We start from the raw sequence: 57219 nt of genomic DNA, 5'->3' as shown, positions 1-57219 counted from the left end.
CGCCTGGTAGCGAGTCGTCGGCAGCACCCCGCACATCTGTCCCGGCACGGCGGCAACCATGCCGCACCGCTCCAGATGCGAGAGGTAGGTCTGGCGGAGCCCAAGGCGCGGCCCGCCGATCCAGTGGACAGCACGAACGGGAGCGCCACGCCTTCGCAGCAACTCCAGTGCGCAGTCCAATGTCGGATCTCCAGTCGGCCGTGGTACGACCACGGCGATACGATCCCCGTCTGGGGCTATACGTCCGGCCAGCGCCAGCTCCACTAGCTGTGCTCCGGCCAGACCGAGGTCGAGCGACTGCGGCTGTGCAGTGGTACCCGTGGCCGGGTCCAGCGCCAGCAGCAGAAGCTCCTCCGGAATAGTTCTGCGGCTCCTGCCCATCCATGCCTCCCCGCGTGGATGAATGACAGGGTGACCCCTCTCACATTGGTCTGTCGAGGGTGCGTGACCTGTTTGTAGTGGAACCAGTAGGTATGTCGTTCTCGTCTACCGGTTCGGTTTAGCCCTCACACAGGACACTGGTACATGGTTCGGACAGCGCTGCGGAGCGGTGTCCCGGGCGGCGGTTCACACGGTTCACGGTTTAGGAGGCATCGGTGGCGGGCGAGTCCCCCGACAGGTCGAAGCAGCGCGAGTCGTCGGCAGAACCGACGTCGGGGAGCGCGGGTCCGGTTCCCGAAGCCAGGACCGAAACCAACGATCCGCGCCTCGCGATGACGCGGGGCGGCGTCGATACGGCGACCAGGGTGCTGTCGGCGAAGGAACTTGCGGAGGCCCGGAAGCCGAAGACGGCGCCCGAGGAGCCGAACGCGGCGGCCGAGGAGCCGACGGAGCCCGAGGACGCCCCTGAGGAAGCCCCCAAGGACGCCCCCGAGCCCGGCAACGACCGCCTGCGCGCCGCCGTAGCGGCCTGGGTGGCCTCCGGCGACGAGAAGACCCCGAAGGGGCCCACGGCGGAGCAGGACGAGCCCGAGGCCACGGAGGAGCCCGAGGAGCAGCCGGAAGACGCCGACGAGGATGAGGAAGCGTCGGCTGAGGACGAGGGCGAGACGGCTGAGGACGGGGCTGAGACCGAGGCGGAGGCTGAGGCTGAGGCTGAGGCTGAGGCGAATACCGAGACCGAGGCGGAGGACGAGGAGCAGGCCGAGGACCAGGCCGAGCCCGAGGCCGACGCCCCCGAGGCGGACGCAGACTCGGAAGCCGAGCCCGAGGACGAAGCTCCCGAGGACGAAGCGCCCGAAGACGTCACGCCCGAGGCCGACGCGCCCGAAGACGACACCCCCGAGGCCGCCGACGGCGAGGACGCCCCACAGGGGCCACCCGCACCCGACGACGAGAGCCGCACGGGCGGTGCGGGTGGGAACGACGACAAGGCCGAAGGCGAAGCCGAGGCCGCAGTCGACCACCCCACCACCACCTTCCGCGCCGTACGCCGTCCCCCCGTCGTAGACCAGCCCACCAGCAAGTTCGTCGCCCTCAAGACAGACCTCAAGCCCGACCTCCCGGCCAAACCGCCGGAGGTAGAGCGCACCACCCAGCAGCCGCTCCCCCCCAAGCCCCCACTCGACCTGCTCGCCGAGCTGACGAACACCCCGCCGCCCCCGGACACCCCCGTCCGCACCGCGGTCCGCCGGGTCAAGATCTGGACCCCCCTGGTCCTGCTCCTCGCCATCGTGTTCGCGATCGTGCAGGCCGTACGCCCGCTCCCGACCCCCACCCTCGACCTGACCGCCAAGTCCTCGTACACCTTCGACGGCAGCGAGGTCGACATCCCGTGGCCGGCCGAGGGACAGGCCGCCCTCGACGTCCAGGGCATCGGCAGCTTCGGCTCCTCCGGCGACCAGAAGCCCGTGCCGATCGCGAGTGTCGCCAAGGTCATGACCGCGTACGTGATCCTCCGCGACCACCCGCTGAAGAGCGGCGCCGAGGGTCCGAGCATCAAGATCGACCAGGCGGCCCAGGAGCAGGCGACCGCGGAAGGCGAGTCGACCGTCCCCGTCACCGCGGGCGACTCGATCAGCCAGCGCGAGGCCCTGGAGAGCATCCTGATCGCGTCCGCGAACAATGTGGCGCGGCTGCTCGCCCGTTGGGACGCGGGTTCGGAGAAGGCGTTCGTGGAGAAGATGAACGCCGCCGCCGAGGACCTCGGCATGACCAACACGACGTACACGGACCCCTCGGGTCTGAACAACACGACGGTCAGCACGGCCGTGGACCAGATGAAGCTGGCCAAGGCGGCGATGGAGGACCCCGCCTTCCGCGAGGTGTCCGCGATGATGTCGTACGACGACTACAAGGGCCAGAACCACCCGAACTGGAACCAGCTCGTCGGCCACAACAACGTCGTCGGCATCAAGACCGGCACCACCACCTCCGCCCTCGGCAACCTCGTGTTCGCCGCGAAGCAGGAGGTCGGCGGCGAGACGCGGACCATCGTCGGTGCCGTGCTGCGCCAGCCGGACGTCGGCGGCGGCATCCTCGCCGCCGCTCTCGACTCCGGCGACAAGCTGATCCGCGCCGCTCAGGGCGCGCTGGAGTCGGCGACGCTGCTGAAGAAGGGCGAGGTCGTCGGGTACGTGGACGACGGTCTCGGCGGCCGTACCGCGGTCGTGGCCACGGAGGACGTCACGGCGGTCGGCTGGGCCGGGCTGAAGGTGGAGCTGGACTTCAAGGCCGAGGACGTACCGCACACCGCGAAGGCGGGCACCAAGGTCGGCACGCTCACCGTGGGCGACGGCGGCACGGCCGGCGCGGTGAAGGTGCCGGTGGCGCTGGAGACGGATCTCGTGGAACCGGGCTTCGCGGACAAGCTCACCCGCCTCGGCTGACCGGCCGGGTCACCGCAGCCCGCCGACGGGAACCCACCCGGGAGCCCGTCGGCGGGCTGCGTGCTAGCGTCACGAAACAGGGCAGGTCGCCGCTCACAAGGCGCGGCCGGACAACGCTCGGAGTCAGGGCCGACAACACGCGGGAAACGGGACGCGGCCAGAACAGAAGACAGCACAGCACGGGAGTGCCTCAACGGTGGCCACTGCGGAGCCGACACGCGCCGACGACGCCGATCCGGGCCCGGGAACCGGCCCGCGAATACGCGTGCCCGAGCGACCCACGGAAGAGACGGTTCGCCCTCCTGGCGAGGTCCGTCCCGCACCCCTGAAGGCCGCCGTACTCGCTCTGCGTGAGCGTCTTCTGCGGCACCCGGTCCTGTCGGTCACGGCCCTGGCCGGGGTGCTGCACATCGCATGGTTCTTCACGTTCGCCAACAGCGGCGGCGACCTCGCGGCCCAGGACGCCTGGGCCGAGTTCGTCGGCCGGCACCCGGACTCGGCGTACAACCTGGCCTGGTACGGCGGGATGCACCCGGTGTCGTACAGCGTGGTCTCGCCGTATCTGATGTCCGTGCTGGGCGTCCGTACGACGATGATGATCGCCGGGACCGTCTCCGCCGGGCTGCTCACGCTCGTCCTGATCCGCAGCCGGTCCGTCCGCAATCCTCTGTGGGCCGCGCTGGCCGGGGTGTTCGCGCTGCTGTGCAACGCCGCCTCGGGCCGGGTCACCTACGGTCTCGGCACGATGTTCGCGCTGGGCGCGGTGGCCGTCGTGTACTGCTGGCCGTACAAGTGGCGCTACAAGCGCTGGGCGAAGGCGCTGTGCGCCGCGCCGCTGGCCGCTCTCGCCACCATGGCCTCGCCGGTCGCCGGGCTGTTCGTGGGTCTGGTGGCCGTGGCGCTGTTCCTGCAGAAGCGGCGGCCGGGCGCCTGGGCGCTGGGGCTCGCGCCGACCGCGGTGGTGGCGGTGTCGGCCTGGCTGTTCCCGTTCTCGGGGACGCAGCCGATGACGGTCGCCTCGGTGCTTCTGCCGTTCGCCTCCGCGGTGCTGGTCCTCTTCCTCGTCCCCAAGGACTGGACGAGCGTCCGCCTGACCTCGGCGGTGTACGCGCTGTCGGTGCTGCTGGTGTGGCTGATCAACTCGCAGATCGGCTCGAACATCACGCGCTTGTCGATGCTGTTCGCGGGGGTGGCGCTGGTGGCGGCGCTGCCGTTCACGGTGCCGCGCTCGCGCAAGTGGTACGCGCTGGTGCTGTCGATCGTCGGGTTCAACGTGTGGATCGGTGTGAAGTCGGTCGTCGACATCGTGCACACCACCCCGGCCGCCTCCTGGGCGCGTGAGCTGGCGCCGCTGGTCAACGAGCTCCAGGAGGTCGGCGCCGAGAAGGGCCGCGTGGAGGTCGTACCGGCCCGCTCCCACCGGGAGGCCTCCGCCCTGGCGCCGTACGTCAATCTGGCCCGCGGCTGGAACCGCCAGGCCGACATGGAGCGCAACCCGCTCTTCTACGACGACACCCTCAACTCGGCGAACTATCTGGAGTGGCTCAAGCGGTGGGCCGTGCACTTCGTCGTGGTGCCGAAGGACCAGCCGGACGGGGACGGCGGCGAGCGCGAGCGGCAGCTGGTGCAGCGCGGGATGCCGTATCTGAAGCAGGTGTGGGGCGACGCGAACTGGCAGCTGTTCCAGGTGCTCGACCCGGCTCCGCTGGCCGAGCCGAACACGGTGGTGGAGCGGGCCGAGCAGGGCGAGTGGACGATGCGGGTGAGCAAGCCGGGGCGGGTGCTGATCCGGATCCCGTACTCGCCGTGGCTGAGCATCGTCGACGCCGAGGGCAAGAAGCTCGACCCGCCCAAGGAGACGGAGGCGTCCAAGGACCGTCCCGACGGGGAGCCGAAGATGTACGACAACGTCAACGGCTGTCTGACGGAGACGGAGGAGGACGCCCTCGGGGACAAGTGGACGATGCTGGTCGCCCCGAAGGCGGGGACGTACCGGCTGGCGGCGCCCTACGACCTGCCGCGGGGCACTCCGTGCCCGGACGAGCTGAAGTGAGCGCCCTGGGTGAAGGTCAGCGCAGCTGGTCGACGTACTTGTCCGTGCCCGGGACCGTGGGCACGAACGGCGCCACCAGCTCCACCCGGCCCAGACCGGACTCGGTGACCGCCTCCTCCAGGCCGGTGAAGTAGGGGTCCCAGCACTCCCTCGGGTCCGCCTCAAGGAACCACAGCAGGGTCAGCCGGGTGTCCACGCCCTCGACCTGCCGGACGTACGACATGCGGTCGAGCGGCAGGGGTGTGGGGCGGAAGACCGTCACCAGGGCGGCCGGTGAGCCCGCGAGGCGCTTGGGCAGGTGGCGGGAGCGCAGCCACTCCAGGAGTTCGGCGCGCTGCCCGGCCGACTCGGCGTCGATCACCTCCAGGACCAGGCCCGCGTACGGGTGGTCCAGGGCGTGGAAGTCCCTGGGGCCCGCCGCTCCGTCGCGGTACACGCTCGCCCCGTGGTCCTGGAACGCGGTGAAGACGTGGGTGCGGTCCTGGTAGACGCGGGCGTCGCGGTTGAGGCGCTTGTTGATGGCGACGGTCCACTTCATGTGGTCGTCGTAGCGGCCGGCCGTGATCCAGTACGTCGAGAGGTAGCAGCCCGCGGTGACCGGCCGGGCGATCGCCGACTTCTCCGGGGTGCGCAGGAGTTGCAGGTCGCGGGTGGCGACCCAGCGCCGGCCGGCGTACATCCAGGGCATGGCCATGGCGCCGGCGTAGTAGTGGTCGTCCTCGTACCAGCGGTTGTAGGCGTACTCGTGGCCGGGGTGCGGTTCGACCATGGTGATCAGGGCGTGGCCCGGTCGGACTCCGTACGGTCCTACGGCGGCCAGCTCGCCGTACGTCTCGCTGCGGGTGTCGTCGCTCATGCGGTTCCCCTTTCCTGCGGTCGCCCATACTCTGACGCTCCGTCAGATCGAGCGCCAGAGTGCGGGAGGGGTCGGGATGTCAGTGCTTGCGGGCAGGACCGTCGTCGTGTCGGGAGTCGGCGCCGGGCTCGGTCACCAGGTCGCGGCGGCGGTCGTGCGGGACGGGGGCAACGCGGTCCTCGGGGCGCGTACCGGGGCGAGCCTCGCCAAGAGTGCCGCCGGGATCGATCCGGACGGGGCGCACACCGCGTACCGGACGACGGACATCACCGACGAGGCGCAGTGCGAAGCCCTGGCGGGGCTGGCGCTGGAGCGGTTCGGGCGGATCGACGCGGTGGTGCAGGTCGCCGCGTGGGACAGCTACTTCGGCGGGCTTGAGGACGCCGACTTCGCGACCTGGCAGTCGGTGCTCGACGTGAATCTGCTGGGGACGCTGCGGATGACGCGGGCGTGCCTGCCCGGGCTGAAGGCGGGCGGCGGGGGCGCCGTCGTGTTCATCGGGACGCAGTCGGCGGTGGCGGCGCCCTCGCAGGTGCGGCAGGCGGCGTACGCGGCCTCGAAGGGGGCGCTGACCAGCGCGATGTACTCGCTGGCGCGGGAGCTCGGGCCGTACCGGATCCGGGTCAACTCCGTGCTGCCGGGCTGGATGTGGGGGCCGCCGGTGCAGGCGTACGTGCGGTTCACGGCGGCGACCGAGGGGGTGCCGGAGGAGGAGGTGCTGAGGCGGCTGGCCGGGCGGATGGCGCTGCCGGAGCTGGCGACGGACGGGGATGTGGCGGACGCGGCGGTGTTCCTGGCGTCGGACCGGGCGCGGGCGATCACGGGGCAGTCGCTGTTGGTGAACGCGGGGGAGCTGATGCGATGACCGAGCCCCCGTTCTGTTCATGTCCATGAACAGAGGTCATCGCTCCGAACGATTTTACCCTCTGTTGACCTGACGTGCGCTTGTCGTGCCCTTGCCACCGTACCCACCATGGGCGAGCCGTTCACAGGACGGAACCTGGGAAGGGAACCCATGAACAGTCTCGACTGGGCCGTGCTCATCGGCTACTTCGGCGTGATGGTGGCGATCGGCGTCTGGTCGCACAAACGCGTGGACAACGTCAGCGACTTCTTCACCGCCGGCGGAAAGATGCCGTGGTGGCTGTCCGGCATCTCCCACCACATGTCCGGCTACAGCGCGGTGATGTTCACCGGGTACGCGGGCATCGCCTACACCTACGGCGTCACGTCCTTCGTCACCTGGTCCTTCCCCATCGCGCTCGGCATCGCCATCGGATCGAAGCTGTTCGCCCCGCGCATCAACCGGCTCCGCTCACGGCTCCATGTGGCCTCCCCGCTGGAGTACCTGAAGAACCGCTACGACCTCAAGACGCAGCAGGCGCTGGCCTGGTCGGGCATGCTGCTGAAGATCGTGGACGTGGGCGCGAAGTGGGCCGCGATCGCGACGCTGCTGTCGGTGTTCACGGGGATCTCGCTGAACCAGGGGATCCTGATCACGGGATCGATCACCGCCGTGTACTGCACGATCGGCGGGCTGTGGGCGGACGCGCTGACCGAACTCGGGCAGTTCGTCATCCAGTTGCTGGCCGGGGTCGCGATGTTCGTCGCGGTGGTCGTGGAACTGGACGACAAGGGCATCGGGTTCCTCGGGGCGTGGGACGAGCCGGAGCTCCAGGGTCACGGTGAGCCGCTGGTCGGCCCGTACGGAACGGTCTTCCTCCTCGCCTTCCTCTTCATCAAGCTCTTCGAGTACAACGGCGGCATGCTCAACCAGGCCCAGCGGTACATGGCCACGGCCAGTGCACGCGAGGCGGAGCGGTCGGCGCGGCTGTCGGCGGCGCTGTGGCTGGTCTGGCCCCTGGTGCTGTTCTTCCCCATGTGGATGTCACCGCTGCTGGTCGAGTCGCAGAAGCCGGACGGCTCCGACTCCTACGGCCTCATGACCGAACAGCTCCTCCCCCACGGCCTGTTGGGCCTGGTCATCGTCGGCTTCTTCTCCCACACCATGGCGATGTGCTCCTCCGACGCCAACGCCATCGCAGCGGTGTTCACCCGCGACTGCGCGCCGGTGGTGTGGCGCAGGGCGCGGGCGTGGAGCGAGGGGCAGGGGCTGCGGGTCGCCCGGGTCACGACCGTCGTCTTCCTCGGGCTGTCCATGGCGGCAGCCACGCAGGTCAACTCCCCCGCCTTCAAGGACATCATCACGGTCGTCATCAAGTGGGTGGCCGGCCTGATGGGCCCGATGGCCATCCCGATGATGCTGGGCCTGCTGCGCCCCTTCCGCCGCTCCGGTCCGACGGCGGCGCTGACCAGCTGGTCGCTGGGGCTGCTTGCCTTCTGGCTGGTCAACTACCCGATCAACTGGAGTGTCGACGGCGGCGTCCCGCTGGAGTACCAGGTGTCGATCCCGCTGGCGGTGTCGCTGATCCTGTACATCCTGATCGGCTACCTGAAGCCGGAGGACACTCCGGAGCGGCTGGCGATCATCGAGAAGATCAATACGGACGGGGACGGGGCGGCTGCGCTGGCTGAGCCGGTGCCTACGAAGGCGTGACGGGTTCGCCGTTGGCGGTGCGGGTGCGTGGGGGGGGGGCTGGTCGCGCCCACGCGGCGGTAGCCGCAAATCAACACAGCCCCGCGCCCCAGGGGGTTGCAGCACCCCCGCCGGAACAGCTCAGCCCCGCGGATATCTCGCGAGCCAGCCCGGTGACGAGCCCGCCGGACCATGCAACGCCGGACCCTGCGTCATCTCCATGGCGAAGTCGTCGGCGAGTTCCAGGATCGTGGGACGGCCCTCCAACTCGGCCAGCCAGGCCGGCGGGAGGGCCGTTTCGCCGTGCAGGGCGCCGAGGAGGCCGCCGGTCAGGGCGCCCGTCGCACCGGAGGGGCCGTCGTGATTGACGGAAAGACACAGACCGTGCCGGACGTCCTCCCCCACCAGGGCGCAGTACACGGCGGCGGCCAGCGGCCCCTCCGCCGTCCCGTCGCCGACGAGTTCCTCGACCCGGGCCGGCGTCGGCATCCCCTGCCGTACAGCACCCAGCGCATGCTGAAGGGCGTCCGACACCGGCTCGTGCCCCGGCCGGGCGGCGAGCAGCGCAAGCGCCCGCTGGACGGCGCCGTCCAGACTCTCGCCGCAGGCCAGCGCGTGCACGATGACGGCGTAAGCGCCCGCCGAGAGGTAGCCGGTGGGATGGCCGTGGGTCTGCGCCGCGCACTCGATGGCGAGCTGGGCAACCAGCTGCGGCTCCCAGCCGACCAGCAGCCCGAAGGGCCCGGAACGAGCGGCAGCCTCGGGACCGGCCTCTCCGGGGTTCTTGGGCGCCTCCGGCGTACCCATGGTCTCGTCGCCGAGGCCGAGCAGAAGCGAGCGGGCGGGATCGCGGCGGGCGTACAGCCACTCCTCGCGGGCCAGCCAGCCGTCGTCCTTACGACGCTCGTCGGGCCCCCAGTCGCGCTGGGTGGCGGCCCACCGCAGGTACGCCCGGTGCAGATCGGTGGGCGGATGCCAGGCACCGGTGTCCCGGCGGACCTGGGCGCGTATGAGCCCGTCGACGGTGAAGAGGGCGAGCTGGGTGAGGTGAGTGACGGCGCCACGACGCCCGTACCCGAGCCCGAGATCAACGAGCCCTTCAGCGCCGTACGCCTCCCGGATCTCCTCAAGGCTCATCGCATCGACGGGCGCGCCGAGCGCATCCCCGACGGCCCCGCCGAGCATCGTGCCGCGCACCCGGCTACGGAAGTCCTGCTGTTCGGAACGGCCCCAGACGGCGCCGGCTGTCGCACCCACCAAGACCTCCCCGTGCCACCGCCCGTACGTACGACAGCTCAGCACTGTAATCGACCAGGAACGGGCGGTTCAGGGGCGGAAGGGTATGCGGGGTGTGCGGTATGTGGTCGGAAGTGATCCGGAGTGTTCGGGTTTCACCCGTACCAAGTGACGTTGCCGACGTAGACGCACTCATGGCGCGGTACCGCGAGGTCTGGCGGCCTGCGGGAAGCGGAGAAGGGTGCACCGGAGGATGAGCAGAGCCGGGCGGGTATACCAGGCAGATGCCCCCGAGGGCACCTCGTCTGTCACACCAGCCCCACCAGCACACCCGCCGAAGCTAATTGGCACATTTGGGCCAGGGCAGGCCCAGAAAAGCCCAGGTCAGCGAGTGGCACTGCCTCCAACCGTGGCCCAAATCGGCCAATTACCCCTGCCAGGGGGCTGGTGTGACTCATGGAGCGCGCGAGGCAAGCACGGCCCCGGCCCGCCGCCACTCGGCGCGGGCGCGCCCCACCCACCGGCCGCCCGCCGCTAAGCAGGCCCGGCGTGCCGCGACCCCGCCGGCAATCAGAAGGACAGCCGGCCCTTCATGAAGCCCCGTCCGTCGACAAGCGGGCGGCTGTTTCCTCGTCGGTGGTGGCCTTTTCGGGGGCGCCCAGGGCGCGGTGGACGGCGGCTCGTTGGAGTAGGGCCCAGGTGTAGGTCGGGCTGTCGGTCAGGACGGCGTCCAGGTCCGCCAGGGCCTCCCTGTGGCGGCCGAGGGCGGCCAGTGTGGCGCCTCGGCTGGCGCGGGCCGATGTGTAGGCGGGGGCCAGGGTCAGGGCGCGGTCGAGGTCTGTCAGAGACTCCTCGGCGCGGCCGGCCGCCCTCAGTGCGTCGCCGCGCTCGCACAGGCCCCATGCCCAGTCGGGATCCACCGTCAAGGCGCGGTCCAGGTCGGCCAGTTGGCGTTCGGGGTCGCCGAGGGCGCGCCAGACTCGGGCGCGGCGGGCCAGGGCCCAGGCGTAGTCCGGGTTCAGTTCCAGGGCCCGGTCGAGGTCGGGGAGGGCCGTGTCGGGGTCGCCCTGTCTCAGACGTGTCGCGCCCCGGGAGGCCCAGGCGAAGTCGAGTGACGGGTCGAGGGTGAGGGATCGGTCCAGGTCACGGAGGGCCTCGGTGTCCCAGCCCCGGATGCGGTGGTACTCGCCTCGCACGGCCCACCACAGGGCGTTGTCCGGGGCGATTTCCAGCGCCTTGCCCAGGTCGGCGACCGCGCCGTCGTAGTCGCCCAGTTCGGCCCGCACCGTGGACCGGCCGCGGTGGGCCCGGGCCAGCCCGGGGTCGAGGGCGAGGGCTCGGCCGTACTCGGCCAGGGCCTCCTGATGCGCGCCGGCGTCCCGCAGCGCGCTGCCCATCACCGTCCTGGCCCGGGCCTGCTCGGCGAGGTCGAGTGACGTGCCGCGCAGGAGGTGGCCCAACGCCTCCGGTACGCCGCCGTCGGCGAGCGCCCCGGTCAGCTCGCTCCCCCATCGGGCCACCTCGGCCACCCCGCCGTCCCGCCCCGCGTCCTCCACCGTCCGCGCCCAGGTCACGGCGGCCGTGTCCCCCAGGTCGCAGGCTGCGACGAAGTCCCGCAGCGCTCCCGGCAGCGCGTCCCGCTCGCCCGCGCACAGCAGGTGGTAGGTCTCCGCCAGCCGCAGCTCCCGCCACCGCTCGTCGGGCCAGAGCCCGTCGGTCTCCGTCTGCGCGCGCCAACTCGGGAACACTCCCGCCAGCCGCTGTTCGTCGTCGGACCACAGCCTCGCGTCGCCCCGGCCGGCCTCCGCCTCCGCCCGCCACGCCCCGAACACCCCGGCCAGCCGTCGTTGTTCCTCCGCCCACCCCCTGGGCGACCGCTTCCGTTGCAACCGCAGCATCGGTGCCCGTACGACATCGTGATACCGCAGGTGATCGCTCCGCTCGCTGACGAACGGCAGGCTCCTCAGCCACTCGTACAGCGTGTCGTCCGTCTCGCCCCGCACGACCGCGCGGAACACGTCCGCGTCCAGTTTCCTCGGCAGCGCGCACGCCAGTGCCGCCGCCCTGCGCGCCGGGTCCTGCACCCACTTCAGGAAGCGTTCGACGGCCGTGGCGCTGGGGTCTCCCACGTCGTCCGGGTCGGCCGGGCGCTGTTCGGCCAGGGTGGAGACGAGGACCGGCAGTCCGCCCGTCAGGCGCAGTACCTCTTCCACCACGGGCGCCGCGAGCACCCCCTTGTCCGCCAGCAGTCCCCGCGCCTCCGCCTCCGTGAACGGGCCGAGCGGCACGTCGGTCATGAAGTCGGCGAAGGCGCCCCAGCGGGCGGTGTCGAAGGGGAGCTGACCGGCGGTGACCACGACGACCGTGGCGGGCAGGGCGCCGTGCCGGTCGGTCGTCATCACCTCGTGCAGCCAGCCGTCGAGGAACGGCCCTGTCCGCTCGTACGTGTCGAAGAACAGGACGATCCACGGCGCCGCGGTCGCCGCCTCCGCCAGCTCGCCGAGCAGCACCGGCGTCAGCACCCGCTCCGGCGACAGCAGGAGCTGTACGTCCTCGGAGTTGCGCAGGCGGGCGCTGATGCCCGCCCTCAAACGGTCTACTCCCTGGGCGAGTTGAGCCGGGTCCAAAGCGCCGGCGACCGCACCCACCCCGGGCATCAGGCCCAGCCCCGCCAGTCCCGCCCGGGCCATCGCCACGCTGCCCGTCGACGGTTCCTCCGGCCCGGGGTCCAGGGCCAGGACGGCCGCCTCCGCCTCGTAGCGGCGCTCCCGGTGGTCAGCGAGAACGCGGTTCAGTTCCTTGAACCTGTGGCCCTGGGCGCCGAACTGGCGGCTGATCGCCGTCATCGCCTCCGGGATGCTTCCGGCGCCCTCGTCGACGTAGGCGGTGAGCGCGCCCTTCTCACGGGCGAGCTGTTCCAACTCCCGTACCAGGAAGGTCTTTCCGACGCCCGCGTTGCCGTGCACGTGGAAGAGGAAGCGATGGCGTTCGTCCTCCGGCGCGAGATCGAAGTTGCGCCGGAACGCGGCCCGCTCGTCGTTGCGGCCCACGAATCCGGCCCGTCTGCGCTGCCGGATCAGCTCCTGCATCGTCGGCCGTGTCGGCCTCATCCCGTTTCACTCCCGCGGTCGGTCCACCAGGAGTCTGCTTTCTGGCTCAATCGATCTGCAACCCCCAGTCCAGGCAGGGAAGATGGCCTTCATGGCATCGACACCCCCACGCAGCGCCCTCCGCCTCACCGCCCTCCTTCTCACCGCGTCCGTCGCGCTCTACATGGCCCTCGTGGCCTTCGGGAACATCACGGACTTCGGGACGAATCAGCAGTTCGTGCAGCACGTCCTTGCGATGGATACGACGTTCAAGGACGACGATCTGATGTGGAGATCCATCACCAGCAAGGGACTTCAGGACACGGCGTACGTCGCGATCATCGTCTGGGAGACCCTCGCCGCGCTCGTCCTCATATACGGCAGTTGGCTCTGGGTCCGCCAGGACGCGGCCGGCGCCCGTCGCGTCTCCACGTACGGGCTGCTCATGGTCATGCTGCTGTTCGGCGCCGGGTTCATCGCGATCGGCGGTGAGTGGTTCGCGATGTGGCAGTCCGGGGACTGGAACGGGCTGGACGCGGCGACGCGGGTGTTCGTGTTCAGCGGGATCGTGCTGATCGTCAACCAGCTGCCGGGCAGCGCCGAATCCTAGTCGGAACCGTCCGAGCTGCTGCCGCTCCGCGAACCCTTGTTGGACTTCATCAGGATCGACAGCAGCTCGCCCGCGCCCCGGGTCCCGGCGGCCCACACCCGGGCCCAGCGCGGCGCCGTGCCCCGGGCCGCCCACACCACGCAGGCGCAGCCCCCGATGGCCAGCGCCAGAATCACGGACAGGATCAATATCGCCACTGTCGTTTCCCCCGTTCTCTGCCTCTACTCGACGACCGTCACGGTCGTGCCCGTCGTCCCGAACGCCCACAGCGCCGAGCCGTCCGCCGTCTTCATCCGGACGCCGCCCGTGCGGGCGCCCTCGACCGGGGGCGGCGGTGAGGTGCCGTCCACGGCGTTGGAGAAGGCGAAGTTCACTCCGGACCCCGCGGCGAAGTAGACCACGTTCTCGATCTCGACGCCGTCCGAGCCCGTCGTCGCCTCCGTCCGGGTGCCCACCTCGTAGCTGCCCGGGTCGGGCGAGACCGTCCCCGGCCACACCGCGAAGGTGCGGCGGGCGGCGTCGCTCGCGTCCACCAGCCACACCCGCTTCTGGCCGAGCGAGTAGACGATCCGGCGGCCCGTGCCCGAGTCGCCCGGCACCCGGGCCGGCTTGGCGGACTCGGTCGGCTTGGGCGTGGCGGTGGCGGTGGCGCTCGGCCGGGCGGTCGTGGCCGTGGGGCGCGGGCCCTGGTCGGCCTGTACGGCCAGGACGGCGACGGCGGCGATCGCTCCCACCGTCAGACCGGTCACCCAGACCTTCGAGGCAGGCACGGCACGCATCTCCTCAGCTCACCGACAGGGTCGGATCATCGTACTGCGCCCACCTCCGGGGCTCCGCGCCCGCTGCCCCTCCCGCCCCGGTCGGCGGTTCAAGGAACGTTTATCGCTCATCTATCGCGAGCCGCAAGCATCTCCCCCGGTACCTGTCCGCTCGTTCCAAGGGGGATCCACATGCGCAAGGCAATGCGACGAGGCACGCAGCTGGCCGCTGTCGGGCTCGGCGCGGCGATGGCACTCACCGCCGCGCTCGCCGTACCGGCGCACGCCGCGAACAGCGGCGTCTACGGCACCACGTTCGTGGACGGCGACTCCACGGTGACCGACGACTTCGGTGACCACTTCAACGAGCTCGGCCACTCCCTGTGCGACGGCTGCCCGACTTCCGGGACGGAGACCGAACTCACCAAGCTGTGGCAGAACATCCTGTGGGCCGACGGCTACCTCTTCGACACGCGCGACGGCTTCTTCGGCCCGCGAACGGCCGCCGCGACGAAGGAGTGGCAGGCGGACCACGGTCTGACGGCCGACGGCAAGGTGGGGGACGACACCTGGAGCAAGGCCGACAACCAGCTGGCCTGGGGCTATGAGAACCGGTTCGTGGTGTACGCCGGGGAGTACCGGGACTACATGCTGATCTTCTCCCGCGGCAACAGCGAGAGCACCCAGACCCAGGACGGCGGCGCCTACAAGTTCGAGACGGTCCGCTCCTACGGGAGCGGGGCCGACGTGACGTACATCTACGGCGAGCGGATCGACTTCTACAAGTGACCAAGGCGCCGTGGGTGGCCCGCCAAGTGGGCCACCCACGGCCCTGTCATCAGTCCAGCACCGGCAGCAGCTCCGGCAGATGCCCGTCCGAGGCAGCCGCCGCCCGCTGCCGTTCCTCCGGGACCTCGCCGTACAGCGTCGTCCGGGGCCTGGCCGGGCGGCCTGCCGCTTCCGCCACCGCGATCAGGTCCTTCACCGACTTGTAGGAGCCGTAGGAGGAGCCCGCCATGCGGGAGATCGTCTCCTCCATCAGGGTGCCGCCCAGGTCGTTCGCGCCGGAGCGGAGCATTTCCGCCGCGCCTTCCGTGCCGAGCTTCACCCAGCTCGTCTGAATGTTGGGGATGTAGGGGTGGAGGAGCAGGCGCGCCATCGCCGTCACCGCCCTGTTGTCCCGCACGGAGGGGCCGGGGCGCGCGATGCCTGCCAGGTAGACGGGTGCGTTCGTGTGGATGAAGGGCAGCGTCACGAACTCCGTGAAGCCGCCGGTGCGCTGCTGGATGCCGGCCAGGGTCCGCAGATGGCCCAGCCAGTGGCGCGGCTGGTCGACATGGCCGTACATCATCGTCGACGACGAGCGGATGCCCAGCTCGTGCGCCGTCGTGATCACCTCGATCCAGGTCGCCGTGGGCAGCTTGCCCTTGGTGAGGATCCAGCGGACCTCGTCGTCGAGGATCTCGGCGGCCGTGCCGGGGATGGAGTCCAAGCCCGCCTCCTTGGCCGCGCTCAGCCACTCGCGGATGGACAGGCCGGTGCGCGTGGCGCCGTTCACCACCTCCATGGGCGAGAACGCGTGCACGTGCATGCCGGGGACTCGGGACTTCACCGCCCGCGCGATGTCGAAGTACGCCGTCCCGGGCAGGTCGGGGTGGATGCCGCCCTGCATGCAGACCTCCACCGCGCCCACCTCCCAGGCCTGTTGGGCGCGGTCTGCCACCTGGTCGAGGGAGAGCGTGTACGCGTCCGCGTCCGTCCTGCGCTGTGCGAAGGCGCAGAAGCGGCAGCCCGTGTAGCAGACGTTGGTGAAGTTGATGTTCCGCGTGACGATGTACGTCACGTCGTCGCCCACGGCCGCCTTGCGGACGTCGTCGGCGATCCGGCACAGGGCGTCGAGCGCGGGCCCGTCCGCGTGCAGCAGCGCCAGCGCCTCCTCGTCCGTCAGCTTCGTCGGGTCGTCCGCGGCCGTCGCCAGCGCCGCGCGTACGTCGGTGTCGATGCGTTCCGGCGCCATGCCGGGCGCCGCCGCCTCGCGCAGGGCGCCCCAGTCGCCGTACACCTCGTCGAAGTCGTCGCGGCGGTCGGACGTACGGCCCTCGGTGTCGATGGTGGTGTGCAGATCCGTACGGCCGGAGGATACGAACGCCTCGTCCGGCTCCTGCCAGGGCAACCCCTCCGGCAGGGCCTCCGGGCGCGCAAGTCCGGAGACCGGGTCGGCCAGCGCCGCCACGTGCGGGCGCAGCCGCGGGTCCAGCCAGGGCTCGCCGCGGCGGACGAACTCCGGGTACACGCAGAGGCGTTCCCGCAGCGCGAATCCGGCGGCGGCCGAGCGCCGGGTGAGCTCCTCGATCTGCGGCCAGGGGCGCTCGGGGTTCACATGGTCGATCGTCAGCGGGGACACCCCGCCCCAGTCGTCGATCCCAGCGCCGATCAGCCGCTCGTACTCGCTGTCGACCAGGTTCGGCGGGGCCTGGATGCAGCCGCTCGGGCCCATGATGAGGCGGGCTACGGCCACCGTGGCGATCAGCTCGTCCAGCTCGGCGTCGGGCATGCCGCGCATCGCCGTGTCCGGCTTGGCGCGGAAGTTCTGGATGATCAGTTCCTGGATGCCGTGATACGCCCGCGCGATCTTCCGCAGCGCGAACAGCGACTCCGCCCGCTCCTCGTACGTCTCGCCGATCCCGATCAGGATCCCGGACGTGAAGGGGACCGAGGAGCGGCCCGCGTCCTCCAACACCCGCAGGCGTACGGCCGGTTCCTTGTCCGGGGAGCCGTGGTGCGGGCCGCCCGGCTCCGACCAGAGCCGGGTCGCCGTCGTCTCCAGCATCATGCCCATCGAGGGGGCGACCGGCTTCAGGCGCTGGAAGTCCGTCCAGCTCATCACCCCGGGGTTGAGGTGAGGGAGGAGTCCCGTCTCCTCCAGGATCCGGATCGAGATCGCCCGGACGTAGGCGATGGTGTCGTCGTAGCCGTGCGCGTCGAGCCATTCGCGGGCCTCGGGCCAGCGGTCCTCGGGCTTGTCGCCCAGGGTGATCAGGGCTTCCTTGCAGCCGAGGGCGGCGCCCTTGCGGGCGATGTCGAGGACCTCGTCCGGGGACATGAACATCCCGTGGCCCGCCCGGCGCAGCTTGCCCGGCACGGTGACGAACGTGCAGTAGTGGCACTTGTCCCGGCACAGCCGGGTGAGGGGGATGAAGACGCTCTTGGAGTAGGTGATGACGCCGGGGCGGCCCGCCGCCTCCAGGCCCGCGTCCCGCACCCGGGCGGCCGAAGCGGCGAGGTCGTCGAGCGCCTCGCCGCGGGCCTGGAGCAGTACGGCGGCCTCGGCGACGTCGAGTGCGACGCCGTCCCGGGCTCGTTTCAGGGCGCGACGCATGGAGTTCTCGGTCGGGCCGGTTCCGGAGGTCGCGGAAGTCGTCATCCTTCGAGGATACGAGCGCGGTGATCAGGGCAAACAAGGGCCGCCCGATTCGCCCCCGACCGCCGGGCGTTACACGGTGTCACTGGAACGGAGCGTAGTCGTCGAGTAGCCGCAGGACGTCCGCCTCCCCCGCCGGCGGCAGCTGCACCACGATCTCCTCGATGCCGAGGTCGGCGTAGTGCGCGAGCTTGCCGGGCGTGGGGTGGACGGCGTACGGCACCACCTGGAGCGCCTCGGGGTCCCGGCCCGCCTCCGCCCAGGCGGCCCGCAGCACCGGCAGCGACTGGGACAGGCCCCGCCCGCCGATGGGCAGCCAGCCGTCGGCGTACTCGCAGATGTGGGCGAACAGCTTCGGCCCGGCGGCCCCGCCGATGAGCGTGCGGGGCCCGTTGACCGGCCCCCGCGGCTTCTGCACGGGCTTCGGGTACGCGTACGAGGCCCGTACGCTCCCGAACTCCCCCTCGTACGCGGCCGGTTCCTCCGACCACAGTGCCCGCATCAGCGCCATCCGGTCCCGGACGAGTTCCCGCCGGGTCCGCCACTCGACCCCGTGGTCGGCGGCCTCCTCCACGTTCCAGCCGAAGCCGAGGCCGAGGGTGAAGCGGCCGTCGGAGAGGTGGTCGAGGGTGGCGATCTGCTTGGCGAGGTCGATGGGGTCGTGCTGGGCGACCAGCGTGATGCCGGTGCCGAGGCCGAGCCGCTCGGTGACCGCGGCGGCCTGGCCGAGGGCGACGAAGGGGTCGAGGGTGCGGCCGTACTCGGGCGGCAGGTCGCCGCCCGCCGGGTACGGGCTGGTCCGCTCGACGGGGATGTGGGTGTGCTCGGGCAGGTAGAGCCCGGCGAACCCGCGCTGCTCCAGCTCGCGGGCAAGCCTGGTCGGGGTGATCGTCTCGTCGGTGAGGAAGATCGTGGCGGCGATACGCATGCCTGCATCTGTACCGTGCCCGGCCCCAGAAGTCCATACCGACTGGTCGGCATCATGGCTGAGGTGGTGACGGGAGGCGCCGCCGCGCCTACGTTGGTAGGCGTGACGGAGACGAAGACGATCCGGGGCACGCTGCCCGCCGGGTCCCCCGACTTCGTGTACGTGCCTCTCGAAGTCCCCGCCGGCGTAAGGGAGATCAAGGTCTCCTACACCTACGACCGGCCGTCCGTCCCGGCCGGCACCCCGGGCAACGCCCTCGACATCGGCCTCTTCGACGAACGCGGCACCGACCTCGGCGGCAGGGGCTTCCGGGGCTGGTCGGGCGGCGCGCGCACCGAGTTCTTCGTCCGCGCCGACGACGCGACGCCGGGGTACATCCCGGGCCCGGTGCGCAAGGGCACCTGGCACCTCGCGCTCGGCCCGTACACGGTCGCCCCGCAGGGCCTGACGTACGAACTGACGGTCACGCTCTCCTACGGCGACCAGGGCGCCGTCGCCGAGCCTGTGTACCCGCCGCAGCGGGCCAGGGGGCGGGGCCGGGACTGGTACCGCGGGGACTGCCATCTGCACTCCTGGTACTCCGACGGCCGCCGCACCCCGGCCGAGATCGCGGCGCTCGCGCGGGCCGCGGGCCTGGACTTCATCAACAGCTCCGAGCACAACACGCACTCCGCACACGCCCATTGGGCCGACGTGGCGGACGAGGACCTGCTGGTGATGCTGGGTGAGGAGGTCACCACCAGGAACGGGCATGTGGTGGCGCTCGGCACCGACCCCGGCACCTTCGTCGACTGGCGCTACCGGGCCCGCGACAACCGCTTCGGCCGCTTCGCCCGCCAGATCCGCCGCGCCGGAGGCCTCGTCGTACCCGCGCATCCGCACGCCACCTGCATCGGCTGCAACTGGAAGTTCGGCTTCGGCGAGGCGGACGCGGTGGAGGTGTGGAACGGCGCCTACACGCCCGACGACGAGATGGCGCTGGCCGACTGGGACAGCATGCTCGTCGCCTCGGTGCGGGGCGGCCGTGACTGGATCCCGGCGATGGGCAACAGCGACGCGCACCGGGATCCCGACCCGGTGGGGACGCCGCAGACGGTGGTCCTCGCCGACGATCTGACCCGGGAGGCGATCCAGGAGGGGATCCGGGAGGGGCGGTCGTACGTCGCCGAGTCGCGGCACGTCTCACTGGCGTTCACGGCGTCGGGCGAGCGGGGTGAACAGGCCGATATCGGCGGGCGGTTGGAGGCCGCGGCGGACACCCCGGTCACCGTCCGCCTGGAGGCCACGGGCGCCCCGCGCTGCACGGTACGGTTCGTGACCGACCAGGGGGTGCTGTTCACGAGCGCGCCGCTGCCGGTGACGGGGGCGGGGGTGGTCGAGTGGACGACCACGCCCGCCTACTCGGCTTATGTGCGGGCGGAGTTGAGGCACGCGACGGCGATCGGGCCGTTGCCGGGGGCGCTGGCCGCGTTCACCAACCCGATCTTCCTCGGCGCACGGTGATCCATCGCCCGGCCTGGTCAGCTCACGAGGTCCGCCACCACCGCCGCGTGGTCGGACGGCCATACGCCGTCCACGGGTCGGTCCCCGGCCCGCCGGACGGTGCGTACGTGCCCCGGGGCGCCGAGGAGGACGTAGTCGATCCGTGCGCCCGGCTCCTGTGCGGCCGGGCGGTAGGGGAGGTCCGGGTTCCAGTCCCAGGTGGCGGAGGGCGCCGTCGGGTCGGCGTGCGTCCAGGCGTCGGCGAAGGAGCCGGTGAACAGGCGCAGTTCGGGGGAGTCCGGCTCGGCGTTGAAGTCGCCGGTGACGACGGGCGGGTACGGGGTCTCGGCCCGGTGCGCGGCCACGAACTCCGTGAGCGCGGCGAGCTGTTCGCCGCGTACGTCGGAGGCGTTCGGGGCGGAGGTCAGATGGGCGGTGAAGAAGGCCACCGGGTGTCCCGGGGCCGCCAGCCGCGTGTACAGCGCCAGCCGGCCGTCGTCCAACTCCTCCGGCGCCGGCAGCCGCAGCACGTCCTGTTCGGCGACGGGCCAGCGGCTGAGTACGGCGTTGCCGATGTCCACGGTCGGGTCCCCGATGCGCCGCCGCCATCGCTGCGGGGCGGGGGACGCGGCCCAGGCGCAGTGCATTCCGAGGGCCCCGGCGAGCCATTCGGCGAGGTTCTCGCCGTCGGCCGACCACACCTCCTGGAGGCCCACGACGTCGGGCCGCAGGTCGCGCAGCACGGCCAGGATCGCCTTCTGCCGCTCGCGCCAGGGGCCGAACCGCCACCACAGGTTCCAGGTCACGACGCGCATGCCCACCCCACCCCTCGCCCAGGGCACCGTCAGGGGCACCATTAAAGGGGCACGGGCCTGCCGTCCGGCGGCCGCAGCGCAAAACATGTGTGAACTCGCATGCCCATACCGGCACTCGACAGGAGCCTTCGGACCATGTCCCCCAGCATCGAGCGGAAGTACCGTGCCGTCACGGCCTTCCAGCGCCGCCTCAACGCCGTCATGCGCCGCCTGCCGAACCACATTCTGCTGGAGACCACGGGCCGCACCTCGGGCCTGCCCCGGCGCACCCCGGTCGGTGGCCGCCGCGTGGGCGACTCCTTCTGGCTGGTCTCGGAGTTCGGCGAGCGTTCGCAGTACGTCCGCAACATCCTGGCCGACCCGAAGGTGCGGGTCCGGATACACGGCCGCTGGCACCAGGGCACGGCCCATCTGATGCCGGACGACGACCCGGTGGCCCGCCTGCGCAGCCTCCCGCGCTTCAACAGCGCGGGAGTGCGGGTGATGGGGGCGCAGTTGCTGACCGTGCGGGTGGATCTGGACTCCTAGTCCTCCACCACGGGCCGGCCCTCCACCACGGGCTAGTCCGCCACCACGAGCGCCGGCGTCCCCGTCGTGAGTACCTCGCCCCGGAAGAACGCCGGGCTGCGGCGCTGCATCGCCAGCATCAGCACGACGCCCAGGAGGAGCAGGCCGACGCCGATGACGAAGACGGAGCCGACGCCGAGGACGGCGGAGCCGCTGCCGTAGGCCGGGTCCCACATGTCGTAGAGGGTCTTGGCGAAGACCGCCGTCAGCAGCAGGCCGCCGACGACCGGGAAGACGCCCTTGAAGAGCGCGTCCCGGGTCGAGCGGGTCAGTACGTCGCGGAAGTACCAGGCGCAGGCGAAGGCCGTCAGCGCGTAGTAGAAGCAGATCATGAGGCCGAGGGCGTAGATCGTGTCGACGAGGACGTGCTCGCTGACCAGCGTCATGACCGTGTAGAAGGCGCCCGTCGCCACACCCGCCACGACCGTCGCGCGGCCGGGCGTCTTGAAGCGCTCGTGGACGCGGGCGTACGACGGCGGCAGCGCCTCGTACGTCGACATGGCGAGGACGGTGCGGGCGACCGGGATGAAGGTCGTCTGGAGGCTGGCGGCGGCCGAGGCGAGGACGGCGACGAAGAGCAGGATGCCTAGCGCCTCGCCCATGACCGGGCCGGCCAGGGCCGCGAAGACGTTGTCGGAGGTGTCCGGGTTGGCCAAGCCCAGGCCGTCCGTGCCGGAGCCCACCGCCATCTGCGCGGCGACGCCGGTGACCAGGTAGGAGCCGACCAGGACGACCATCGCCACCAGGGCGGCGCGGCCCGGGGTCTTCTCGCTGCCGATGGTCTCCTCGTTGGTGGTCAGACAGGCGTCCCAGCCCCAGTACATGAAGATCGACAGGGAGAGTCCGGCGGTGAAGGCGCCGAAGGACTGCACCTCGAACGGGTTCAGCCAGGACCAGGAGAAGTCGAGGCCGCCGGCGAAGTCCCCGGAGCCCGCCTTCTGCAGCGCCATGACCACGAACAGGGCCAGGACCACCAGCTGGAGCCCGACGAGCGCGTACTGCACGCCCTTGGTGGTGGTCATCCCGCGGTAGCTGATCGCCGTGGCGACCGCGATCAGCAGCAGGCAGGTGCCGATATGGACGGCCTTGTTGTCGTCCAGGGCCGCCACCGACTCGCTGTTCGTGAGCTCGCCCGCCAGCAGCCAGAAGTACGACGTGGCGACGCCGGCCAGGTTGGAGAGCACGATCACCGTGGCGATCACCAGACCCCAGCCGCACATCCAGCCGACCTTCGGCCCGAACGCCTTCACCGTCCAGGTGAAAGACGTGCCGCAGTCGGGCACCGCCTTGTTCAGCTCCCGATACGCGAAGGCGACCAGCAGCATCGGCAGGAAGCCCGCGAGGAAGACGGCCGGCATCTGGAGACCGACCTCACCGGCGGTGGAGCCGAGGGTGGAGGTCAGGCAGTACACCGGGGCGACGGTGGAGACACCGATCACCGCGCTGCCGAGCAGCCCGACGGAGTTGCCGCCGAGGCCCTTGCCCCGTACGCCGTCGACCTGACCGGCCGTGGGCCGCAATTCCGTCTGAGTCATGGAACGGGACGTTAAAGGGTGCGAATTCCATGGCCGGGTGAATTCAAGATCCCCACTGAACCTTGGAAATCACTTCCCGTTCGGCAGCACGACACATGATTGCATGGTCGATGACCGGAAGCGGTCGCCACCTTGAAGGATCAACGACTGCTGTTCGATATTCGGTAATCGCAGCACCGTCCGGAATGTCCGATTCCGAATCTTCCCCTGTGACCTGCGCCACTGCCTCACCCCGGCCACACGATCGCCTGCACCTCGCTGTACGCGTGCAGCGCGTACGACCCGACGTCCCGGCCGACCCCACTCCTCTTGAACCCGCCGAACGGCGCCTCCATGTTCCGGCCGACCGTGTTCACGCCGACCCCGCCGGCCCGCAGCCGCCGGGCCACCCGGAAGGCGCGGGCCACGTCGCCGGACCAGACGTAGTCGATGAGGCCGTAGTCGGAGTCGTTGGCCAGGGCGATGCCCTCTTCCTCCTCGTCGAAGGGGATCACGCACACCACCGGCCCGAAGATCTCCTCGCGGGCCACCCGCATGTCGTTGGTGCAGTCGGCGAGGAGCGTCGGAGCGACGTAGAAGCCCTTCTCCATCGGCGGCCGCTCACCGCCCGCGACGATCACCGCGCCCTCCTTGCGGCCCAGCTCGACGTACGACTCCACCCGCTCCCGGTGCGCCGCCGAGATCACCGGGCCGACGACGGTGTCCGGCTCCCGCGGATCGCCGACCTTCAGCCGGCCCGCGTAGGCGGCCAGCCGCTCGACGACCCGCTCGTACACCCCGCGCTGCGCCAGCACCCGCGTCGGGGCCGTGCAGATCTGCCCGCTGTAGAAGGAGAACGTCGTCCCGATGCCCGCCACCGCCGAGCCGAGGTCGGCGTCGTCGAACACGAGCGCCGCGCCCTTGCCGCCGAGCTCCATCAGCTGCCGCCGCATGTCGCGCCCGCACACCTCGGCGATCCGCCGTCCGACCGCCGTGGAGCCGGTGAAGCTGACCATGTCGACGTCCGCGCAGCCGACCAGCGCCTCGCCCACTCCCACCGAGGTCCCGGAGACCACGTTCACGACCCCCTGCGGCGCCCCCGCCGCCTCCAGCGCCTCCGCCATCCGGTAGACGGACAGGGGATCCTGCGGGGCCGGTTTCACCACCACCGTGTTGCCCATCGCCAGCGCGGGGGCGACCTTGCCCGCCGCGTTGGCCCACGGGTTGTTGTACGAGGTGACACAGGCGACCACTCCGACCGGCTGGCGCACGGCAAGCGCCCCCATCACCCCGGCCCTCCCCATCGGCCCGGCCTCGTTGATCTGCGGCGGGATCGCCCACTCGGCGCTCTCCACTCGCGCGTACCGCCGGAACCGGGCCGCGGCCACCCCGACCTGCATGCCGCGGGCCGTCGCCGTCGTCGCCCCGGTCTCGGCCCGCGCCAGCTCGGCGTCGGGTACCAGCCGGTCGCGGATGACCTCCGCCGCCCGGGCGAGGACCGCCGCCCGCTCCTCGGGCGCCGTGCGCGACCACGGCCCGAAGGCCTCGCGGGCCGCGGCACAAGCCGCGTGCACCTGATCCCGCGAGGCCTCCGGTGCCCACCCGACGGTCCCCTCGGTCGCCGGGTCGACCACCTCGTAGTGGCCGCACTCCGGCGCCACCCACGAACCGCCGACGAACAGCCGCCGGCTCACCGGGTGCTCACCGTCCGTGTGTCGCGCCCGGACCGCAGCACCCGCCCCGGCACCTCCCCCGTCACCACGTCGTCCCGGATCGCCTCGACCCCGTTGACCCACACGGCACGCACCCCGAGGGCCTTGGAGTCCAGCCGCGGACTGTCACCCGGCAGGTCGTGCACCAGAGTGGCCTTGCCCGCGTCGACGCGCTCCGGGTCGAAGAGCACGAGATCCGCATGGAAGCCCTCCTGGATCCGGCCGCGCTCCCGCAGCCCGAAGAGCCGCGCCGGATCGTCCGTCAGCATCTTCACCGCCTGCTCAAGACCGGTCAGCCGCCGGCCCCGCAGACAGTCGCCGAGGAACCGGGTCGTGTACGGCGCCCCGCACATCCGGTCCAGATGCGCCCCCGCGTCCGAGCCGCCGAGCAGCACGTCCTCGTGCTGCCAGGTCTGCGCCCGCAGCGCCCAGGACGCCGGATCGTTGTCCGTCGGCATCGGCCACAGAACGGTGCTCAGCTCGTCGTGGGCGCAGATCTCCACCAGGCACTGGAACGGTTCCTGCCCCCGCTCCCGCGCGATGTCCCGCACCACCCGCCCGGTCAGCCCCCGGTTCGCCTCGCTGTAGGTGTCGCCGATGACGTACCGCCCGAAGTCCGTGAGCCGCCGGAAGACGCCCGCCTCCTTGGACTGGGCGCGCCTCAGCAGCTCCGCCCGGACACCGGCATCGCGCAGCTTCCCGATGCGCTCGGGCACGGGCAGCCCGAGGACCGGCCCCCATCCCGGGATCAGGTTCAGCGCGCAGAAGGTCCCCAGCGACATGTTCATCGGCGTGAGGATCGGCATGGTGAGGGCGACGACCCGGCCGCCCGCCTTCCGGGCCCGCTCGCTCGCGAGCAGCTGCCGGGGCACCCGCTCGGGAACGGCCGCGTCGACGGTCAGCACGTTCCAGTTCAACGGGCGCCCCGCCGCCGCGCTCATCTCCGCGAACAGCTCGATCTCCGCGTCACTGAACTGGTCGAGGCACCCGGCCACGATCGCCTCGATCTGCGTCCCCTCGTGCTCCCCGACGGCCCGCGACAGCGCCAGCAGCTCCTCGGGCCGCGCATGCCGGGAGGCCACGGGCTGCCCGTCCCCGTCGGAGTGGGTGGAGGACTGGGTGGTGGAGAACCCCCAGGCGCCCGCGTCCATGGCCTCGTGCAGCAGCCGGATCATGCCGGCGAGCTGTTCCTCGTCCGGCTGCCCGCCCACCGCGTCCGGACCCATGACGTACCGCCGGAGCGCGCAGTGCCCCACCATGAACCCCGCGTTGACCGCGATCCGCCCCTCCAGGGCGTCCAGATACTCCCCGAACCCGTGCCAGCTCCAGGGCGCCCCCTCCTCCAGCGCCACCAGCGACATGCCCTCGACCTTCGACATCATCCGCCGCGTGTAGTCGGCGTCCCCGGGGCGCGCGGGGTTGAGCGGCGCCAGCGTGAACCCGCAGTTCCCCGCGGCGACGGTGGTCACTCCGTGGTTGAGGGACGGGGTGGCGTACGGATCCCAGAACAGCTGGGCGTCGTAGTGAGTGTGGGGATCGACGAAACCGGGGGCGAGGACGAGGCCGGTGGCGTCTTCGGCGGAGCGGGCGGACTCGTTGACATCGGGGCCGATAACAGCGATACGGCCGTCGAGTATCCCCACATCGGCTGTGTAAGCGGGCGTGCCGGTCCCGTCGACGACGGACGCGCTCTTGAAGACGTGATCAAGCATGGGTTCACCTCCTGATCTGCGGTGGGATGACATACCTAGGGGCGCGGGGAACTGCGCGACCAGCCCCCACACACCCGCAGCCGCCGGCGAACCTCAGACAGCCCTCCGGAACCGCGTAGTCCGATGCACCGGATCCGTGTCGATCTTCGGGATCACGTGCTCCCCGATCAGCCGGATCGTGCGCAGCGTCTCCTCCTTCGGCACCCCCACCGGCAGCCCGAAGCTCAGCTGGTCCGCCCCCGCCTGCTCCCACCGCTTGCACTGCTGGAACACCTCGTCCGGATCCCCGCAGATCAGCAGCTCCTCCTCGATGAGGACCTCGACGAACTCGGGGGTGTACTCCGGCAGCGTCTCCGGCCACACCGGGAACCCCTCGGGCCGCGGGAACGTGTCGTGGTAGCGGAACACCAGCGAGGGCAGATAGTGCAGCCCGCCGCTCACGGCGATCCGCACGGCCTCGTCATGCGTGGGCGCGCAGATCGCGGTCGTCGTCACCATCACGTTGTCGTTGACGAAGTCCCCGATCGGCTCGGCGTCCACGATCGCCGTCTTGTACTGCTCCAGCACCCACTCCATGTCGGAGACCTTCTGCACACTGAACCCCAGCACCCCGAGCCCCTTCTTCGCGGCCATGGCGTACGAGGGGGGCGAGCCGGCGGCGTACCACATCGCGGGGTGCGAGCCGCCGTACGGCTTGGGCAGGATCTTCCGGGGCGGCAGCGACCAGTGCTTGCCCTGGAAGCCGGCGTACTCGTCCTGGAGCCACATCTTGGGGAACTCGGCGATGGTCTCTTCCCAGATCTCCTTGGTGTGGTTCATGTCGGTGATGCCGGGCAGGAAGCCGAGGATCTCGTGCGAGCCGGCCCCCCGCCCGCTGCCGAACTCGAAGCGGTTGCCGGTGAGATGGTCGAGCATGGCGACCTTCTCGGCGACCTTCACGGGGTGGTTGACCTGGGCGAGCGGGTTGAAGATCCCGGACCCGAGGTGGATCCGCTCGGTCGCGTGCGCCAGATATCCCAGGAACACGTCATTGGCCGACAGGTGCGAGTACTCCTCCAGGAAGTGGTGCTCGGAGGCCCAGGCGTACTTGAAGCCGGACTTGTCCGCCTGGATGACGTACTCGGTCTCCTCCATCAGCGCCTTGTGCTCGGCGAGCGGGTCGGTCTCGGCGCGCTTGCCCACGTACCCCTGTACAAAGAGCCCGAATTCCACGGAGGTTCACCGTCCCCGGTTTCAGTTAACTGACGGATCGTCAGATTGGCATCAGGCACCTGGACCGTCAATAGCTGACGGCCAGTCAGATGACGGACACCCCGGCCAGCCATCCCCCGTCGATCACGAACGGCTGCCCGGTGATGTACGAGGAGTCCGCCGAGGTCAGGAACAGGGCCAGCCGTGCCACCTCCTCCGGCCGCCCGATCCGCCCCAGCGGGACGAGCTTGCGGTACAGCCCGTCCAGGGCCCGCGCGGTCTCCTCGGCGTCCGCCGTGGGATCCAGTTGCGCCGGGTTGGACATCGCGGTGTCGATCGCGCCCGGACAGACGGCGTTGACCCGTATCCCCCGGGGCGCCAGCTCCAGCGCGGCGACCCGGGTCAGCCCGAGCACGGCATGCTTGCTGGCCGCGTACGCGCCCACGGCCGCCATCCCGGTCACACCGGTGTACGAGGCGGTGTTGACGATGGTCCCGCCGTCCTCCATCTCCGGCGCGACCGCGCGGATCCCGAGAAAGCAGCCGACCTGATTGACCCGGACGACCTGCATGAACTCGTCCAGCGGCGTGTCGACGAGGGCGTTGAAGCGCAGGATGCCGGCGTTGTTGACGAGCCCGTCGACATGGCCGTAGGCCCCCTTGGCGGCGGTGACCGCCGCCCGCCAGTCGTCCTCCTCCCGCACATCGAGGTGGACGTACAGCGCCCCGATCTCCTTGGCGAGCGCCTGCCCCTGGTCGTCCAGCACATCCGCCACGACGACCTCGGCGCCCTCCGCCCTGAAGAGCCGCGCCTCCTGCTCCCCCTGCCCGCGTGCCGCCCCGGTGACGACGACGACACGTCCGTCCAGCTTGCCCATGGTTCTCCCTAGTCGAGGTGCGGAGCCACGTCGGCGCCGAACGCCGCGATCTGGTCGGTGAGTTCGCTGCGGCTACGACTGCGGAACCGCACCTGGACCTGGTGCACGCCCATCGCGCGGTACGCCCGCAGCGACTCGGCGAGGCTGTCCGGCGGCCCGCTGATCGTGCGCCGCCCGACATGCCAGCCGGGGCTGCCGACGTACAGCGGCTCGGTGATGGCGCCGACGACGAACGGCCCCTGGATGGCGGCCTCTTCCCGCAACCGCCCGATCCTGGCGATCTGCTCGGGCAGCCGGTCCCGGGGATCGCCCTGCGGCAGCCATCCGTCCCCCTTGAGGGCGGCCCGGCGCACGGCGGCGGGCGAGGACCCACCGACCCACAGGGGAACGGGCTCCTGTGTGGGCCGGGGCCGCTGCCCGAGCCCCTCGAAGTCGTACAACTTGCCATGATGTTCGGGGAATTCGTCCGGCCCGAGGGCGGCCCGCAGGGCGTCGACGCACTCGTCGAGCACGGCTCCCCGCCGCCGGAAGTCCACCCCCAGGACCCCGAACTCCTCCTCCACATGCCCGGCGCCCACCCCGAGGATCAGCCGCCCGCCGGAGAGGTGGTCCAGGGTCGCGTACTGCTTGGCACTGAGCAGGGGGTGCCGCAGCCCCACGACGGCGACATGGCTCAGCAGCCGGATGCGCTCGGTGGCGGCCGCGAGGAAGGCGAGGGTGGCGACGGGGTCGTACCAGACCGTGCTCATCGCGGGCGCGAGACGCCGCGGGATCGCCACGTGGTCGCAGGACGCGAGGTAGGCGAAGCCGGCGCGGTCGGCGGCGCGGGCGACCTCCAGGAGGTCGTCGGGGCCGGCTGCGGCCTCCCAGGGCTCGGCGTACAGGGTGCTCTGGGACTGGACGGGGAGCTGGATGCCGTACTTCACGGTGACCAGAGCCCCTCGGGGGTGAGCCGGAGGAGCTCGATGGCGTTGCCGCGGACGATCCTTTCGACGGTGTCGGCGTCCAGGTGTCCCATCTGCGCCTCCCCGACCTCCCGCGACTTCGGCCAGGTGGAGTCGGAGTGCGGGTAGTCGGTCTCGTACAGGACGTTGTCCAGGCCGATGGCGTCCAGGTTCCTGAGCCCGAAGGCGTCGTCGAAGAAGCAGCCGTAGACGTGCTCGGCGAACAGCTCGGACGGCGGCCGGTGCACCTTGTCGGCCACCCCGCCCCACCCGCGGTTCTCCTCCCACACCACGTCGGCGCGCTCAAGGATGTAGGGAATCCACCCGATCTGCCCCTCGGCGTACATCACCTTCAGGTTGGGGAACCGCTCGAACTTGCCGCTCATCAGCCAGTCCACCATCGAGAAACAGCAGTTGGCGAAGGTGATGGTGGAGCCGACGGCGGGCGGGGCGTCGGCCGAGGTGGAGGGCATACGGCTCGACGACCCGATGTGCATGGCGACGACCGTGCCGGTCTCGTCGCAGGCGGCGAGGAACGGGTCCCAGTCGTCGGTGTGCACGGAGGGCAGTCCGAGGTGCGGGGGTATCTCGGAGAAAGCGACGGCGCGAACGCCCTTCTCTGCCATGCGCCGCACCTCCGCGGCCGCGAGTTCGGCATCCCAGAGGGGGATGAGGGTGAGCGGGATGAGCCTTCCGAGCGCGGCCGGCCCGCACCACTCCTCCACCGTCCAGTCGTTGTAGGCCTGGATGCACAGGAGGCCGAGCTCGTGGTCCTTGGCCTCGGTGAAGGTCTGGCCGCAGAAGCGGGGGAAGGTGGGGAAGCAGAGGGCGGACTGGACGTGGTTGACGTCCATGTCGGCGAGGCGGGCGGGGACGTCGTAGGAGCCGACGCGCATCTGCTCGTACGTAATGACTTCGAGCTTGATCTCGTCGCGTGAGTACCCCACGGCGGTGTCGAGGCGGGTGAGGGGCCGGTGGAGGTCCTCGTAGACCCACCAGTCGCCAAGAGGCCCGTCGTCCCCCTGCTTGCCCATGACGGGCTTGAAGCGCCCGCCGAGGAAGGACATCTCCTTGAGCGGGGCGCGGACGATGCGCGGCCCGGTGTCGAGGTACTTCTTCGGGAGGCGGTCCTGCCACACGGTGGGCGGCTCAACGGTGTGGTCGTCGACGGAGATGATCAGCGGAAAGCTCGGATTGGTCTCCATGGGGTGCACCGTAGCGCCGATCTGACGACCCGTCAGCTATGCGGTGGTGTGCGAAGAGGATGTGAGGGGATGGTGGTATCCCGCGCGCCCGGCTGTGACTGCGGTCTCGCACGGCTGACGCATCCGCCATGAACAAGGCAAACTGGCGCCTGGTTGTCATGACGTTCTGCATGGGGGACGGCGATGGACGGAGTACCGCGGGTGCCGGAGCAGAGGCGTCCAGGCTCGCACTCGCAGGAGCCGACGGCGCTGCGCTTCAGCGTGCTCGGCCCGGTGCGCGCCTGGCGCGACGGGGAGCCGCTGGGAACCGGTTCCCCACAGCAACGCGCCCTCCTGGCCGCCCTGCTGCTCCGCGAGGGCCGTACGGCGACGGCGGCCGAGCTGATCGACGCCCTGTGGGGCGAGGAACCTCCGTCGCAGGCGCTGGCGGCGGTACGGACGTACGCCTCCCGTCTGCGCAAGGCCCTGAACCCGGACGTCCTGGTGAGCGAGTCCGGCGGATACGCGGTACGGGGTCTCGGCGACGGCGCCCTGGACCTGGCCGAGGCGCAGGAACTGGCGACGGAGGCGGAGAAGGCGCGGGGGGCGGGGGACCTTTGCCAGGCGAGGGAAGCCCTGAACCGGGCGCTGGGATTGTGGGACGGCGAACCCCTGGCGGGGGTACCGGGCCCGTACGCGGAGGCCCAGCGGGTCAGGTTGGAGGAGTGGAGACTCCAACTCCTGGAAACCCGCCTGGACATGGACCTGGAACAGGGCTGCCACGCGGAGGCGGTCTCTGAGCTGACGGCCCTGACGGCTTCCCATCCCCTGCGAGAGAGGTTGCGCGAGCTGCTGATGCTGGCGCTGTACCGCAGCGGGCGCCAGGCGGAGGCACTGGCGGTGTACGCGGACACGCGGCGCCTGCTGGCGGACGAGCTGGGAGTCGACCCGCGGCAGGGCTTGAGGGAGCTCCAGCACCGCATCTTGCAGGCGGACCCGGGCCTGGCAGAGCCGTCGGCGCCCCTCACGGAGCCCTCCGTGACCCCGGTCCGCCCGGCCCAACTTCCCGCGACGGTCCCTGACTTCACGGGCCGCTCCGGCTTCGTCTCGGAACTGAGCGACGTCCTGGCCTCCGCCGAGGGCCGGGTGATGGCGGTCTCGGCGCTGGCGGGCATCGGAGGCGTCGGCAAGACGACGCTGGCGGTGCACGTGGCGCACGAGTCGCGGACGTCCTTCCCCGACGGCCAGCTGTACGTGGACCTACAGGGCGCGGGCTCCCGGGCAGCCGAGCCGGAGACGGTCCTGGGCTCGTTCCTGCGTGCGCTGGGCACGGCGGATTCGGCGATCCCCGACTCGCTGGAGGAGCGTTCCGCGCTCTACCGGTCGGTGCTGGACGGGCGGCGGGTGCTGGTACTTCTGGACAACGCACGGGATGCGGCGCAGGTCAGGCCGTTGCTCCCCGGAACATCGGGGTGCGCGGCGCTGGTGACGTCGCGGGTGCGGATGGTGGATCTGGCCGGGGCCCATCTGGTGGACCTGGACGTGATGTCCCCGGACGAGGCGCTGTCCCTGTTCACGAAGATCGTAGGCGAGGAGCGAGTCGCTTCCGAGCGGGAGGCTGCGCTGGACGTGGTGGCGGCGTGCGGATTCCTGCCGCTGGCCATCCGGATCGCGGCGTCACGGCTGGCTGCCCGTCGTACGTGGACTGTCTCGGTACTGGCGGCGAAGCTCGCGGACGAGCGACGCCGACTGGACGAACTCCAGGCCGGCGACCTGGCCGTCAAGGCCACCTTCGAGCTGGGCTACGGGCAACTGGAGCCGGCGCAGGCCCGGGCGTTCCGGTTGCTGGGGCTGGCGGACGGGCCGGACATTTCGCTGGCTGCTGCGGCTGCGGTGCTGGATCTGGGGGTCGAGGAGACGGAGGACTTGCTGGAGTCCCTCGTCGATACGTCGCTGCTGGAGTCGGCGGCGCCTGGGCGGTACCGGTTCCATGATCTGGTGCGGCTATATGCGCGGGCTTGTGCGGAGAGGGATGAGTGGCCGCCGGAGGAGAGGGGGGCGGCGCTTTCTCGGTTGTTGGACTTTTACTTGGCGACCACGGCTGGGGTGTACGCCATAGAGCGGCCGGGAGACCGACTCGTGGACGACCTGGAACCCACGGAGTATCCGGGGTTGCGGTTCGCCGACGGGACGGAGGCGCTGGACTGGCTGTACACCGAGGCGGCACCGCTGCTGGCGTGCGCGCGGCAGTCGGCAGGGACGGATCGGTTGCGGCGCGGGGTCGACCTGCTGTGGGCGGCGAAGGACCTGACCGAGTCGGGCGCCAACTCCCATCAGTACGAGACGACGGCGCGGGCCATGTGCGAGGCGACTCGGAGTGCGGGGGATGGGCGAGCTGAGGGAAGGGCGAGAACCGTCCTCACGGATGTTCTACTCGTTTCCGGCCGCATTCAGCAGGCTGACGAGGAAGCTCAGGTCGCTATGGAGCTAGCGGAGATGGAGCGGGACTCCACTGCTGTTAGTTGGGTGGCCAACAATCGAGGGCTCATCTGTTTGCATCAGCGACGTAACGCGGACGCCAGGGTTCTCTTCGGTCAGGCCATTGAAGGCTTTCGAGCAGCGGGTAACAGGCCCGGCGAGGCGTCCGCTCTTTCCAACCTCTCACGGGCCCAGCTGGGCTCGGGGAATGTCACGGAGGCAGTCGAGATCGCCAAGCGCGGCTTGGCCGTGTACATCGAGCTGGGTCGAACAATGCGCCTGGCCAATGGCTACTTCGCCGTAGGCGTTGCGCTGACGAGCGCGGGGCGACACAGCGAAGCGCTGAGTCAGTTCTCCGAAGCGCTGAATATCTTCAGCAACCACCGACAGCGGCTGTGGGAGGGCGCGACCAACTTCCGAATTGCCGAAGTGCACATGGCTGCCCGTCGACCTGCTCAAGCAGCCCAACATGCCGAGCAGGCACTTGCCTTGGGCTGTATAGGCGGCGACCGGATGCGGGGGAACGTCCTGACACTCCTTGGGCGTGCGCTCGCGGCCCTGGGCCAAGTGGACCGCGCCAAGGCGTGCTGGCGTGAAGCTCTCAACCTCTATGAGCAGAACGGGGCCCACGAGGCAAGCGAGGTGCGAGTCCTGCTTACTTCCGCGGCGGCAGCATAGAGGGCGGCTTCCCCACCAGGCACGCGTGGACGTTCAGCATTCGTTTATCTCAGCCCGGCAGTCTCATACCTGTCAGACCGTCGCGTCGGGGGGCAGACGGTTCGACCCGGAGCCAGACCGGTTAGTGTGCGGCTCCGAACGCCCGTCCGGCAGCCCTCGGGGGAGCTTCCGGGCGGGCGTTCCTCACTCGTAACCACAGCAGAGGACGCAAGCACATGAGCGACACGAAGAAGGACGCAGACGCCACTCCGCTCGACAACCACATGCCGAGCGAACCGGCTACGGAAGAGACCATCACCACGCTCGACAACCACATGCCGAGCGAGCCGGCCGCGGAAGTCATCACGACCATGGACAACCACATGCCCGCCCCGCCCGCCCTGGACCTTGAGGGCAACAAGTAAGCCTCATTCCACGGGGATCGGCCGCGGCGGCGCGGAGGGGGAGCCGTCGCGGCCGATGCATGTCAAGAAGCTGGTTCGAGACGATCTTTGGCGGGAAGCGTTCGAGATGTTCGAACACCGCCCCACCTGGCGCTAGCGTCACCTGCGTTCGGAAGTCCCCTCCCCAACAGGAGCCGAAATGACCCGCGCCAAGAAGATCGTCGCCACTGTCGCCCTGGTGATCGGCACCACCGCCGTCGCCGCGAGCCCCGCGCTGGCCAACAACTCCATGCCGGTCACGCCGCTGGACAACTCCATGCCGGTCACCCCGCTGGACAACTCCATGCCGGTCACCCCGCTGAACAACTCCATGCCGTAACACAGCAGCACGTTCGGCGGTGGGGCCGAACCCAAGCTCGACCCCACCGCCGCACCCCCTAAACCGCCCAGGACTTGAGCACCTCGGCCACGCTCCTAGCCGTGCAAGTCTCCTTCCGCAGCTCGTTCGCGAGCGCCGAAACCCGCTGCTGATCAAGCTTCGCAGGAACACCAGCAGCGACGAGATAAGCGTGGGCGACCACAATGGCCACCCGGGTATCGGAGCGCTCCAGCCAGCGCATACGCCCGAGGGAGTGCGCAAGGGCCGCCGCCTTGGCATACGGCCCTTGATAGACGTCCTGCCCGACAAGTACGGCCCGATGTCGTTCGACGGATGCGGAGATTCACGTACGGGACTCCCCCTGCTCCCCCTCGATCTCGTCGAAGAGATCGGCGAACTCATCGAGCGTCTGCTGTGCGGTGGCCATGAAGGCAGCACGCACATGCTCATTGTCATTGCGGATGAGCAGTTGACCCAAATCCGCCCATTCCGCGTCGTCTCCCCGGGAGAGTGTCGGGTTTTCCACAGGCAGGCTGCGGGAGTTGCGCCCTCTGAGATCTTGGGGGGCATGGAACGAAAGGCGTTGCAGGAGCTGGCCGAGTACGGCCTGCTCCGCACCTCCCACGCCCTCGATGCCGGCTGGCCACCGCGAACCCTCACGCGAGCCCTGCGGGCCGAAGGCTGGGTGCAGCTCCTGCACGGCATCTGGGCCGTACCGCATGTGGCCGACGACCTCCTCACCCGGCTGCGAGCGATGCAACTGCTGGAGCCACGACTGGTCGTGAGCCACCGTTCGGCGGCCGCACTGTGGCGGATCGACAACCTGGCCCCCGTCTCCGCGACTCCCCTGGAGTTCATCGATCCCGAACTCGCTTACCGGTGCAAAGCAAAAGGCGTACGCGTCTACCGCATACCCCTCTCCCCGTCCGAAGTCGTGGAACGGCGGGGCCTGCGCTTCACGGACACGGTCCGTACACTCGCCGACCTGCTCAGGGCCGGGCCGAGGGACCAGGCGATCGTCGCGGTGGAGTCCGCGCTCACCTACCGCCGGATCGGCACCGCCCGACGTGCGCCTCTCACCGGCATCTCCGCGCTGGCCTCAGCGCTCCAGCCGCCGCTGAAGGGAGCAGTCAGGGCACGCCACTGGCTACAGCTGTGCGACCCGCGCTCCGGATCACCGGCCGAGACGATCGCACGCCTGCGCATGTACGACGCCGGCCTCCACCCCGAGACCCAGATCGAGCTGATCACCCCAACCGGCCATCGGGTCATCCTCGACTTCCTCTTCCGGCGCGAGGGGCTGGCGGTCGAGATCGAGGGGTACGCCTACCACGGCACCCGCGATGGACACCGCCGGGACGTCACACGCTTCAACCGGCTTGCACAGTGCCCACAGGTACGCCACCTGCTGCGCTTCACCGCCGAGGACGTCTTCCATCACCCGACCCAGATGATCGATGAAATCCGCGCCACGCTGAGCAGAGGGTGACCTCGGGCCCCTGGAAGGTGACTGTGACTTCCCGGCGATGGCCAAGTGACCGTTGGGCCGCCCGCTTCTCGGCCAGTGTCGCGCTTCCACGACCCGAGTAAAGGGCGCTCCGCTGCACTACGCGTCGGCTACGCCGATGGCCCTCCGGGCCACCCTTGACTCGGCCCGCTCCAGCACGGTGAAGAAGCGAGCGGGCGGCCGGGGGAGGAACGGGTGGCCTGACCGGGGTGCACCCTCAGGCTCCTCACGAAGTGAACCGGGATTGGGGAACGCGGTCGCGCCTCGCCAGCACGCCGGGAGGCTTAGCGGCTTACGGCCGGTGGGCGGAGCGCCCCGCCGAGCAGCGGCACACCGGGTGCGCTGAGCGACGTACGGCCGGTGGGTAGTTCGGTGCGCGTCAGCGGAGCCCTGCGGCGAGAGGGGCTCCGGATCGCCTCGTCAGTCACATGCGGCTCACGGGTTGCGCGGAGGCCAGGGAGTGGAGCCTTTCGGACACGCCCAACTCTGCCGACCTCGGGCTTGCAGACTCCGCCGCGCCCAAATAGGCCAAGTACCTTTTGGCGGTGGCCAGCGAGGTCTACTCGGGCTACGTGGCGGTATACGCGTCGGGGGCCGTCCTCGCTCCTGCGCATCGGCACTGCACTGGCCCTGCATCACCCAAGCACCGCCAGCCGCCGAGCTGACCGGGCCTGCCCAAACCTGGCTGAACCACCAGCTCACCGCCGGCCGCTCAGCATGCCCCGACCTCGCCGACGCGCGCCCCCAGCCGCCGCCAGTCGCCGCCAGTCGCCAAGCTCACCCGGCGTCCAGGCCGGGCGCGACCGCGTCCACCCACCGCCCGCAAGCCGCTGAGCGCACCCGGCGTGCAGGCGAGGCGAGACCGCGCCCGTCCGGTCCCGGCCCACCGCCCAGCCGACGGAAGCCGCCAACTTGCCTAGGCCACCCGTTCCTCCCCCGGCCGCCCGCTCGCTTCTTCACCGTGCTGGAGCGAGCCGAGTCAAGGGTCGGCCGGAGGCCGATCGGCGCAGCCGACGCGTAGCGCAGCGGAGCGCCCTTTACTCGGGTCGTGGAAGCGCGACACTGGCCGAGAAGCGGGCGGCCCCACGGTGCCGACAAGGCGGGGGTTCACATCATCGGCCCCTGGTTCACCTCCTGATCACCCCTCACATCCCCTAATTAATCGGCAATTGGCGTACATGGGGTGTGAACAACCCCCCATCCTGCCGATCCTTTTGGCATGAACCTGTTGCTCGACCAACCCCGGACGGGCGACCGGCAACAGCCTCACGGAGGTGTGGGATGCACCGCAGACTCGGTACCGCACGCACCGCACTTGCAGCCTCAGCTCTGACCCTCGTCACCGTCGTCGCCACAGCGACCGCGGCCGACGCCGCTCCCGCCGACAAGCCTCAGGTGCTGGCGAGCTGGACGCAGACCAGCGCGAGCAGTTACAGCCTCTGGGCCGCGGCCCGGGCCAACCAGGGGGCCTGGGCCGCCTACGGGTTCGACTGGTCCACCGACTACTGCTCCTCCTCCCCCGACAACCCCTTCGGCTTCCCGTTCTCCATGTCCTGCGCACGCCATGACTTCGGCTACCGCAACTACAAGGCCATGGGTACCTTCTCCGCCAACAAGTCCCGCCTCGACAGCGCCTTCTACGAGGACCTCAAGCGCGTCTGCAACAACTACGGCGGCGCCACCAAGACCGCCTGCAACAGCACCGCCTGGACCTACTACCAGGCCGTACGCGCCTTCGGCTGAGACCGAAGGTGAGCTGAGGGGCGCCGGTCAGCGGCCGGTGCCCCTCAGCTCGCCCTTCACCACCTTCCCGCTCGCGTTCCGCGGCAGCTCCCCCACGAACTCCACCGACCTCGGCACCTTGTAGTTCGCCATCTCCCGCCGGGACCACACGATCAGGTCGTCGCCGGTCAGCGCAGCGCCCCGCCGCCGCACCACGTACGCCTTCCCGACCTCCCCCAGCCGCGCGTCCGGTACGCCGATCACCGCGACGTCGGCGACATCGGGATGGAGGCCCAGCGTCCGCTCTATCTCCGCCGGGTACGCGTTGAAGCCGCCGACGATGAACATGTCCTTCATGCGGTCGGTGACGCGCAGGTTCCCCGAAGAGTCCAGTACGCCCACGTCCCCCGTCCGCAGCCAGCCGTCCTCCGTCACCGTCTCCGCCGTAGCCGCCGGGTCCTCCCAGTAGCCCCGCATGACGTTGAAGCCGCGGACCAGGATCTCGCCGGGTTCCCCACAGGGCGCCGATACCCGCACCTCCACCCCCGCTATCGCCCGCCCCGACGTCGACGCGATCACCGACGGGTCGTCGCCGCGCCGGCACATCGTCACGATGCCGCTCGCCTCCGACAGTCCGTACGCCGTCAGGACCGTCGACACTCCCAGCTCCGCCCGCAGCCGCTCCACCAGCCGCAACGGCACCACCGCCGCCCCCGTCACCACCAGCCGCAGCGCCGAGAGGTCGTAGGCACCCCGGCCCGGGTGGTCCAGCAGCGACTGGAGCAGCGTCGGCGGGCCGGGGAGTACGGACACCCGTTCCGACGCCACGTTCGCCAGTACCGTGTCCACGTTGAACACCGGCTGCGGGATCATCGTCGCGCCGCGCATCAGGCAGGCGATCACGCCCGCCTTGTAGCCGAAGGTGTGGAAGAAGGGGTTCACGATCAGGTAGCGGTCCCCGGGGGCGAGTCCCGCCAGGTCGCTCCACACCTCGTACGCCCGCAGCGTCTGCGCGTGTGTGATCACCGCGCCCTTGGGGCGGCCCGTCGTGCCCGAGGTGTAGACGATGTCCGAGAGGGCCGACGGCCCTACCTCCGCCGCCCTCGCCCGGACGGCACTCTCCCCCACTCCGTCCCCGCTCGCGAGGAACTCCTTCCACGTGCGGAAGTCCGCGGGAGCGTCCTCCGACAGGACGACCACCTGTTCCAGCTCCGGCAGTCCCGGCAGCCCCGCACCCCGCTCCCCCACCGCCCTCCGCAGCGACGCCACGTACGACGTCCCCAGGAACGTCCCCGTCACGAACAGCAGCCGTGCCCCGCTGCGGCGCAGTACGTCCGCCGCCTCCGTCCCCTTGAAGCGGGTGTTCAGGGGGACGAGTACCGCCCCGGCCGACACCGCCCCCAGCGCCGCCACGATCCACTCCGGGGAGTTGGGCGCCCAGATCGCCACCCGGTCGCCCGTCCGCACCCCGTTCGCAATGCACGCCGCCGCCGACCGCTCGATGCGGGCGCCCAGTTCGGCGTACGAGATCCGGGTGCGGCCGTCCACCACCGCCTCGGTGTCCCCGTACCGTTCGGCCGCGCCCAGCACCAGCCCCGGCACGCTGCCCCACTCCACGTCACCGCGCACAACAGCCCCCAAACCAGTAGCTGACTGTCCGTCAGATTAGCTGTAACCTGACGCCCTGTCAGCAGACGGGGAGGGGCTGGAGCATGGCCGTCAACGGGTACGGGATCAAGGACGCCACCGCCATCGTCGGGATCGGGCAGACCCCCTTCGCCAAGCACCTCCCCGAGGACGAGCGCACCCTCGCCTGCCGTGCCGTCCTCGCCGCCCTCGACGACGCCGGCATCGCACCCGGCGAGGTCGACGCGCTCGCCTCCTACACCATGGAGGAGACGGACGAGGTCGAGCTGGCCAAGGCCGTCGGGTTCGGCGACCTCACCTTCTTCAGCAAGGTCGGCTACGGCGGCGGGGGTTCGTGTGCGACGGTCGCGCATCTCGCCGCCGCCGTCGCCACCGGGCAGGCGACCGTCGGGGTGGCCTGGCGGTCGCGGAAGCGGGGCAGCGGGCCCCGGCCCTGGACCAACACGACGTCCCAACTCGCCACTCCCGCCCAGTGGACCCGGCCCTTCGGACTCCTCCGGCCCGTCGACGAGATCGCCATGCTCGCCCGCCGTTACATGCACGAGTACGGCGCGACCCGCGACCACCTCTTCAGCGTCGCCCTCGCCTGCCGGAACCGGGCCAACCAGAACCGCGCCGCCATGATGTACGAACGGCCCCTGACCCGCGAGATGTACATGACCTCCCGCTGGATCAGCGAGCCCCTCTGTCTCTTCGACAACTGCCTGGAGACGGACGGGGCCCTGGCGTGCGTCGTCGTCTCGCGCGAGCGCGCCCGCGACTGCCCGAACACCCCCGTCTACGTCCACTCCGCCGCCCAGGGACTGCCCGCCCAGCACCACGGCATGGTCAACTACTGGACCGAAGACCCGCTCACCGGCCCCGCCTGGACCGCCGCCCGACACCTGTGGAAACACGCCGACTTCACTCCCCAGGACGTCGATGTCGCCCAGATCTACGACGCGTTCACCGCCCTCGTCCCGCTCTCCCTGGAGGGCTACGGCTTCTGCGGGCGCGGGGAGGGCGGGGCGTTCACGGAGGGGGGTGCTCTGGAGATCGGTGGGCGGCTGCCCCTCAACACCGGGGGCGGCGGGCTCTCCGAGGCCTACGTCCACGGCTTCAACCTCATCAACGAAGGCGTCAAACAGCTCCGCGGCACCAGCACCGCCCAGGTGCCGGGGGCGGCCACCTGTCTCGTCACCGCCGGTGAAGGAGTCCCGACATCCGCCCTGCTGCTGAGGAGTTGAGATGCTGAAGCCACTCGTCGACCCCGACGGCGCCCCCTTCTGGCAGTACGCCGCCCAGGGCGAGCTGCGCGTCCAGGCCTGCGCCGGCTGCGGCGAGCCACGCTTCCCGCCCCGCCCCTGCTGCCCGCACTGCCGGTCCTTCGAGAGCGATTGGCGGCCCGTCGGCGGGCACGGCCGCATCTGGTCGTACGTCGTCCCCCACCCCCCGCTCCTCCCGGACTACGCCGAGCAGGCGCCGTACGCGGTGATCGTCGTCGAGCTCGACGAGCATCCGCGGATACGGCTCGTCGGGAATCTCGTCGCCGGTCCGGACGCGCCGCTGAACTCCGTGCCGGCGGAGCGCATCCGCATCGGGGCCAGGGTGCGGGTGGTCTTCGGCCGGGAGGGGCTTCCCCAGTGGGTTCTGGAGCGGCCGTGAGCCTGAGCGTCGACAGGGACGGCGCCGTCGCCGTCGTCACCCTCGACCGGCCGGACCGGCTCAACGCGATCGACCTGGCCATGGCCGGGGAACTGCGTGCGGTCTGGCGGGAGTTCCGGTTCGACCCCTCCGTGCGGGCCGTCGTCCTCACCGGGGCCGGCGAGCGGGCGTTCTGCACGGGGATCGACCGGGACGCCGTCGTGCCGCAGCCGGAGTCGCCGTACATGCAGGACGATCCGCTGCTGCACATCGGGCCGAAGGCCAACGACCTGTGGAAGCCCGTGATCGCCGCCGTGCGCGGGATGGCCTGCGGCGGGGCCTTCTATCTGCTCGGCGAGTGCGACTTCGTCGTCGCCGACCCGACGGCCGAGTTCTTCGATCCGCACACCACGTACGGCATGGTCAGCGCGTACGAGTCGATGCTCATGGCGCTCCGGATGCCGTACGGGGAGGCCGCGCGGACGGTGCTCATGGGCACCGCCGAGCGGATGTCCGCGCGGCGGGCCCATGAGGTCGGGTTCGTTTCCGAACTCACGGAGGAGGGCGGGGCCTTGGCGGCGGCTGTGCGGTGCGCGACCGTCATCGCCGGGTATCCCGCCGAGGCCGTGCAGGGGACCGTGCGGGCGCTGTGGGCGGCCCAGGAGGCCGCCCGTGCGCAGGCGTTCGCGCAGGCCCCGCATCTCATCGCCCTGGGGAACCTGCCCGCCGGACGGCAGGCGGAGCTGTTCGCCGCCCGGCGTTCCGGTGAGTACCGGGTGAGGTGACCGGCGTCAGCCGGCCGAGGGCATCAGCTGGGCCTCGCAGTGGTCGACGTCCGCCACCATGGTCTCGCTGGTGAGGTTGACCTTGAAGGCGACCGTCGCGTTCGCGTCGACGTACTCGTCCACGGTCTGCATGTCGACCACGCCGGACTGGGCGTCCAGGAAGGTGACGACGACGGTGACGTTGTCGCCGGTGCTGTTCGGGTTGGTGACCTCGACCGCCGCGTACGGCTCCTGGGCGGTCGCGCAGCTCACCAGCTCCACCGTGACTTCCTCGACGCCGGCGCCGCCCGCGCCGGGGGCGTCGTAGTCGTCATCGTCGTCGCGCGAGCCGGACGAACTGTCGTGGTTCTGGCTGGAGCTGCTGCAGCCGCCGCCCGAGTCGCTGTCGCCGCTGCTGCCGCCGTGCCCGCGCCCCGACGAGAAACCCGTCAGCGCCAGGACCACCAATGCCGTTACTGCCGTGAACTTGAGCTTGCGCCCCCGAAGATCCATACCGCCACCCTAGCGATCACCTGTCACGGTCATGTCACCGCGTGGCGACCGGGGCGTCCCCGGCGTAGCGTCTGGGGTGAGAGCGGCCCTCGGCCCCCAGGGCGGCCCTCCGGGCCGCTCCCCGCAACGACGGCCGCCGTCCGGCACCCCTTCCGTGCCCCGGTACGACGGCCGTCCCGGTCCTCAGTTCGTGCGCGCGGTGCCGGTGCCCTTCTCCGCGTCGAGCGCGTACACACAGCGGTCCTTGCTGCACGCGTACACGACGCCGTCCTGGACCACCGGGGAGCCGGTGATCTCGCCGCCGGTCGCCAGCTTCCAGCGCAGCCGGCCGTCGTCGGCCTTCAGGGTGTAGAGCAGATGGTCGGTGGAGCCGAAGTGGATACGTCCCTCCGCCACGGCCGGGGCGCCGACGATGTCGCCGCCCGACTGGAAACGCCACTTGGGGGTGCCGGTGACCGCGTCCAGCGTGTACAGGCCCTTGCCGCTGCCCACGTGGACGTGGCCGGCGGCCACCAGGACCGGCTCGGTGGAGGAGCGGGCCTCGGTGGCGATGCGCCAGCGGTCGCGGCCGTCGGTGGCGTCGAGGGCGTAGACCGTGCCGAGGTAGTCGGCGAGGTAGACGCCGCCGCCGGTGACCGCGGGGCCGGGGACGAAGGCGGGCGGGCACAGGAAGACCGCCGGGGCCTCGAAGTGCCAGCGGACATGACCGCTTGCTACGTCGATGGCGAGGACGCGGGTGCCGGCGGAGACGTAGACATAGCCGTCGGGCGCCTGCGCGACACGGACCGGGACGCCGCCGCAGGAGGCCGCGTCGCCGATGGGGTACGACCAGCGCTCCTCGCCGGTGCGGGCGTCGAGGGCGCGCAGCCGGGCGTCCTGCCAGACGTAGACCGTGCCCTCGTGCAGGGTGGGTCCGGCCTCGGGCGACTCGAAGTCGGTCTGGGCGCCGGTGATCTCCCACAGCTTCTGGCCGGTGGAGGCCTCCCAGGCCTGGACGCCGCCACCGCGCGTGCCGGTGACGACCGTGCCGCGCTCGGCCTTGAGGGAGTACACCCAGGCGTCCGTCGGCAGCCGCCACAGGTCGCCGCCCTCGCGGCAGTCCAGGGCGAAGAGGGTGGGCCCGTCGGAGGCATGGATACGGCCGTCCGCGACCGCCATCGACCAGGCGACGTCCCGTGTCTTGAAGCGGCGGCGGCCGGTGCCGACGTCCAGGGCGTGCACCTCGAAGGAGGTGACGTAGACGAGGTCGCCGGAGACGGCGGGGGTGCCCCACACGTCGTTCGACATACGGAATCGCCAGGGCCGCCAGCCGCTCGCCGCCTCCGGGGGCGCGGGGGGTACGGCCGGGCCCACGGCGGAGTCGGTGCCGTTGACACCGGGGCGGGGCTTGGACCAGGAGGCGACCAGGCCGGCCTCCGGGGGCGGTGCCTTCACGGCGGCGGCGCGGGCGTCGGCGACGCGCGGGCCGGGCCCGATCGGCACCTGGGCGCCGGCCAGGCGCACGGGTCCGGTGTCGGGCGCGCCGACGGACACGGGCGGGGTGGGCACGACGGGGTCGTGGGCGGGCGGGGGCGGCACGGGGGCGACCCGTCCGCCGCCGCTGCGGCCGCTCTGCCCGGGCTTGGCGGGCGGGCGGCCATTGCGGCGGGCCTCGATCAGGCCGACCGCCCGCTCGGGCAGCCAGGCGGACGCCGTGCCGCTGTCGTCGGAGCCGGAGCCGAAGAGGTGGGGGGCGAGCTGGGCCTGGAGGTCGGCGGGGTTGGGGCGGCCCGTGGCCTCCATCTGCATACAGGACTCGATGAGGGGGCGCAGCTCGTCCGGCAGGCCCTCCAGGTCGGGGCCCTCGCGCAGCAGCATGAAGACCGTCTCGACCGGGTTGGCGCCGTGGAAGGGCGGGTGGCCGGTGGCGGCGAAGACCAGCATCGAGCCCAGTGAGAAGACGTCGCTGGCGCCGGTGACGCTGCGGGAGTCCTTCGCCTGCTCCGGGGACATGTAGGCGGGGGTGCCGACGGCGACGTTCGTCATCGTCAGACGCGTGTTCGAAACGCCGGACGCGATACCGAAGTCGATGACCCGGGGGCCGTCCTCCACGACGAGGACGTTGGAGGGCTTCAGGTCGCGGTGGACGAGACCCGCGCCGTGGATGGACTGGAGGGCCTCCGCGACGCCCGCCGCCAGCCAGCGCACCGCCTGGGCCGGGAGCGGCCCGCACTCGTTCACTATCTCTTCGAGGGAGGGCGCGGGAACGTACGCGGTGGCCAGCCAGGGCACGGCCGCACGCGGGTCCGCGTCGACCACGGCCGCCGTGTAGAAGCCGGAGACGGCGCGGGCCGCCTCCACCTCGCGCGTGAAGCGGACCCGGAACAGCTGGTCCTCGGCGAGCTCCGTGCGCACCGTCTTGATCGCCACGCGCCGGCCGGACGCCGAGCGCGCGAGATAGACCAGCCCCATGCCGCCGGCACCCAGCCGTCCCAGCACCTCGAACGGCCCGATTCGCCGCGGATCGTGCTGTGTCAGCTGATCCACCACTTGCCTGCCACCTCCCCGTACGAGCCGCGTCACCCACATATGTACGCGGCCGAAGTGCAGCGTCTCACCACCGCACCGCCATGGCGGCACGCACCCCGATTCTTCCTGTACGGGGGCACGGTTGCGAACCCGGGGTCGAATCGGGGTGTCTTTGGACAAAAGCCCCGTTACGAGCGCTCCAGCAGGGCGAACGACGCCCCCTGATTGTCCGTGACGACGGCCACAGTGCCGTAGGACGTCTCGAAGGGCGGCGCCTGTACGCGTCCGCCGAGCCGCTGGACCTCGCCGAGGGCGCTCTGGCAGTCCTCGACGCGGAAGTGGACGAGGAAGTGCGGGGGCATCACGGCCGGGAAGACGTCGGAGACGGGGGCGCGGCCGAAGTCGGGCTCGGCGTCCTGCCCGAACAGGGCGTCGTGGAAGAGGCCGCCGTAGAAGGCGTTGGCGACCTCGGTGTCCCGGGCGTACAGCTCGGCCCAGGCGAAGGTGCCGGGTTCGTGGCGGCGGCCGAAGCCGGGGTGACGGCCCGCCTGCCAGAGGCCGAAGACGGCGCCCTCGGGGTCGGTGACCAGGGCGGTCGCCCCCTCGTCCGCGCCGACCGGCACGGGCGCCGTGACCACCTGCCCGCCCGCCTCGCGGACCCGCCGGACCAGCGCCGCGATGTCCGGGGTGGCGAAGTACACCGTCCAGACGGTCGGCATCCGCCCGTCCGTCTTGTGGACGAGGGCGGCGACGCGCTCCCCGTCCTTCAGCGCGTACAGCTCCTCGAAGGTCCACCCGAAGAGCTCACCGTAGAACCGTTTGCCCGCCTCGACGTCGGGAAGCTGCGCGTCCACCCAGCAGGGGACGCCCTCTGCATACCCGGATGCCCTGTTTTCGGCCATGTCGCCAAAGTAACGGCCTCTCACGCACCCCGCAGACCAGGCACACCTGCCTCCGCTCCCTCGTGCACCCCATTTGCAGTCGGCCGAATCGCGCTCCGATCACCCCTCGGTAAGCTGACGGCATGACAGGACAAGTGCGTACCGTCGACGGCCGCGTGGCCGGCCGGCGTGGGCAGGCGACGCGGCAGAAGCTGCTGGACTGCCTCAGCGAGATGCTCAGCTCCTCTCCCTACCGGGACGTCAAAGTCATCGATGTCGCCCGGAAGGCGGGCACTTCGCCCGCGACCTTCTATCAGTACTTCCCGGACGTCGAGGGCGCCGTCCTGGAGATCGCCGAGCAAATGGCCGCCGAGGGCGCCGGGTTGACCGAGGTGGTCGCCGGGCGCAGCTGGGTCGGCAAGGCAGGCTGGCAGACCGCGCAGGAACTCGTCGACGGCTTCCTTGAGTTCTGGCGCAAGAACGAGGCGATCCTGCGCGTGGTCGACCTCGGTGCCGCCGAGGGCGACAAACGCTTCTACAAGATCCGCATGAAGATCCTGAACTCGGTGAACAACTCCCTCGCGGACGCGGTGACGGAGTTGCAGGCCAAGGGCAAGGTCGACAAGGACGTCAACCCGGCGGCCGTGGCGGGTTCGCTCGTCGCGATGCTCGCGGCGGTGGCCTCGCACCAGAAGGGCTTCCAGACATGGGGCGTCAAGCAGGCTGAACTCAAGCCGAACCTGGCGCTGTTGGTGCATCTGGGCGTGACGGGCAAGAAGCCGACGAAGTAACTTCCCTGGTTTCTCCGGGCCCGCAAGTCCTGTCTGGCAGGCGGCTGTTCACTTCCGTGGACGGCCGCCTGCCGTGCTGTGCGGGCAGCTTGCTACGCGGGCAGCGGCCGGTCCTTGACGACGTGCTTCATCACCAGCGTCGAGGTCAGCCGCTGCACGCCCGGCAGCGCGGCGAGCCGCTCGTCGTACAGGCGCTGGAAGGCGGCGAGGTCGGCGGTAGCCACCCGCAGCAGATAGTCGGGCTCGCCGAACAGCCGCTCGGCCTCCAGTACGTGGGGGATGTCCGCGAGGGCCCGCTCGAACTCGGCGACCGTGTCCCGGTCCTCCTGCCGCATGGAGACGAAGACCAGCGCCTCGAAGGTCAGCCCGACGGCGGCCGGTTCCACGACGGCCCGGTAGCCGCTGATCGCCCCCGACCGCTCCAGCTCCCGCAGCCGCCGGTGGCAGGGCGAGACGCTCAGCCGCACCCGCCCGGCCAGTTCGGTCACGGTCAGCCGCCCGTCCTGCTGAAGCTCGGCAAGGATTTTCCGGTCCACGTCGTCCATGAGGTAGATCTTCCCCCGGATCAGGGCTCAGCGAGCAAATTACGGGAACACTTTCGGGCCAATCACGCCTAATGTCCGCTGTATGGACTCCGGGACCCTCATCTCCTTCCTCGCCATAGACCTGCTGCTGGTCTGTGTGCCGGGCGCCGACTGGGCGTACGCGATCTCCGCCGGGCTGCGCGGCGGCTCGGTGGCGGCGGCCGTGGGCGGCCTGGTGAGCGGCTACGCCCTGCACACGGCGCTGGCGGCGGCGGGCCTGGCGGTCCTGGTGGCGGGTTCGCCCGCCCTGCTGACCGCGCTGACGGTGGCGGGGGCGGGGTATCTGGTGTGGCTGGGGTGGGGGGTGCTGCGACGGCCGGGGGTGCCCGGAGCCGGGGAGACGGTGCAGACGAGCGGCGTACGGGTCTTCCTGCGCGGGGCAACGATCAGCGGCATGAACCCGAAGGGGCTGCTGCTCTACCTGTCCGTACTGCCGCAGTTCCTGACCACGAAGGGCGAGCACCTCCCCGTCGCCGTCCAGACCACCACCCTCGGCCTGCTCCACATGGCCTGCTGCGCGGCCGTCTACCTGACGGTCGGCCTCGCGGCCCGCGCACTCCTCGGCGCACGCCCGGCCGCGGCCCGCGCGGTCACCCGCACGTCGGGCGCCGCGATGCTCGGGATCGGCGCGTTTTTGCTGGTCCAGCGGCTGGCGACGCTGTGACGGGCGGTCCGGCCGTCTTCGTTTCTATGACCTGCGCACGATCCTGAACACCCGGATCTCCCGCTCCACCCGCGCCTGATACGTCGCGTACGGCGGCCAGAAGGCCAGCACCGCCCGCCATGCCGCCGCCCGCTCCTCCCCCGTCAGCAGCCGGGCCGTGACGGGGATGTCCGCGCCCTTCCAGCTGATCTCGGCGTCGGGATGAGCACGCAGGTTCGCGGTCCAGGCGGGGTGTCCGGTCCGGCCGAAGTTGGAGCCGACGAGGATCCAGCCGGCGCCGCCCTCCTCCGGCATGCAGGCGAGCGGCGTACGGCGGGGCTGTCCGCTGCGGGCGCCGGTCGAGGTCAGCACCACGCCGGGCAGCATCTGGGCACTGAGCAGCACCTTCCCGCGGGTGAGCCGGTGGACGGCCCGGTCGAGGGCCGGGATGACATGCGGGGCCACCTTGGCGAAACCGCGTGTCGACGACAGCTTCTGCACCACGCGCACGCCGATCACACCGCCACCTCCGGTTCCAGGAAGAGCCGCGCCGCGTCCGCCGCGTGTGCCCGCAGCCGGTGCACGGGCCCGAAGAGCAGTTCGTCCCCCGCGGCCCGCTTGAAGTACAGGTGGGCCTGGTGCTCCCAGGTGAACCCGATGCCGCCGTGCAGCTGAATCGCCTCGCCGGCGGCGGTCCGCAGCGCCTCCAGCGCCTGGGCGAGGGCGAGCCCGCCGACGGTTTCCCGGTGGGCGGTGGCCCAGGCCGCGTAGTAGGCGGCGGACCGGGCGGCCTGCACCTGGACGTAGACGTCGGCCAGCCGGTGCTTGACGGCCTGGAAGGACCCGACCGGCCGCCCGAACTGCTCGCGCTGCTTCACGTACTCGACGGTCAGCTCCAGCACGCGGTCGGCGGCGCCGACGGCCTCGCAGGCGAGCACGGCGGCCACGGTGTCCCCGAGGCGGGCGAGGACGCCGGGCACGTCCGCGCCCTCATCCCCCAGCAACTCGGCCTCGACATCACGCAGTTGGACACGCCCCTGGGGTCGGGTGGAGTCGAGGGCGGTCTGCCGCGCCCGGACGACCCCGGCGGCATCGGCGCGGACGAGGAAGAGGTCGGTACGGGACCGGGCGAACCCCCCGCTGTGAGCAGCGACGAGCAGAACCCCCGCACTGTGCCCGTCGAGAACGTGCGCGACCTCCCCGTACAGCCGCCAGCGGCTCTCGGGGCGCCGGGCCTGTCCGCCAACCGCCAGGTCGCCGCGGCTATCGCCGCTGGGCGCGGAAGCCGCCTCCCCACCCGCACGCCCACCGCCCGCCGAGTCGCCGCGACGGACACCGCTGGGCGCGGAGACGGTCTCCCCGCACAGCCGCCGACCGCTCTCCGCACGCCGGGCCTGTCCGCCAACCGCGAGATCGCCGGGGCTGCCGCCGCTAGGCGCGGGAGCGGCCTCCCCGCCCGCCACGTCGCCGCGACGGACACCGCTGGGCGCGGAGACGGTCTCCCCGCCCGCGCGCCCGCCGCCCTCCACCCGCCGCGCCTGCACACCCCCCGCCCGTCCGCCGCCCGCCCAATCGCCGTGGTTGTCGCCGGTGAGGGCGAGCGCGGTGGTGGGGGCGGCGAGGGTGGCGGTGAGGGTGCCGGAGGTGATGCGGGGGAGCAGGGTGGTGCGCTGGGCTTCGGTGCCGAGGGCGAGGATCAGGGGGGCGGCCAGGGCGGCGGTGGCGAGCAGGGGGGTGGGGGTGAGGGTCCGGCCCAGCTCCTCGCAGGCCAGGGCGAGTTCGGTGGGGGTGCAGCCGACGCCGCCGTAGGCCTCGGGGAGGGCGAGGCCGGGCAGGCCGAGCTGTTCGGCGAGGGCGGTCCACAGGGCCGGATCGTGTCCGGCCGGGGTGTCGACGGCGGCGCGCAGTTCCTCCGGGCCGGACCGCTTGTGCAGCAGTTCGCGGAGGGTACGGCGGATCTCGTCCTGTTCGGCGGTGAAGCCGGTGTCCATCGCTGCCCCTTCCTCCGGATCTGACGGTCCGTCATATTAGGAGTCCCGGATCCAGATGCCCAGAGGGAGAGGCCTGTCATGACTGCCGGACACCGGAACGTCGCCGTGGTCGGCGTCGCCCTCTCCGACTGCGGCCGCGTGGCCGACGCCACCCCGTACACGCTGCACGCCCAGGCGGCCCGCCGGGCCCTCGCCGACGCGGGCCTGGACCGCTCCCTGATCGACGGCTTCGCCTCGGCCGGCACGGGCACGCTCGCGCCGGTCGAGGTGGCCGAGTACCTGGGCCTGCGCCCGACCTGGGTCGACTCCACCTCGGTGGGCGGCTCGACCTGGGAGGTGATGGCGGCCCACGCGACGGACGCGATAGCCGCCGGGCACGCGAACGCGGTCCTGCTGGCGTACGGCTCGACGGCCCGCGCCGACATCAGGGCGGGCCGGCGGACGGGCAACCTCTCCTTCGGCGCCCGCGGCCCGCTCCAGTTCGAGGTCCCCTACGGCCACACGCTCGTCGCCAAGTACGCGATGGCGGCCCGCCGTCACATGCACGAACACGGCACGACGATCGAACAGTTGGCGCAGGTCGCGGTGCAGGCCAGGGAGTACGCGGCGCTGAACCCGGAGGCGATGTTCCGGGACCCGGTCACGGTCGACGACGTCCTGTCCGGCCCGATGATCGCGGACCCCTTCACCAAGCTGCACTGCTGCATACGCTCCGACGGCGGGGCCGCGGTGCTGCTGGCGGCGGAGGAGTACGTACGGGACTGCCGCACCCGGCCCGTGTGGATCCTCGGCACCGGCGAGCACGTCTCGCACGCCGCGATGTCCGAGTGGCCGGACTTCACGGTGTCACCGGCGGCGGTGAGCGGACGCCTGGCCTTCGAACGGGCGGGAGTGCGGCCGGAGGAGATCGACTTCGCGGAGATCTACGACGCGTTCACCTACATGACCCTGGTGACGCTGGAGGACCTCGGGTTCTGCAAGAAGGGCGAGGGCGGGGCGTTCGTCGAGGCCCGCCGCTTGCCGGTCAACACGGACGGGGGCGGACTGTCGGCCCAACACCCCGGGATGCGCGGGCTGTTCCTGCTGGTGGAGGCGGTACGGCAGCTGCGCGGGGAGGGCGGGGCGCGGCAAGTGCGGGGGCGGGGCGGGGAGTTGCCCCGGCTGGGGGTGGCGTCCGGCACCGGGGGGTGGTTCTGCTCGGCGGGGACGGTGGTGCTGGGCCGGGACTAGGGCGCCGCCGGTTCCGGTGGTCGTACGCATGGGTCCGGAGCAACAATCACCGTATGGGAACGGATCTTCATGAGTTGCTGAGGTCGCTGCGGGTGTGGGACCCGGAGGTGACCGCGCTGCCGCCGTTCGACCCGGCCGCGGCGCCGGCCGAGCCGCTGGCGCTGTTCACGGCGTGGTTCGCCGAGGCGGTGGCGGCGGGGCAGCCGGAGCCGCACACCATGTCGCTCGCGACGACGGACGCGGAGGGCCTGCCGGACGTGCGGACGGTGATGCTGCACGGCGCCGACGCGGACGGCTGGTCGTTCGCCACACATGTGACGAGCAGGAAGGGCCGCCAGCTCACGGCCCGCCCGTATGCGGCCCTCGGCTTCTACTGGCCGGTACAGGGCCGCCAGGTGAGGGTGCGGGGGCCGGTCACGGCGGCCCCGTCGGAGGAGAGCCAGGCAGACCTGCACGCCCGCTCGACGGGCGCGCTGGCGGCGGCGCTCACGGGGAGGCAGAGCGAAGTCCTCGACTCGCTGGAGGAGTTGACGCGGACCTCGGAGGCAGCCTGGTCCCGCGCCCAGACCGACCCGGACGCCCCGGTCCCCACCTGGGCCCTCTACCACCTGCGCCCACAGGAGGTGGAGTTCTTCCAGGGCGACGCCGCCCGCAGACACGTACGTCTGAACTACCGCCGCACGGAGTCGGGTTGGAGCCAGGAACTCCTCTGGCCCTAACCACCCGCGAAGTCGTACACCTCGAAATCGGCCACCGCGCGGTAGCCGAGCCGCTGGTACAGGCCGTTGCTGGTCGAGTTGGACAGGTCCGTGAAGAGCAGGACCTCCTCGGCGCCGGCGCGCAGGGCGGCCCGGCTGACCTCGACCGTCACCGCCCCGGCGTATCCGCGTCCGCGTAGATGGGCCGGGGTGTAGACAGGCGCGACGCGGACCTGGCCGGCGACCATCGGGGTCACGCCGGCCATGGACACGGGCGTACCGTCCGGACCCTCCCAGAAGGCGATGCCGCCGTGGGCGATCTTCTGGTCCGCCCAGGCCTCGGCGTCCCCGGCGGACAGCTCGCCCACGCTCTCGACGAACTCGCCGTACCAGCGGACCAGCTGGTCCCGGTCCTTCTCGTCCGCCACCCTCGCGCGGCCCTCGGGGACCGGCTGCGGCATCGTCAACGTGCCGAGCCGGTACAGCCGTTGACGCTGGCGCAGGCTTGCGGTGGCGCCGGTGTGGCGCTGCCAGGAGGCAAGGAAGGCGGCGGTCGTCTCACGGGTGCCGATGACGCCCGGCACCGGGCGGCCGGAGGCGACGAGGTGGGCGGCGAGGGCGTCCGTCTCGTCGGCGGTGAGAGGCGTGACGTTCAGCCGGTAGGGGGGCGTGCGGAAGTAGGCGCCGCGCACCACCCCGTCCCGCTCCATCACGCCGAATACGGGGGCGCCGTCGCCGTACGCGCGCAGCCCGCGCGCCCGCAGCGTCTCCGTCACCGTCAGGGCGACGGTGTGCAGGTCGGGCCTCGATCGCAGGAAGCCTCCCGCGTGGGCGAGGAACCGGTCGAGGTCTTCGGTGACGTACCAGTCGTCCGAGCGCATGTCTCATGATCCCGCGTCTGTACGGGAGTTGGCCACAGTTATCGCGAGTGAACGCACGGTCGTCACGTGGACGCCCTCGGACTCATGCCGGGTCCGGCGGCTCCGGGTCGTCGGCGAGGCGCGCGTGCATGTGCATGTCGCGGTACGCGTCGTGCCGGCCCGCCTCCCACATCGCGCCGCGCAGGGTCCCCTCGTAGCGGAAACCGCAGCGTTCGGCGATGTGGCAGGAGGAGTCGTGGCCGAGGGCGTGGGTCAGTTCCAGGCGGTACAGGCCCAGGTCGGTGAGGGCCCAGCGGGCGGCCAGGGCGAGCGCGCGGGTGGCCACGCGCCGTCCGCGTTCCTCGGGGAGGACCCAGTAGCCGACCCGGCCGGAGTGCATCACACGGTTGATGAGGTTGACGCCGATGTGCCCGAGCGGCCGTCCGGTCGCCGCGTCCGTGATGCAGTACGGCGCCGAGGTGGCCTCCGCCGCGCTCTGCACCGAGGCCCGCAGGCTGTCGAGGGCGCTGTCGGGGTCGGTGGTGAACCTGAGCGGCGTGTTCCAGCGCCGGAACTCCGGGGCGGTGCGTCCGCGCAGCCAGGCGTCGGCGTCCGTCTCCGACTCCGCGTCCCAGGGGCGCAGCCGCAGCCCGTGTCCGTGCAGGTCGGGGAGGAGCGGGTCCGAGTGGTGGCCGTTGTCCACGCGCGTCATGGGGCTATTGAAACCGGGGATAGGCGGTGCCGCTCATTCCGGTTGTCCGGCCGGGCCGCGGGCCGGCCCGAACACCGGCACGCCCTCCCGGAAACCGGCCGCCAGCTCCATTCCGGCCCGCAGCTCCTCGCCCGTGCAGCCCACGATCTCCGTCATCATCCGCGGCCCCTCGGCGAGGTCGACCACGGCGGCGACGTACGGGGTGCGCTGCCCGAAGGGCGGCAGGTCGTTGCGGTGGACGACGGACCAGGTGTAGAGCGTGGCCCGGCCGCTCGCGGTCTGCCAGGTGACGTCCTCGCTCCAGCAGTGCGGGCAGAACTCGCGCGGGTAGTGGTGGGCGCGGCGGCAGGCACCGCAGCGGCGGATCAGCAGACGGCCCCGCGCCGCCGCGTCCCAGTAGGGGCGGGTGAAGGCGTCCGGCTCCGGGAGGTCGTACCGCCCCTCCATCAGAACAGCCCCAGCGCGCTGTCCAGCGACCAGGTCTGCCAGGACATCCCGAACAGGGCGACGACCGAGATCAGCGCCATCATCGAGTTCTGCCCCTGCTCCGCCCAGTCGTGGATCATGAGCGTGAAGTAGACGCCGTTGAGGAGCAGCCCGCCGACCAGCGCCACCGGTGTGAGGAACCCGGCGATCAGTCCGAGGCCCAGGGCGAGCTCCGCGTAGGCGACGACGTAGGCCATGGTCCGGGGGCGGGGCACGACCACGGCCTCGAAGCCGGACCGTACGGCGTTCCAGCGGTGCTTGGCGGCCACGTCCGCCGCCCAGGCGATGCCGCCGCCCTCGAACCAGCTCTTCTTGTCCTTGTGCCGCCAGCTCTCCAGCCACCACAGGCCGAGACCTATGCGCAGCACCGCCTGCCACTCCGCACCGCCGAGCCAGACCGTCTCCATGGATCTGACGGTACGTCAGATCTGCGGGATGCGGGAGGCCTCCCGCATCCCGCCACCTCTGCCGCCGCCTCTGCCACTGCCTCCGCCGCCACTGCCGCCGCTGCTGTCGGTCCGCTGTGAAGCTGTGGGTCTGCCGTGAAAGACCACGGATTGTTGGCAATTTTGTCGTCACCTTGGCTACCTTCGCAGACGCAAGCCCAATCACCCGAGGGAGTCGAACGTGAAGCACAGGGCAGTCAAGCGCAGGACCGTCGTGATGGGAATCGGCGCGGCGGCCGGTGTGGCCGCGGCGGGCGGTATCGCCCTGAACGCGCAGGCCTCGTCCGACGCGGGCGCCGACTCCTCGTCCTCCGGCTCGCTGGTCTTCGACCCCGAGGGCTACACCGAGCTGACGACCACCGTCACGGACGCGGCCGGCGACAAGCACGAGGTGACGTACCACTTCTGGAAGGCGATCACCTATGTCGCCAAGCCGGTCGACGAGGCCTACCAGTCCCTGAACGTCAGCGCCCCGGTGAAGATCGACGGCAAGGCCGTGGACGCCTCCGGCGCGCCCATCCTGTTCGCGAACTCCGTCGGCGGTTACATGCCGTCCTCCGTTGCGAACGCGACCGGCGTCGGCAGCGGCGGCATGGGCGGTGGCGGAGGTGGCACGGGCGGTGGCGGAGGTGCGCCCAGCGGCATGCCCACCGGGAGCGCCGCGCCGAACGCCAACGAGAACACCAACGCCGACGGCGGCGCCACCTCCTCCAACCAGCTCCTCGCCCTCGCCGCCGGGTACGTCGTCGTCGAGCCCGGCGCCCGTGGCCGCACCCTGAAGAACTCCGACGGCGAGTACTACGGCACCGCCCCGGCCGCGATCGTCGACCTCAAGGCCGCCGTCCGCTACCTGAAGGCCAACAAGGGCCGCGTCCCGGGCAACGTCGACCGGATCGTCTCGGCCGGCACCAGCGCGGGCGGCGCCCTGTCCTCGCTGCTCGGCGCCTCCGGGGACAGCCCGCTGTACGAGAAGTACCTCAAGGAGATCGGCGCCGCCGACGCCTCCGACGCGATCTTCGCGGTCGGCGCCTGGTGCCCGATCACCGACCTTGAGCACGCCGACGCCGCCTACGAGTGGAACTGGGGCACCAACGCCCTCAGCACCGGCAAGCAGGTCGACCAGGCACTGTCCAAGACGTTCCAGGGCCAGTTCGCCGAGTACCAGGCGGGCCTGAAGCTGCGCGGCCTGAACCGCTTCGGCACGCTCAACGCCCGCAACTACGACGAGTACCTGGTCAAGCAGTACCTGGAGCCCTCGGCCACCGAGTACCTCGCCGCCCTGTCGGACTCCGCCCGCGAGACCTACCTCGCCTCGAACACCTTCATCACCTGGAAGAACGGCAGGGCGTCCTTCACCTGGGCCGACTTCCTCACCCACGTGGGCGCCCGCAAGAAGGGGGTGCCGTCCTTCGACGCCTTCGACCTGTCCACGGGCGAGAACAACCTCTTCGGCGCGGACACCACCCAGGCCCGTCACTTCACGGCGTACGGCGCCAAGAACGACAGCACCGGGCTGAGCAGCAAGCGCGTCGCGAGCGACATCCCCGCGAAGCTCGACCTGATGAACCCGATGTACCACCTGGTGGAGAAGGTCAACTCCAAGCGCTCCAAGCACTGGTGGATCCGGCTCGGCACCAAGGACTCCGACACCTCGCTGACGGTCTCCGCGAACCTGGCCGCCGCGGCGAACGGCCTGGGCGACGAGGTGAACCACTTCTACTACTGGGACCAGGGCCACGGCGCCAACACCGACCCGGGCGAGTTCATCGCGTGGATCGCCAAGGTGACGGGCTACAAGGCCAAGTAGACCCCCCTGGGCCCGCTCGCAGGGCCCCTTGAGCGCGGTACCGGTTTCCCGTCATACCCCGGTCACCGCACACCGCGGCGCCGAGCCCCTCCGCAAGAACCGGGCTCGGCGCCGCGGCCATTTCGCCTCGTCCACACAATCAAGTGGCCTACGTCACCGGCCCCACCCACTCCTCCTACAGGCGTGATCAATCCGCAACCAATTCCGGTCTTGACCGAGACCCATCAACGGGGCGTGTGATTACGCTCGCGCACATGGCCGACTCCACAGCGCACTCATCAGCCGGCGCGGACCGCCCCGTGTACGTCATCGGCGGCGGCCCCGGTGGCCTCTCCGTCGCGTACGCACTGCGCGCCCGGGGCATCCGCGCGGTCGTCCTGGAGAAGTCCGACCGCGTGGGCGCCTCCTGGCGCCGCCACTACGACCGGCTGCGCCTGCACACCACCCGCCGGCTGTCCGGACTGCCCGGGCTGCCGATGCCGCGGCGGTTCGGGCGATGGGTGTCCCGGGACGACGTGGTGCGGTACCTGGAGAAGTACGCCGAGCACCACGAGCTGGAGATCGTCACCGGCGTCGAGGTCTCCCGCATCGAGCGCGCGCCCGAGGGCGAGGGCTGGCTGCTGCACGCCACCGGCGGCCGGGAGCTGACCGGCGCCGCGGTCGTGATCGCCACCGGTTACAACCACACGCCCCGGCTGCCCGACTGGCCCGGCCGCGAGACGTACACCGGCGAACTGCTGCACGCCTCCGCCTACCGCAACGCCCAGCCCTACGCGGGCCGTGACGTCCTGGTCGTCGGCGTCGGCAACACCGGCGCCGAGATCGCCGTTGACCTCGTCGAGGGCGGGGCCTCGCGGGTACGGCTGTCCGTGCGCACCGCCCCGCACATCGTGCGCCGCTCCACCGCGGGCTGGGCCGCCCAGTACTCGGGCGTGCTGGTACGGCGGCTGCCGGTCGGCCTGGTCGACCGGCTGGCCCGGCCACTGGCCAGGCTCAGCGTGCCCGACCTGTCGGCGCACGGGCTGCCCCGCCCCGACACCGGCCTCTACAGCCGGGTGACCGAGGGGGCCGTCCCGGTGCAGGACGTCGGCCTGATCGACGCCGTCCGCAAGGGGCAGGTGGAGGTCGTGGCCGCCGTCGACGGCTTCGAGGACGGCAAGGTGGTCCTCGCCGACGGCAGCCGCGTCGAGCCCGACGCCGTCATCGCCGCCACCGGCTACGTCCGCGCCCTGGAGAACCTCGTCGGCCACCTCGATGCACTCGACGGCCGCGGCAGCCCCGTGGTGCACGGCGCACACACCCCGCCGGGCACCCCCGGCCTGTACTTCACCGGCTTCACCAACCCCATCTCCGGCATGTTCCGGGAACTGGCAATCGACGCGGAGAAGATCGCAAAGGCCATCGCGAAGACCGACGCGAAGGAGAACGAACTCCAGGTGTCCCGGCTGCCGGTGGTCTGAAGGGGGCCGCCGGCCGCCCCAGCGCGGGACGCCGGCCGTCCGAGCCGGGCCGTCGGCCGTCCAAGTCGAGCAGCCGGTCCCCCGATCCGAGGCGCCGCTCGCCCGAGCCGAACCG

General features: G+C 71.1%; 49 protein-coding genes (1 of these 49 only partly in view). 22 read left to right on the top strand and 27 right to left on the bottom strand.

The features are described from left to right. Nucleotides 1–381, bottom strand: partial view of a GPP34 family phosphoprotein gene (locus AB0Q90_RS18140; protein WP_363164137.1) — the 5' portion only. It extends 375 nt beyond the left edge of the window; only the first 381 of its 756 coding nucleotides appear in the window; it begins with the start codon at nt 379–381; the stop codon falls past the left edge of the window. A 215-nt stretch (nt 382–596) separates the two neighbouring features. On the opposite strand from AB0Q90_RS18140, the gene AB0Q90_RS18135 reads away from it, so the two are divergent. Further along, a complete protein-coding gene (locus AB0Q90_RS18135) occupies nt 597–2828 on the top strand; it encodes a D-alanyl-D-alanine carboxypeptidase (protein ID WP_363164138.1) in 2232 nt (743 codons plus the stop codon). A gap of 196 nt (nt 2829–3024) precedes the next feature. Further along, complete coding sequence (locus AB0Q90_RS18130) at nt 3025–4881, top strand: MFS transporter (RefSeq protein WP_363164139.1); 1857 nt, start codon at nt 3025–3027, stop codon at nt 4879–4881. A gap of 16 nt (nt 4882–4897) precedes the next feature. Here AB0Q90_RS18130 and AB0Q90_RS18125 read toward each other — a convergent pair whose 3' ends face one another. Then, the gene (locus tag AB0Q90_RS18125) at nt 4898–5737 is read right to left on the bottom strand and encodes a hypothetical protein (RefSeq protein WP_363164140.1); all 840 of its coding nucleotides are present in this window, start codon (nt 5735–5737) and stop codon (nt 4898–4900) included. 76 nt (nt 5738–5813) lie between these two features. Between AB0Q90_RS18125 and AB0Q90_RS18120 the strand changes: the two genes are divergently transcribed. After that, entirely contained in the window at nt 5814–6602 is a 789-nt protein-coding gene (locus AB0Q90_RS18120; protein WP_363164141.1) for an SDR family oxidoreductase, read from the top strand. Nucleotides 6603–6752: 150 nt separating this feature from the next. Then, nucleotides 6753–8294, top strand: coding sequence for a sodium:solute symporter family protein (locus tag AB0Q90_RS18115; RefSeq protein WP_363164142.1), 1542 nt, complete (start codon nt 6753–6755; stop codon nt 8292–8294). Between the two features lie 120 nt (nt 8295–8414). On the opposite strand, the gene AB0Q90_RS18110 is transcribed toward AB0Q90_RS18115, so the two are convergent. Continuing rightward, nucleotides 8415–9530: an ADP-ribosylglycohydrolase family protein gene (locus AB0Q90_RS18110; RefSeq protein WP_363164143.1), complete on the bottom strand. Its 1116-nt coding sequence runs from the start codon at nt 9528–9530 to the stop codon at nt 8415–8417. 569 nt (nt 9531–10099) lie between these two features. Beyond that, complete coding sequence (locus AB0Q90_RS18105; RefSeq protein ID WP_363164144.1) at nt 10100–12619, bottom strand: tetratricopeptide repeat protein; 2520 nt, start codon at nt 12617–12619, stop codon at nt 10100–10102. 91 nt (nt 12620–12710) lie between these two features. Here AB0Q90_RS18105 and AB0Q90_RS18100 point away from each other — a divergent pair, with 91 nt between their 5' ends. Next, nucleotides 12711–13208, top strand: coding sequence for a DUF2165 domain-containing protein (locus AB0Q90_RS18100; protein ID WP_363164145.1), 498 nt, complete (start codon nt 12711–12713; stop codon nt 13206–13208). Here AB0Q90_RS18100 and AB0Q90_RS18095 read toward each other — a convergent pair. Both AB0Q90_RS18095 and AB0Q90_RS18090 read right to left on the bottom strand, forming a co-directional pair. Continuing rightward, nucleotides 13205–13405: a hypothetical protein gene (locus AB0Q90_RS18095; protein WP_363164146.1), complete on the bottom strand. Its 201-nt coding sequence runs from the start codon at nt 13403–13405 to the stop codon at nt 13205–13207. The two genes, AB0Q90_RS18100 and AB0Q90_RS18095, sit on opposite strands and share 4 nt — an antisense overlap. Before the next feature lie 24 nt (nt 13406–13429). After that, nucleotides 13430–13987, bottom strand: coding sequence for a hypothetical protein (locus AB0Q90_RS18090; protein ID WP_363164147.1), 558 nt, complete (start codon nt 13985–13987; stop codon nt 13430–13432). Between the two features lie 171 nt (nt 13988–14158). On the opposite strand from AB0Q90_RS18090, the gene AB0Q90_RS18085 reads away from it, so the two are divergent. Then, the gene (locus AB0Q90_RS18085) at nt 14159–14755 is read left to right on the top strand and encodes a peptidoglycan-binding domain-containing protein (protein WP_363164148.1); all 597 of its coding nucleotides are present in this window, start codon (nt 14159–14161) and stop codon (nt 14753–14755) included. Nucleotides 14756–14804: 49 nt separating this feature from the next. On the opposite strand, the gene AB0Q90_RS18080 is transcribed toward AB0Q90_RS18085, so the two are convergent. Next, nucleotides 14805–17390, bottom strand: a complete 2586-nt coding sequence (locus AB0Q90_RS18080; RefSeq protein ID WP_363165764.1) for a bifunctional FO biosynthesis protein CofGH — start codon at nt 17388–17390, stop codon at nt 14805–14807. Between the two features lie 79 nt (nt 17391–17469). Next, nucleotides 17470–18315, bottom strand: a complete 846-nt coding sequence (locus AB0Q90_RS18075; protein WP_363165763.1) for an LLM class F420-dependent oxidoreductase — start codon at nt 18313–18315, stop codon at nt 17470–17472. A gap of 54 nt (nt 18316–18369) precedes the next feature. Between AB0Q90_RS18075 and AB0Q90_RS18070 the strand changes: the two genes are divergently transcribed. After that, complete coding sequence (locus tag AB0Q90_RS18070) at nt 18370–19818, top strand: CehA/McbA family metallohydrolase (protein WP_363165762.1); 1449 nt, start codon at nt 18370–18372, stop codon at nt 19816–19818. A 17-nt stretch (nt 19819–19835) separates the two neighbouring features. Here AB0Q90_RS18070 and AB0Q90_RS18065 read toward each other — a convergent pair whose 3' ends face one another. Continuing rightward, nucleotides 19836–20612 (bottom strand): endonuclease/exonuclease/phosphatase family protein, encoded by a 777-nt coding sequence (locus AB0Q90_RS18065; RefSeq protein ID WP_363165761.1) that lies wholly within the window; start codon nt 20610–20612, stop codon nt 19836–19838. Nucleotides 20613–20747: 135 nt separating this feature from the next. Between AB0Q90_RS18065 and AB0Q90_RS18060 the strand changes: the two genes are divergently transcribed. After that, entirely contained in the window at nt 20748–21140 is a 393-nt protein-coding gene (locus AB0Q90_RS18060) for a nitroreductase/quinone reductase family protein (protein ID WP_363165760.1), read from the top strand. Nucleotides 21141–21172: 32 nt separating this feature from the next. Here AB0Q90_RS18060 and AB0Q90_RS18055 read toward each other — a convergent pair whose 3' ends face one another. The 7 genes from AB0Q90_RS18055 to AB0Q90_RS18025 all read right to left on the bottom strand — a co-directional run bounded on the left by AB0Q90_RS18055 (nt 21173) and on the right by AB0Q90_RS18025 (nt 30334). Next, nucleotides 21173–22714, bottom strand: coding sequence for an APC family permease (locus AB0Q90_RS18055; RefSeq protein WP_363165759.1), 1542 nt, complete (start codon nt 22712–22714; stop codon nt 21173–21175). A gap of 227 nt (nt 22715–22941) precedes the next feature. Further along, nucleotides 22942–24387 (bottom strand): aldehyde dehydrogenase family protein, encoded by a 1446-nt coding sequence (locus AB0Q90_RS18050; protein WP_363165758.1) that lies wholly within the window; start codon nt 24385–24387, stop codon nt 22942–22944. After that, complete coding sequence (locus AB0Q90_RS18045; RefSeq protein ID WP_363165756.1) at nt 24384–26117, bottom strand: D-aminoacylase; 1734 nt, start codon at nt 26115–26117, stop codon at nt 24384–24386. The genes AB0Q90_RS18050 and AB0Q90_RS18045 overlap by 4 nt, the downstream gene beginning before the upstream one ends. 93 nt (nt 26118–26210) lie before the next feature. Beyond that, nucleotides 26211–27299 (bottom strand): LLM class flavin-dependent oxidoreductase, encoded by a 1089-nt coding sequence (locus tag AB0Q90_RS18040; RefSeq protein WP_363165767.1) that lies wholly within the window; start codon nt 27297–27299, stop codon nt 26211–26213. 115 nt (nt 27300–27414) lie between these two features. Further along, the gene (locus AB0Q90_RS18035) at nt 27415–28185 is read right to left on the bottom strand and encodes a glucose 1-dehydrogenase (protein ID WP_363165755.1); all 771 of its coding nucleotides are present in this window, start codon (nt 28183–28185) and stop codon (nt 27415–27417) included. A gap of 8 nt (nt 28186–28193) precedes the next feature. Then, nucleotides 28194–29111, bottom strand: a complete 918-nt coding sequence (locus AB0Q90_RS18030; protein WP_363165754.1) for a TIGR03619 family F420-dependent LLM class oxidoreductase — start codon at nt 29109–29111, stop codon at nt 28194–28196. Continuing rightward, complete coding sequence (locus AB0Q90_RS18025; protein WP_363165753.1) at nt 29108–30334, bottom strand: amidohydrolase family protein; 1227 nt, start codon at nt 30332–30334, stop codon at nt 29108–29110. The genes AB0Q90_RS18030 and AB0Q90_RS18025 overlap by 4 nt, the downstream gene beginning before the upstream one ends. Nucleotides 30335–30517: 183 nt before the next feature. On the opposite strand from AB0Q90_RS18025, the gene AB0Q90_RS18020 reads away from it, so the two are divergent. From AB0Q90_RS18020 to AB0Q90_RS18000, 5 genes are all read left to right on the top strand, one after another. Continuing rightward, entirely contained in the window at nt 30518–33469 is a 2952-nt protein-coding gene (locus AB0Q90_RS18020; protein ID WP_363165752.1) for a BTAD domain-containing putative transcriptional regulator, read from the top strand. A 215-nt stretch (nt 33470–33684) separates the two neighbouring features. Next, a complete protein-coding gene (locus AB0Q90_RS18015; RefSeq protein WP_363165751.1) occupies nt 33685–33873 on the top strand; it encodes a hypothetical protein in 189 nt (62 codons plus the stop codon). Between the two features lie 178 nt (nt 33874–34051). Further along, complete coding sequence (locus tag AB0Q90_RS18010) at nt 34052–34231, top strand: hypothetical protein (RefSeq protein WP_363165750.1); 180 nt, start codon at nt 34052–34054, stop codon at nt 34229–34231. A gap of 568 nt (nt 34232–34799) precedes the next feature. Next, nucleotides 34800–35720 (top strand): hypothetical protein, encoded by a 921-nt coding sequence (locus tag AB0Q90_RS18005; RefSeq protein WP_363165749.1) that lies wholly within the window; start codon nt 34800–34802, stop codon nt 35718–35720. A 1299-nt stretch (nt 35721–37019) separates the two neighbouring features. Continuing rightward, complete coding sequence (locus tag AB0Q90_RS18000) at nt 37020–37481, top strand: phospholipase (protein ID WP_363165748.1); 462 nt, start codon at nt 37020–37022, stop codon at nt 37479–37481. Between the two features lie 27 nt (nt 37482–37508). Here the strand turns inward: AB0Q90_RS18000 and AB0Q90_RS17995 are convergent, their stop codons facing one another. After that, complete coding sequence (locus tag AB0Q90_RS17995) at nt 37509–39089, bottom strand: FadD3 family acyl-CoA ligase (RefSeq protein ID WP_363165747.1); 1581 nt, start codon at nt 39087–39089, stop codon at nt 37509–37511. 83 nt (nt 39090–39172) lie between these two features. Between AB0Q90_RS17995 and AB0Q90_RS17990 the strand changes: the two genes are divergently transcribed. The 3 genes from AB0Q90_RS17990 to AB0Q90_RS17980 are packed head-to-tail and all read left to right on the top strand — an operon-like array spanning nt 39173 to nt 41515. Continuing rightward, on the top strand, nt 39173–40333 hold the full coding sequence (locus tag AB0Q90_RS17990; protein ID WP_363165746.1) for a lipid-transfer protein: 1161 nt from the start codon (nt 39173–39175) through the stop codon (nt 40331–40333). A gap of 1 nt (nt 40334) precedes the next feature. Continuing rightward, on the top strand, nt 40335–40751 hold the full coding sequence (locus AB0Q90_RS17985; RefSeq protein WP_363165745.1) for an OB-fold domain-containing protein: 417 nt from the start codon (nt 40335–40337) through the stop codon (nt 40749–40751). Continuing rightward, a complete protein-coding gene (locus AB0Q90_RS17980; protein WP_363165744.1) occupies nt 40730–41515 on the top strand; it encodes an enoyl-CoA hydratase/isomerase family protein in 786 nt (261 codons plus the stop codon). Before AB0Q90_RS17985 ends, AB0Q90_RS17980 begins: the two co-directional genes overlap by 22 nt. A 6-nt stretch (nt 41516–41521) precedes the next feature. Here the strand turns inward: AB0Q90_RS17980 and AB0Q90_RS17975 are convergent, their stop codons facing one another. The 3 genes from AB0Q90_RS17975 to AB0Q90_RS17965 form a co-directional block, all read right to left on the bottom strand. Continuing rightward, nucleotides 41522–42007 (bottom strand): hypothetical protein, encoded by a 486-nt coding sequence (locus tag AB0Q90_RS17975; protein ID WP_363165743.1) that lies wholly within the window; start codon nt 42005–42007, stop codon nt 41522–41524. Nucleotides 42008–42190: 183 nt separating this feature from the next. Then, nucleotides 42191–44536, bottom strand: a complete 2346-nt coding sequence (locus tag AB0Q90_RS17970) for a serine/threonine-protein kinase (RefSeq protein ID WP_363165742.1) — start codon at nt 44534–44536, stop codon at nt 42191–42193. Nucleotides 44537–44703: 167 nt separating this feature from the next. Continuing rightward, nucleotides 44704–45417: a VOC family protein gene (locus tag AB0Q90_RS17965; protein WP_363165741.1), complete on the bottom strand. Its 714-nt coding sequence runs from the start codon at nt 45415–45417 to the stop codon at nt 44704–44706. Nucleotides 45418–45551: 134 nt separating this feature from the next. On the opposite strand from AB0Q90_RS17965, the gene AB0Q90_RS17960 reads away from it, so the two are divergent. Next, nucleotides 45552–46187 carry a TetR family transcriptional regulator gene (locus tag AB0Q90_RS17960; protein ID WP_363165766.1) on the top strand — a complete coding sequence of 212 codons (636 nt, stop codon included), beginning with the start codon at nt 45552–45554 and terminating at the stop codon, nt 46185–46187. Nucleotides 46188–46279: 92 nt separating this feature from the next. Here AB0Q90_RS17960 and AB0Q90_RS17955 read toward each other — a convergent pair whose 3' ends face one another. Further along, nucleotides 46280–46732 (bottom strand): Lrp/AsnC family transcriptional regulator, encoded by a 453-nt coding sequence (locus AB0Q90_RS17955; RefSeq protein WP_363165740.1) that lies wholly within the window; start codon nt 46730–46732, stop codon nt 46280–46282. A gap of 82 nt (nt 46733–46814) precedes the next feature. Here AB0Q90_RS17955 and AB0Q90_RS17950 point away from each other — a divergent pair, with 82 nt between their 5' ends. Continuing rightward, nucleotides 46815–47435 carry a LysE family translocator gene (locus AB0Q90_RS17950; RefSeq protein ID WP_363165739.1) on the top strand — a complete coding sequence of 207 codons (621 nt, stop codon included), beginning with the start codon at nt 46815–46817 and terminating at the stop codon, nt 47433–47435. Between the two features lie 24 nt (nt 47436–47459). Here the strand turns inward: AB0Q90_RS17950 and AB0Q90_RS17945 are convergent, their stop codons facing one another. Together AB0Q90_RS17945 and AB0Q90_RS17940 are read right to left on the bottom strand one after the other, a co-directional pair. Further along, nucleotides 47460–47933 carry a nitroreductase family deazaflavin-dependent oxidoreductase gene (locus tag AB0Q90_RS17945; protein WP_363165738.1) on the bottom strand — a complete coding sequence of 158 codons (474 nt, stop codon included), beginning with the start codon at nt 47931–47933 and terminating at the stop codon, nt 47460–47462. After that, entirely contained in the window at nt 47930–49405 is a 1476-nt protein-coding gene (locus AB0Q90_RS17940) for an acyl-CoA dehydrogenase family protein (protein WP_363165737.1), read from the bottom strand. Before AB0Q90_RS17940 ends, AB0Q90_RS17945 begins: the two co-directional genes overlap by 4 nt. A gap of 78 nt (nt 49406–49483) precedes the next feature. Here AB0Q90_RS17940 and AB0Q90_RS17935 point away from each other — a divergent pair, with 78 nt between their 5' ends. Together AB0Q90_RS17935 and AB0Q90_RS17930 are read left to right on the top strand one after the other, a co-directional pair. Beyond that, the gene (locus AB0Q90_RS17935) at nt 49484–50635 is read left to right on the top strand and encodes an acetyl-CoA acetyltransferase (RefSeq protein WP_363165736.1); all 1152 of its coding nucleotides are present in this window, start codon (nt 49484–49486) and stop codon (nt 50633–50635) included. A gap of 53 nt (nt 50636–50688) precedes the next feature. Next, complete coding sequence (locus AB0Q90_RS17930; RefSeq protein WP_363165735.1) at nt 50689–51354, top strand: pyridoxal 5'-phosphate synthase; 666 nt, start codon at nt 50689–50691, stop codon at nt 51352–51354. Here the strand turns inward: AB0Q90_RS17930 and AB0Q90_RS17925 are convergent. The 4 genes from AB0Q90_RS17925 to AB0Q90_RS17910 form a co-directional block, all read right to left on the bottom strand. After that, nucleotides 51351–52214, bottom strand: coding sequence for a GNAT family N-acetyltransferase (locus tag AB0Q90_RS17925; RefSeq protein WP_363165734.1), 864 nt, complete (start codon nt 52212–52214; stop codon nt 51351–51353). The genes AB0Q90_RS17930 and AB0Q90_RS17925 overlap by 4 nt on opposite strands. Nucleotides 52215–52296: 82 nt before the next feature. Then, entirely contained in the window at nt 52297–52905 is a 609-nt protein-coding gene (locus AB0Q90_RS17920; protein ID WP_363165733.1) for a GNAT family protein, read from the bottom strand. 33 nt (nt 52906–52938) lie between these two features. Then, nucleotides 52939–53352 carry an OB-fold domain-containing protein gene (locus AB0Q90_RS17915; RefSeq protein WP_363165732.1) on the bottom strand — a complete coding sequence of 138 codons (414 nt, stop codon included), beginning with the start codon at nt 53350–53352 and terminating at the stop codon, nt 52939–52941. Continuing rightward, nucleotides 53352–53798: a DoxX family membrane protein gene (locus tag AB0Q90_RS17910; protein WP_363165731.1), complete on the bottom strand. Its 447-nt coding sequence runs from the start codon at nt 53796–53798 to the stop codon at nt 53352–53354. Before AB0Q90_RS17910 ends, AB0Q90_RS17915 begins: the two co-directional genes overlap by 1 nt. Before the next feature lie 256 nt (nt 53799–54054). On the opposite strand from AB0Q90_RS17910, the gene AB0Q90_RS17905 reads away from it, so the two are divergent. Both AB0Q90_RS17905 and AB0Q90_RS17900 read left to right on the top strand, forming a co-directional pair. After that, complete coding sequence (locus AB0Q90_RS17905; protein ID WP_363165765.1) at nt 54055–55644, top strand: subtype B tannase; 1590 nt, start codon at nt 54055–54057, stop codon at nt 55642–55644. Between the two features lie 254 nt (nt 55645–55898). Beyond that, nucleotides 55899–57104: an NAD(P)/FAD-dependent oxidoreductase gene (locus AB0Q90_RS17900; protein ID WP_363165730.1), complete on the top strand. Its 1206-nt coding sequence runs from the start codon at nt 55899–55901 to the stop codon at nt 57102–57104. The last annotated feature ends 115 nt before the right edge of the window (nt 57105–57219 follow it).

The organism is Streptomyces sp. NPDC079141 (assembly GCF_040686775.1).
GTDB lineage: Bacteria > Actinomycetota > Actinomycetes > Streptomycetales > Streptomycetaceae > Streptomyces.
This window is presented reverse-complemented; position numbering and strand designations above follow the sequence as displayed.

Coding starts and splice junctions, on each gene's coding strand:
- AB0Q90_RS18125 (WP_363164140.1), bottom strand. CDS start 5,737: ATGAGCGACGACACCCGCAGCGAGACGTACGGCGAGCTGGCCGCCGTA.
- AB0Q90_RS18120 (WP_363164141.1), top strand. CDS start 5,814: ATGTCAGTGCTTGCGGGCAGGACCGTCGTCGTGTCGGGAGTCGGCGCC.
- AB0Q90_RS18115 (WP_363164142.1), top strand. CDS start 6,753: ATGAACAGTCTCGACTGGGCCGTGCTCATCGGCTACTTCGGCGTGATG.
- AB0Q90_RS18105 (WP_363164144.1), bottom strand. CDS start 12,619: ATGAGGCCGACACGGCCGACGATGCAGGAGCTGATCCGGCAGCGCAGA.
- AB0Q90_RS18100 (WP_363164145.1), top strand. CDS start 12,711: ATGGCATCGACACCCCCACGCAGCGCCCTCCGCCTCACCGCCCTCCTT.
- AB0Q90_RS18090 (WP_363164147.1), bottom strand. CDS start 13,987: ATGCGTGCCGTGCCTGCCTCGAAGGTCTGGGTGACCGGTCTGACGGTG.
- AB0Q90_RS18085 (WP_363164148.1), top strand. CDS start 14,159: ATGCGCAAGGCAATGCGACGAGGCACGCAGCTGGCCGCTGTCGGGCTC.
- AB0Q90_RS18080 (WP_363165764.1), bottom strand. CDS start 17,390: ATGACGACTTCCGCGACCTCCGGAACCGGCCCGACCGAGAACTCCATG.
- AB0Q90_RS18075 (WP_363165763.1), bottom strand. CDS start 18,315: ATGCGTATCGCCGCCACGATCTTCCTCACCGACGAGACGATCACCCCG.
- AB0Q90_RS18070 (WP_363165762.1), top strand. CDS start 18,370: ATGGCTGAGGTGGTGACGGGAGGCGCCGCCGCGCCTACGTTGGTAGGC.
- AB0Q90_RS18065 (WP_363165761.1), bottom strand. CDS start 20,612: ATGCGCGTCGTGACCTGGAACCTGTGGTGGCGGTTCGGCCCCTGGCGC.
- AB0Q90_RS18060 (WP_363165760.1), top strand. CDS start 20,748: ATGTCCCCCAGCATCGAGCGGAAGTACCGTGCCGTCACGGCCTTCCAG.
- AB0Q90_RS18055 (WP_363165759.1), bottom strand. CDS start 22,714: ATGACTCAGACGGAATTGCGGCCCACGGCCGGTCAGGTCGACGGCGTA.
- AB0Q90_RS18045 (WP_363165756.1), bottom strand. CDS start 26,117: ATGCTTGATCACGTCTTCAAGAGCGCGTCCGTCGTCGACGGGACCGGC.
- AB0Q90_RS18035 (WP_363165755.1), bottom strand. CDS start 28,185: ATGGGCAAGCTGGACGGACGTGTCGTCGTCGTCACCGGGGCGGCACGC.
- AB0Q90_RS18025 (WP_363165753.1), bottom strand. CDS start 30,334: ATGGAGACCAATCCGAGCTTTCCGCTGATCATCTCCGTCGACGACCAC.
- AB0Q90_RS18020 (WP_363165752.1), top strand. CDS start 30,518: ATGGACGGAGTACCGCGGGTGCCGGAGCAGAGGCGTCCAGGCTCGCAC.
- AB0Q90_RS18015 (WP_363165751.1), top strand. CDS start 33,685: ATGAGCGACACGAAGAAGGACGCAGACGCCACTCCGCTCGACAACCAC.
- AB0Q90_RS18010 (WP_363165750.1), top strand. CDS start 34,052: ATGACCCGCGCCAAGAAGATCGTCGCCACTGTCGCCCTGGTGATCGGC.
- AB0Q90_RS18005 (WP_363165749.1), top strand. CDS start 34,800: ATGGAACGAAAGGCGTTGCAGGAGCTGGCCGAGTACGGCCTGCTCCGC.
- AB0Q90_RS18000 (WP_363165748.1), top strand. CDS start 37,020: ATGCACCGCAGACTCGGTACCGCACGCACCGCACTTGCAGCCTCAGCT.
- AB0Q90_RS17990 (WP_363165746.1), top strand. CDS start 39,173: ATGGCCGTCAACGGGTACGGGATCAAGGACGCCACCGCCATCGTCGGG.
- AB0Q90_RS17985 (WP_363165745.1), top strand. CDS start 40,335: ATGCTGAAGCCACTCGTCGACCCCGACGGCGCCCCCTTCTGGCAGTAC.
- AB0Q90_RS17975 (WP_363165743.1), bottom strand. CDS start 42,007: ATGGATCTTCGGGGGCGCAAGCTCAAGTTCACGGCAGTAACGGCATTG.
- AB0Q90_RS17965 (WP_363165741.1), bottom strand. CDS start 45,417: ATGGCCGAAAACAGGGCATCCGGGTATGCAGAGGGCGTCCCCTGCTGG.
- AB0Q90_RS17955 (WP_363165740.1), bottom strand. CDS start 46,732: ATGGACGACGTGGACCGGAAAATCCTTGCCGAGCTTCAGCAGGACGGG.
- AB0Q90_RS17950 (WP_363165739.1), top strand. CDS start 46,815: ATGGACTCCGGGACCCTCATCTCCTTCCTCGCCATAGACCTGCTGCTG.
- AB0Q90_RS17940 (WP_363165737.1), bottom strand. CDS start 49,405: ATGGACACCGGCTTCACCGCCGAACAGGACGAGATCCGCCGTACCCTC.
- AB0Q90_RS17935 (WP_363165736.1), top strand. CDS start 49,484: ATGACTGCCGGACACCGGAACGTCGCCGTGGTCGGCGTCGCCCTCTCC.
- AB0Q90_RS17930 (WP_363165735.1), top strand. CDS start 50,689: ATGGGAACGGATCTTCATGAGTTGCTGAGGTCGCTGCGGGTGTGGGAC.
- AB0Q90_RS17925 (WP_363165734.1), bottom strand. CDS start 52,214: ATGCGCTCGGACGACTGGTACGTCACCGAAGACCTCGACCGGTTCCTC.
- AB0Q90_RS17920 (WP_363165733.1), bottom strand. CDS start 52,905: ATGACGCGCGTGGACAACGGCCACCACTCGGACCCGCTCCTCCCCGAC.
- AB0Q90_RS17915 (WP_363165732.1), bottom strand. CDS start 53,352: ATGGAGGGGCGGTACGACCTCCCGGAGCCGGACGCCTTCACCCGCCCC.
- AB0Q90_RS17910 (WP_363165731.1), bottom strand. CDS start 53,798: ATGGAGACGGTCTGGCTCGGCGGTGCGGAGTGGCAGGCGGTGCTGCGC.
- AB0Q90_RS17905 (WP_363165765.1), top strand. CDS start 54,055: ATGGGAATCGGCGCGGCGGCCGGTGTGGCCGCGGCGGGCGGTATCGCC.
- AB0Q90_RS17900 (WP_363165730.1), top strand. CDS start 55,899: ATGGCCGACTCCACAGCGCACTCATCAGCCGGCGCGGACCGCCCCGTG.